The following is a 51,399-nucleotide window of genomic DNA, read 5'->3' as shown; positions in this document are numbered from 1 at the left end:
ACCAAACTCAATCTGCAAAATGTGTGAATCCGATAGCACGATAGTGGGGGAGAGGTGGCTCGGCGAAGCCGAGACGGAGTGGGGGTCGACCTGCGCGGGGCGTCGTCAATTCGGGCCGGGTTCACCGCCTGCCATGTTATGAACCCACCTCGATCACGGCCTTGATCAGGCCGGACTTCTCATGCGCCCAGCGGGCGAGGTCACGCGGCGTCTCGCCAAGCGTAGTGCGATGGGTGACGAGCTTTGCCAGTGGCAGCGCGCCGTTGCGGATCGAGGCGGCGACATGGTCGAAATCGGCACGCAGGGCGTTGCGGCTGCCGATGAGCATCATCTCGCGCTTGTGGAATTCCGGATCGGAAAAGGCGATGTCGTCCTTGACGACGCTGACCAGGACCAGCGCCCCGCCATGCGCGACATGGGCGAAAGCCGACTGCACCGACCGGGTGTTGCCGGTGGCATCGAAAACCACGTCGAAGCCATCGCCGCCGGTTGCGTCCCGCACCAGGTCGGCGGTGGCGCCCTGCGAGCCGTCGAGGGTCGCGAAGCCGAGTTCACTTTCGGCGAAACCCAACCTCTCCGCACTCATGTCGAGCAGCGTCACATTGAGCCCGGCGATGCGGGCGAACAGCGCCGTGCCGAGCCCGATCGGGCCGGCGCCGATGACCAGCGTGCGCGCACCTGGATTAGCCAGCGAGCGCCGCACGGCATGGGCGCCGATCGCCAGGAATTCGACGGCGGCGGCATCGGCCAGCGACAGGCCGTTTGCCGGATAAAGATTTTGCGCCGGCACCAGGACCTGCTCGCACATGGCGCCGTCGCGGTGGACGCCGAGCACCTCGATCCTGACGCAGCAATTGGGCTTGCCTTGCCGGCAGGCGATGCATTTGCCGCAGGCGAGATAGGGATTGACGATCACTGCTTCGCCGACCGAGAGATCGACATCCTCGCCAACTTCGATCACGGTGCCGGAAACCTCGTGGCCCATGATGCGGGGGTAGGCGAGGAACGGGTGCTTGCCTTCGAAGATGTGATAGTCGGTGCCGCAGATGCCGACATGGCTGACGGCGACCAGCGCCCAGCCGGCGGGGGGCGCGCCAGGCGCCGGACGATCTTCGAGGACAAGTTCGCCGGGGGAACGGCAGACGACGGCTTTCATGCTTCAATCCAGTCGGTTCATGGCACCGCCGGCCCTGCTGTCGCGAGGCCGGCGGTTGTTGGGAGGCGGTCTATTTGCCGCGGCGGCGCAGCCCGTCGAAATAGACGATGACGATGATCAGCACGCCGGTGATGATGCGCTGCCAGAAGGCGTTGACGTTAAGCAGATTGGCGCCGTTGTTGATGGTGGCAAGGATGAAGGCGCCGAGCAGCGGCCCGTGCACGGAGCCGACAGCGCCGAACAGCGAGGTGCCGCCGATCACCGAGGAGGCGATCGCCTGCAATTCCCAGCCCTCGGCCTGCGTCGGATTGCCGATGCCGATGCGCGAGGCGAGCAGCACGCCGACGAAGGCCGCACACAGCCCGGACAACGTATAGGCCATGTAGATGGTGCGCTGGACGTTGACGCCCGACAGGCGCGACGCCTCGGCGTTGGAGCCGACCGAGAACAGATAGCGGCCCCAGCGGCTGTGGTGCAGGAAGATGTAGGCCGGGATGCCGACCAGGATCACCATCCAGAAGAGATTGGGGACGCCGACGAAGGAACTGCGCGAGAATGTCTGGAAGGCGTCGTTGTTGATCGAGATCGAGTTGCCGTTGGTCATCAACAGACCGATGCCGCGCAGCGAGGTCAGCGTTGCCAGCGTGATGATGAAGGGCGGCAGGCCCATCTTGACGATGCCGAAGCCATGGAACATGCCGATGGCGACGCCGACCAGCAAGGTGATCAGGATGGCGAGGAAAACCGGTGTGCCGGCGTTGATCAGCATCGCGACGATGACGGTGGCGAAGCCGACCACGGCGCCGACGGAAAGATCGATGCCGCCGGTGATGATGACGAAGGTCTGGCCGACCGCCAGGATGGCGATCATCGACCCTTGCCGCAACAGGTTGGAGATGTTGTTGGCAGAGGCGAAGCTCGGCGTCGCCACCGACAGGATGACCCACAAAAGAACCAGCAGCGCCAGCAGTGTCAGCCCGAACAGGGCGTTGTAGTTGCGTTTCGGCCTTTCGGCAGCGATCGCCTCGGTGCTCATATCTTCCCTCCCGGTCTTTCTTGTTTCTCGGCCAGCGCCTGGGTGAGGATCTCCTCGTGGTCAGCGGTACGAAACCCATGCGTGGCCACCAGCTTGCCGCGCCGGAACACGTGCAGCGTGTCGGCGAGCTCATAGACCTCGGGCAGGTAGGACGAGATCAGGATGATGCCCGCTCCCTTGGACAGCAGCGCGCCGAACAGGCGGTAGATCTCGGCCTTGGTGCCGACATCGACGCCGACAGTGGGCTCGTCGAAGATGAACAGCTTGGCGCCATGGGCGAGCCATTTGCCGATGACGATCTTCTGCTGGTTGCCGCCGGACAGGCTGGAGGCCAGCGCGCCGCGCGTCGGCGTCTTGATGCGCAGGTCGGCGATCTGGCGATCGGCCTGCGTCTTTTCCTGCGCGCGGGAGATCAGCAGATTATTCGAGATGCGCTTGTAGATCGGCAGATTGAGGTTGAGTCCGACCGGCAGGTTGAGGCAGAGGCCCTGGTCGCGGCGGCTTTCCGGGGCCAGCGCCATGCCGAGCCTGATCGCGTCGTGTTCGGAATTGACCTTGACCTCCTTGCCCTCCCACATGATCTGGCCGGCCGATTTGCGGTGCCGGCCATAGAGCGTGGTGACGAACTCGCTGCGCCCGGCGCCGATCAGGCCATAGAGGCCGACGATCTCGCCGGCGCGGACGGACATCGAGACATTTTCGAAACCCTTGCCGGACAGGTTCCTGGTTTCCACAAGCATCGCGCCGGGGGTGAAATGCTCCTTGTGGTAGACCTGCTCGATCGAGCGGTTGATCATCATCTTGACCAGCTCGGCGTCATTGGTCTCGGCAATGTTCCTGGTGCCGACCAGCGTGCCGTCGCGCAGCACCGAGACGCGGTCGGCGAGCTCGAATACTTCCTCCATGCGATGGCTGATGTAGATGATGGTGACGCCTTCGCCCTTCAGCCGGCGGATCAGCGTGAACAGCTGGTCGGCCTCCTTGCGGGTGAGGTAGGCGGTCGGTTCGTCGAAGATCAGGAATTTGGTGCCGCGCACGGTGGCGCGGGCGGCGGCGATCAGCTGCTGCTGGCCGATGGTCAGGTCACCCAGCATGACATGCGCCGGCAGGTCGAAGCCGAGATCGTCGATGATCTTCTGCGCCTGCCTGACCATCGCCCGCTGCTGCAGGATGCCGAAACGTGCATCCTCCTCGCCGAGGAACATGTTGGCGGCGACGGTGAGATGGCGGCACAGGACGACTTCCTGATGCACGGCATTGATGCCGAGCGCCATCGCCTCATGCGGCGTCGCCAATGCGGCAGGCTTGCCCTCCCAGATGACGTCCCCGGAGGTGCGCGGCATGACGCCGGTCAGAAGCTTGATCAGGGTGGATTTGCCGGCGCCGTTCTCGCCGACGATGGCGTGGATCTCGCCGGCCTTGAAGGCGAGGTCGACCGGCTTCAGCGCGTGGGTGCCGGGATAGCGCTTTTCCAGCCCGCTGAGTTCGAGGATGGTCCTGCCCGGTTCAAGCGTTGGGGCCGGATGGAGTTCCTGCGCCGTCGACATCATGACAATCCTCCCAGATTGGCCCCAAAGATTGGCCTCGCGATTGGCACGAGTGGGATGTTTCCGGGGCGAAAAGGCCCCGGAAACAGTTCACTTGCGGCTATACTCAGTCGAGCTTGGGGTTGAGCAGCGCGTCGATCTTCGGATCCTTCATGTTGGCCTTGGTGACCAAATTGGCGCCGGTGTCGACATTGGCCTCGACCTTCTCGCCCTTCGAGGCGGCGAGCGCCGTCTTGATGCCGTCATAGCCCATCCGGTACGGATCCTGGACGACGAGTGCCGAAATGACGCCGTCATTGAGGAATTTGATCAGCTTCTCGTCGCTGTCGAAGCCGACCAGCCCGACCTTGCCTGAGAGGCTGTTCTCGGCGATCGCCTGACCGACGCCCTGCGCCATGATCAGGTTGGAAGCGAAGATGCCCTTGAGGTTGGGGTTGGCGGTGATCAGGTCGGTGGCGATGTTGAGGCCGGTGGTGGCCTGGCCGTCGGCGTATTTGTCGGCGACCAGCTTGAGGCCGGGATATTTGGCGGCGAGCTGTTCCTTAAAACCCTGGGCGCGCTGTTCGAGCGAGCCGGCGCCCGGAAGCGCGGTGATCAGGGCGACGTCGCCCTCGATCTTGCCGCCATTGGCTTCGCCGATGGCTGCGGCAAGGCCGTCAGCGGCGACGCGGCCGCCCTGGATGTTGTCGGTGGTCAGGAACGAGGTGAAGGCCTTGGAGTCGGCACCGGAGTCGATACCGATGATCTTGACCTTGGTGGCGGCCTCGTCGATCGGCTTGCCGAGCGCCTTGGCTTCGGTCGGCGCGATGACGACGGCGGCCGGGTTGCCGGCGACAGCATTTTCGAGGATCGAGATCTGTCCGTTGACGTCGGTCTCGGCCTGGGCGCCGAGCTCCGGCACGTTGACGCCGAGGTCCTTGCCAGCCTTGCGGGCGCCGGCCAGGACGATCTGCCAGTAGAAGGACGTGGTGTCCTTGACGATGATCGGAATGGTCACGTCGGCCGCGGATGCCGGAGCCGAATGCATCACGCCGGCAAGCATCGAGGCAGCTGCAAGTGCCACGAAGGCGCGGCGGCTGAGAATGCTGGTCACGAATTTCATTAGGAGTCCTCCCTAAGTCGCCCGGTGAATGTTACGGAAGCTCCATTCGGATGGCGCGGCCCAAACGGAACTTTATCAATAAAAAACATTTACCGCATTTTGATAGTGCATCATCTCGGTCGGCGCAAGCGCTGTTTGGTGGCCGCTTCGAATGGCTGGACGGAAGAGTTTTTTCTGTCGGAACTCCGCTGCCAATCTCCTCCCATATTCCGTATGGAATATTAATTCCATCTGACAGTCAATATGGAATGTTCATTCTTTTTTGGTATACGAACTGTGACGCCTGGCGATCACGTCCGGTGTTCGCGACTGTTGCGCATGGTCCGGCTTAGAGCGTCGCTCCGAGGTGCCACGGCACGAACTCATTGTCGCCGTAGCCGAACTCTTCGCTCTTGGTCTTGCGGCCCGAAGCCGTCTCGACGATCAGTTCGAAGATCTCGCGGCCCATGCCGGCGATGGTCTTTTCGCCCGAGGCGATGACGCCGCAATTCACGTCCATGTCCTCTTCCATGGTGTGATACATGGTCGAGTTGCTGGCGACCTTGATCGACGGCGTCGGCCGGCAGCCGAAGCAGGAGCCGCGGCCGGTGGTGAAGACGATGACATTGGCGCCGCCCGCCACCTGGCCGGTGGCCGAGACCGGGTCGTAGCCGGGCGTATCCATGAATACCAGCCCGTGCCCGGTGACCTTTTCGGCATAGCCGAAGACGCCGTTGAGCGGCGTTTGGCCGCCCTTGGCAACCGCGCCGAGCGACTTTTCCAGGATGGTGGTCAGGCCGCCGCGCTTGTTGCCCGGTGAGGGATTGTTGTCGATGGATGCGCCATGCTTGGCGACGTGGTCTTCCCACCATTTCACGTAACCGTCGAGCTTGGCGGCGATCTCGGGGGTTGCGGCGCGATAGGCAAGCAGGTGCTCGGCGCCGTAGATCTCCGTCGTCTCGGAAAGGATGCCGATGCCGCCGACGCCGGCCAGGATGTCGACCGCGGCGCCCAGCGCCGGATTGGCGGTGATGCCGGACATGCCGTCGGAGCCGCCGCATTGCAGGCCGACGACGATCTCGCTGACCGGGATCGGCTCACGCTGAAGCTTGCCGACCTCTTCGGCGATCTCGGCCAGCACGACCAGCGCCTTCTCGACCGATTTGCGCGAGCCACCGGCTTCCTGGATGTTGAAATGGCGTTTTCCCGCGGCAACGCCCTTCTGGCCATAGAGGGTGAGCTGGTTGACCTCGCAGCCGAGCCCGACCATCAGCACACCGCCAAAATTCGGATGACGGGCGTAGCCGGCCAGCGTGCGGTGCAGCACCATCATGCCGTCGCCGGTGGCGCTCATGCCGCAGCCCTGGCCGTGGACGATCGGGACGAAGCCGTCGATGCCGGGATATTGCGGCAGAAGCGTGCGGTTCGCCGCGTCAGCAATGGCGTGGCAGACGGTGGCCGAGCAATTGACGCTGGCGAGAATGCCGACGAAGTTGCGCGTACCGGCGCGGCCGTCGGCGCGGCGGTAGCCCATGAAGATGCGGGCGCGGTCGGCCTCGGTCGCATGCACTGCCTCGCTCGGAGGCACCACCGGCAAACGCCCGCTTTCGAAGACCAGATTGTGCGAATGGACATGCGCGCCGGGCGCGATGTCCTGCGTGGCGCGGCCGATCGCCTGGGCGTATTTGACCACGGCTTCGCCGGCCGCAATCGGCTTTATCGCCACCTTGTGGCCCGGCTCGATCAGCGCGGCGGCGACGGCGCCGCCCGGCAGCACGGTGCCGATCTCGATGCGGCCATTGGCGACCGCGACATTGTCGGCGGGAGATAGAAGAATGCTGTTTGCGGCGTTCACGGGAGCTTCCTGGGTGTGTTCCTGGGTGCGCGAGCGGATTGACACGCGGCTCTTAACATATAATGTCTTTTATCGTGAAAAAACATTTTCGCGTCAATTGTTTTTTCGCCAGAGCGCGACGCGTCTTTTTGGATGCGCGACGCAGGCTCTACAACCAAAACCAGCGTTGCGCATGATGTTTTCCGAAGCGGTACCGGTTTCATGCGCGAGAAACGCTTCACGTCGGACGCAAGCGGCGGCGCCACGGGGCAGGGATGTCGAAGAGCAACAACGTTTACAAGGATGCCTATAATCGCGGTCTGAGGCTGCTCGACGAAACCAGGAGCCTGCCTTCGGAGCCGGAGCTGGGTACGCTGCTCGGCGTCAGCCGCACGACGGTCCGCACCATCCTTGCGCGCATGGAAGAAACCGGGCTGATCGACTGGAACAAGCGCAGCAAGACGGTTCTGCGCGAACCGCGGCCGGACGATTTCTTCCCCGAGGAAGAAACCGACACGCTGGCCGAGATCATCGAGCGCTCCTTCATGCGGCGGCTGCTTGCCAGCGGTGCCGAGGCCGGCATGCAGATCAACGAGCTCGAACTGGCGCGTGAGATCGGCGTCGGCACCACCAGCGTGCGCGAATTCCTGATCCGCTTCTCGCGCTTTGGGCTGATCGAGAAGCGCCGCAACAGCCACTGGGTGCTGAAAGGCTTTACCCGCGCCTTCGCGCTGGAGCTGACCGAAATCCGCGAGATGTTCGAACTGCGCTCGGCCGCAGCCTTTGCCGCTCTGCCCGAGGACAGCCCGGTGTGGGCCGACCTCGACCGCCTGGAAGACGAGCATCACCGGCTGGCGCGCGAGATCGCCGTGCGCTTCAACGAATTCTCCGAGCTTGACGAGCGCTTTCACCGGCTGATCCACCGGGCGTCGCACAATCGCTTCATCGTCGATTTCTACGATGTCATCGCCATGATCTTCCACTATCATTACCAGTGGAACAAGGCGCAGGAGCGCGAGCGCAACGAAGTCGCGGTCCAGGAGCATCTCGCCTATATCGCCGCGCTCAAATCGCGCGATCTCGCCAAGGTTGACGCCGCCTGCCGCAAGCACCTGAAATCGGCCCGCCACACGCTGCTGACGTCGATTCCCGAGGGCAGGCAGCCGCTGCGCGCGTGATTGTGTTGCGTTGCCGCAGCAACGTTTTGGCGATTTTCCGGCCGCCAGCTCCGTGCTAGAGAGTTGACGTTGCTGCGTGAAGAGGCTGGTTCTTGACCATACGCCGGAGACGATGGAGCATGCCGGTCGCGTTCGCCGCGGCATGGCTTCTCGTGCTCCAGTCGATGTTCGGCGCGTTTGCTTCCGGCGTCGAGCCGAACGCCTCGCAATTCGATGCTTTCGGCAACACGATCTGCACCCATGACGGTGCGGCGCAACTCCCCGCCGGCGATCCGCATCAGCAGCACATGCCGGCCTGCTGCATGCTTGGCTGCAACCTCGTTTCGGCGGTCTATGCGCCGCCCGATGCCGCCGGGAGCCTGTCTCGCAGCCTCTCCGTCGAAACCATCGCCTTTATCCTGCCGGCCTTTCGGCATCGCGATTTCGCCCGCGCCCGCACTCCGTCCAATCCGCGCGCCCCACCGGCGACGGCCTGATCCGTTCTTGGTTCGCGCTGCGCAACGCTTTGCCGGCGCGTTTATCGACATCGTTCGCGACCGGCCATCGGCGCGATCCCCTAAAGTCCACGGAGCAATCATGTCTCACTCTTTTCGCGCTGCCGCATCCAGCCGCAGGCGCTTCGCACTGGGTGGTTTCGAGCAGCGTCTCGGCGTCGCCCTTTGCGTTCTTTCCCTCCTGTTCGCCAGCGCCCAGACGGTGTTGGCACATGAGTTCAAGCTTGGCGATATCGAGATCGGGCACCCCTGGTCGCGTGCCACGCCAGCCGGCGCCAAGGTAGCCGGCGGCTACTTCACCATCACCAACACCGGCAGTGCGCCGGATCGCCTGCTGTCGATCACCTCCGACATTTCGGCCAAGGCCGAACTGCACGAGATGGGCGTCAGCAATGGCGTCATGACCATGCGGCCGGTCACCGGCGGCCTCGAAATCCCGGCCGGTGGCAAGGTCGCGCTGGCGCCCAACGGCTATCATTTGATGTTCATGGATTTGAAGCGGCAGCCCAAGCAGGGCGAAATGTTCTCCGCCACGCTGACCTTCGAGAAAGCCGGGCCCGTGCAGATTGAATTCGCCGTGCAAGGCATCGGCAGCCCGGCACCCCAGGACGACTGACTTGGCCGTTTCGAGAGGTAGCATCATGAAGAAATCTCTTTTGACGGGCTGCGCGCTTTTCGTCCTCGGGACCAGCGCGGCCTTCGCCCACATCACGCTCGAAACGCCGGAGGCGGCGGTCGGCTCGACCTACAAGGCGGTTCTTCGGGTGCCGCATGGCTGCGAGGGCAAGGCGACGACCGCGCTGCGCGTGCAGATCCCGGAAGGGGTGCTCTCGGTCAAACCGATGCCGAAACCGGGTTGGACGCTGCAGGTCAAGAACGGCAAATACGAGAAGTCCTACCAGCTCTACGGCCAGGCAGTGACCAGCGGCGTCAAGGAGATCAACTGGAGCGCCGGCAGCCTGCCGGACGAATTCTACGACGAATTCGTCTTTCGCGCGACACTGGCGTCCGACCTGCCGGCAGGCCAGATGCTGCATTTCCCGGTGGTGCAGGAATGTGACGGCGTTGCCGATCGCTGGATCGAGATTCCGGCGGTCGGGCAGGCTGAGGACGCGCTGGAATTTCCGGCGCCCGGCCTCAAGCTGCTGCCGAAGAAGTGAGCTCCAGCGGCGCGCTCCATCCGAAAGAGCGCGCCGCTATCTTCGTGGCGGTGACATGAGCGCGGCATCCATCCTGCGAACGGTCTGCACAACCGGCCGGCTTGCCATCGGCCTGCTGGTTGCGATTGTGCTGCTTGCCACCATTGCCGCGCCAAACGCAGCCTTCGCCCATGCGGCGCTGGTCAAGGCCGAGCCGGCTGACGGTGCGGTGCTGGCGCAGAGCCCGTCGCAGATGTCGCTGACCTTCACCGAGCCGGTTTCGCCGCTGCTGCTGACGCTGGTGCGGCCCGACGGCACGTCGATCCCGCTGAGCTCCTTCCGGCTCAGCGGCCAGACCGTCGAGATCGACAATCCGCAAACGCTCGGATCTGGCACGCATGTGCTGAGCTGGCGGGTAATCTCCGCCGACGGGCATCCGGTCGGCGGCTCGGTGCTGTTCTCGGTCGGTGCGCCGAGTGCCGCGCCGGCCGCCTCCGAAGCCGTCGACCGGGGGCTTCGAACGGCGATCTGGATCAGCAAGGTTTTTCTCTATATCGGCCTGTTTTTCGGCGTCGGCGGTGCCTTTGCGCTGGCCTGGCTGGCGCAAGGCGGCCGATCCGGCCAGCGCCTGATCGTCGCTGCGATCCTGTGCGGGCTGGCCGCCGCACTCTTGTCGCTCGGTTTCCAGGGGCTGGATGCACTCGGCGCGCCGCTTGCCCGGCTGGCGCAGCCGGTCATCTGGCAGACCGGGCTCGGCACCAGCTTCGGCTGGACGGTGCTGATCGCGCTGATGGCGCTCGGCCTTGGCCTGTTATCGCTGGTCGTGTCGCCCGCCGACGCAAAGCCGCTGGCCTTGGCCGGACTGGTTGGTGTCGGCGCAGCACTTGCCGCCAGCGGCCATGCCAGTGCCGCCGAGCCGCAATGGCTGACCCGGCCGATGGTGTTTCTGCACGCCACCGGTATCGCGATCTGGGCCGGGGCGCTGGCGCCGCTTGGCGTTGCCTTGAAACGGCAGCCGGACAAAGCCGGGCCGTTGCTGCGCCGGTTTTCGCGAGCGATCCTGTTCGTCGTGGCGGTGCTTGCGGCAGCCGGCATCGTGCTCGCCGTCATCCAGGTGCAAACGCCGTCGGCGCTGGTCCATACCGCTTACGGCCGGCTGCTGCTGCTCAAGCTGGTGCTGCTCGTCTTTCTGTTCACGCTCGCCGCGGTCAATCGCTTGAAGCTTACGGCCCCGGCTGAGGCAGGAAATACGGAAGTCCAGCGGCGGCTGGCCCGCTCGATCGGCATCGAGGTGCTGATCGTGCTGACGATCTTCGGCGTTGCCGCCGGCTGGCGGTTCACGCCGCCGCCGCGCGCGCTGGCGATCGCCGCGGCACAGCCGGCATCGGTGCATATCCACACGCTGCAGGCGATGGCCGACCTCAGCATTGTGCCCGGCCATGCCGGGCCTGTTGCCGCTTCGATCTTCATCATGACCGGCGATTTCGGCCCGCTCGACGCAAAGCAGGTGACGCTGGTGCTATCAAAGCCCGATTCCGGCATCGAACCCATCAAGCGCCCGGCGACGAGGCTTGGCGACGGCACCTGGCGCGTCGACGATCTCGTCATTCCGGTTGCCGGCCGGTGGACGGCGCGGCTCGATATCCTGGTCTCGGATTTCGAGATGGTGAAGATAGAGGCGCCGATCGACATCAGGCCGTGACGAGAGCGCTGGTCCACGCAACACAATTCGGCGAGGCGGTTGACGCGGCCACGAACCCCCGTCAATCATCGCCATCAAGAATGGGCATCCAACCCAATCGCGGGCTCAAACCAACAAGATCCGAAAGCAGGGAAGAAACGATGGAAAAAGCCGAAATAGGCCTGATCGGCCTTGGCACGATGGGCTCCAACCTGGCGCTCAATATCGCCGAGAAGGGGCACCGCATCGCCGTCTTCAATCGCACCGCGGCGCGCACCGATGCCTTTGTCGAAAATGCCGGCGCGCTCAGGGATAGGGTGGTGCCCTGCTACAGCCTGGAGGAACTGGCCGCCGCGATCCGGCCGCCGCGGCCGATCATCATCATGGTGCTGGCCGGCAAGCCGGTCGACGAGCAGATCGCGGCATTGCGCGGCGTGCTGTCGGCAAACGACATCGTCATCGACGCCGGCAATGCCAATTTCCGCGATACGATGCGGCGTTTCTCGGAGCTTACCGATTCGGGCCTGACTTTCATCGGCATGGGCGTGTCCGGCGGCGAGGAGGGCGCACGCCACGGCCCCTCGATCATGGTCGGCGGCACCGAAGAGTCATGGAAGCGCGTCGAAAAGGTGCTGACCGCGATCTCGGCCAAGTTCAAGGGCGAGCCTTGCGCGGCGTGGCTTGGCACCGACGGCGCCGGCCATTTCGTCAAGACCATCCACAACGGCATCGAATATGCCGACATGCAGATGATCGCCGAGATCTACGGCATATTGCGCGACGGGCTTGGCATGGGGCCGAAAGAGATCGCTGAGGTGTTTTCGCAGTGGAACACGGGCCGGCTCAATTCGTACCTGATCGAGATCACCGCCAAGGTGCTGGCCGCCGACGATCCAAAGACCGGCAAACCGGTGGTCGACATCATCCTCGACCGCGCTGGCCAGAAAGGCACCGGCAAATGGTCGGTGATCGAGGCGCAGCAGCTCGGCATCCCGGCCACCGCGATCGAGGCGGCAGTGGCGGCACGCGTGCTGTCGTCGATCAAGGACGAGCGGCTTGCCGCCGAAAAGGTCTATGGCGGCGGCGTGAGCAAGATTTCCGGAGACAGGGACGCCCTACTCGGCGATCTCGAGCTGGCGCTGTTTGCCGGCAAGATCGCCGCCTACGCGCAAGGCTTCGCGGTGATGAGCGGCGCGTCGAAGGAATTCAACTGGAACCTGCCGATGCCGGTCATCGCCAAGATCTGGCGGGCCGGCTGTATCATCCGCTCGCAATTGCTGGATACGATGGCGGAGGCCTTCGGCGCCGGCGGTGCGGCCACCAACCTGCTGATGGCGCCGGCTTTCGTCTCGTTGATGCAGGAGGCACATCCGTCGCTTCGCCGTATCGTGGCAAGGGCGGCCGAAGCCGGCTCGCCGGTGCCGGCCCTGTCATCCGCACTTGCCTATTTCGACAGTTACCGGCAGGGCCGCGGCACTTCGAACCTGATCCAGGCGCAGCGCGATTTCTTCGGCGCGCACGGCTTCGAGCGCATCGACGGGCAGGGCGCCTTCCATGGCCCGTGGGGCAGCGGCGCGGCGGGTTAGCGCCGCGACTTGGACCTAGAGTCCAATTTTGCGGTTGCCAGAAAGCAGACATCTCCAGCGACCAACTGGGTGTCGGGTCGCGCCAGGAACCTGCTATGCCGGTAGAGACGATTGACGGTCTCATCGGTATCGGCGGAGCCGCGAATCTGTGGTAAGCCGCCGCTCAATCAACCAAAGGACGACACCTGTGAGCGAACCGACCGTGGCCCAGGCGACCGAAAGTATCTATGCCTCCCTCCGGGCGGACAATGCCGACATCGACGCACATATCGCGACGCTTAAAGCGGCGCTGACACGAGAAGGGATAAAACAGGCGGTGTTCGATCCGACCAAGTTGGCGCAGAACAACCGCTCGGGGCGCAAGTTGATGCAGGCCTATTTTCGGCAGCGCGGCGTGAGCGTGAGGTTTTCGGACTAGTAGAGCCGCGCGCGGGTGATCTCAAGCGCGCCGTTGGGAGTTCTCGGGCCGGTCCGGCGGTTCGCAAGTTGGACGTCGGGACTGCGCCTAATGTCGGCCATTGAGGTCTCCTTCGTCGCTTCCCGAAAGCAGACATTCGGCTCGTGCGGGATGATGTCCGGGTTTGGCCCAAAGCGGCCGTCGAGAACTGGGCAACTCCGTTCCGTACGAGGCACTCCGATCCAACTCCGTCGTGTCGTCCCCTACTTCGGTCAGTCGCGCCCAAGCATCCTAATCGAGTTCGATGATGCTGCAGCCATAGGCGGGGAGCCTCATGCGGCCTGCCTTCATCTGCGCGTCGCCGAGCAGATCGGTGCCCTTTGGAATATTCGGCACGTCTGCCGGCTCGCCCAGCGTGTTGAGGATGAACAGCAGGCGGCGGTCCTTGCTCTCGCGGATGGTCGCTTCGACGCCGGCCGGCGTGTCGGCGATGAGCGGCACGATGCCGGCGGGCGCCAGCACCTGATCGGCCAGCACCTCGACCAGAGCATCGCTGAGGTACGTGCCGAGGTAGATCACATTGCCCTTGGCGACTTTGCGCGACGTCATCGCGGCTTGGCCCTCGGCGAAGCGGCTGGCCCAGCTGCCGATAACCTCCGTGCCGGGCGCGACGTTAAGCAGCTCATAAAGATGCGCCGCCGTCACCTGCGCATTCCCGATCTTGAGCTCGTATTGGCGGCTCGCCGACGTCGCCGGCAGCTTCTTGCGCACCGTGTTGGCGCCGAAGCGGCCGCCATGCTCGAACATCCCCTCGCCGCCGATCGGCGTCAGCAACCCGAACTCCTCGACCGTGATCCCGGCCAGCGCCGAGAGCCTCTTGCCCGGCGAGGTGTCGCGGATGACGTGGTTGTTAACGTCGCGTGATCCGGTGCGGCCTCCCAGGATTACCGTTCCACCCGCCTTAGCGAAGGCCTCGATCCGCGCCGTCCACGCATCGGTCCATTTCAGCCAATGCGGCACGTAGAGAGCCTTGAGCTTACTGAGATCATCCTCGGGATGGATGAAGCCGCAGGCGATGTTGTGGCGGTAGCAATAGCGGTGCAGCAGCGTCGCATCGTCCTGCGGGCTCGGCATGCCGATGGGGTAGGAGCGGTGCATCTCCTGATTGTCGAAATCTGATCCGGCGATGCCCAAATCCATGCGCACATGCGTGCCGAGGATCTTGTCCTTGAGCGCCGTGACCTCACCCGCAAATTGCTTGGCCTCGTCATAGCGCCGCCGCGGGATGTCGTCGTGATCGATGATGCCCATCCAATAGATCTCGGCGCCGAAATGCGCCGGCCGCCAGCGGAAGAACATCACGCCATCGGCGCCGCGCGCCACTGACGTATAGGCCATGCGGCGCATCTCGCCGGGTTCGGGCGTCAGCGTCGAGAAGTTCGGCTGCGCACCGAAGCCCGATTGCTGCTCGGGCACAATGAAGTTGCCGGTGAAGCCGCGGCAGATGTCGAGATGCAGCGCCTGCGCCTCGCCGACGCCGCCGACCCGCTGCATCTCATCATAGAGATGCGGGTAGATGTCGAAGCCGAGAAAATCAAGATCGGTCGAGAACTCGCCGCGGAAGTCGATGTCGTCGATCCGCCCCAGATTGTGGAAGACGAACCAGTCTGGATTGGTGGCGCGCAGGATCAGCACCTGATCGTGCTGGAACCGCGCCGTGACGAAGGCGAGGAAGCGGTGATAGTCGACCACATGGGTCGGCCCGACCGGGGCAGGGGCGTAGTCGAGGGGCAGCACCACTTGATCGAAATCGTCGTAGGCGGTGGCCCAGAAATGCCCGCCCCACGCATCGTTGAGCGCGGCGATGGTCTTGTACTTGTCCTTGAGGAAGGCCTGGAACTCGGCCAGAGTCACCGGACCGTAGGACAGCGATCCAGAGGTATTGAGCTCATTGTCCGTCTGCCAGCCGATGATGTGCGAATTGCCGCGATAATGCTGGGCCATCGCTTTAGTGATGCGCTTCGAATGCTCGCGGAACACTCCGCTCGCAAGATTGGCGTGCTGGCGCGAGCCATGGCTCATGGCGCGGCCATTGGCATCGACGCGCAACACTTCGGGATAACGCGCCGTCAGCCAGCGCGGCGGCGTCGCCGTCGGCGTGCACATGATGGTCTTGATGCCAACCTTGCCCAGCACATCTATGGCGCGGTCGAACAAACCGAAGTCGAACGTCCCCTCGTGCGGCTCGATAATATGCCAGGCGAATTCCGCAAGTCGCACCGCGTTGAAGCCCGCGGCTGCCATGCGGTCGGCGTCGCGCTGCCAATAGCTCTCATCGACATGCTCCGGGTAATGCGGGGTACCGACGAGGAAAGTGTCGGTCGCGATCGGCCGCCAGACAGAGAGCGGCGCGGATTTCGAGGCAGTCGTCATAGTCGGAAAACTCCAGGCGATAGTCTATTTGATGGCGCCGGCGGTGAGGCCGCCCTGCCAGAACCGCTGCAGCAGCAGGAACACCACGATGACCGGGATGATGCTGACCAGCGCGCCGGTGATGATGATCGAGAACAGCACCTGTCCGCCGCCACCGCCCTGCTGCGCGAGCTGATACCAGGTCGCAAGGCCCACCGTAATCGGCTGATATTCCGGCGTGCGCAGCACGATCAGCGGCAGGAAGTAATTGTTCCAGGTCCCGACGAACGAGAGCAGCGCCACGGTCACTATGCCCGGCGCCACCAGCCGCAGCACGATGGCGCGGAAGATCACGAACTCGCCGGCGCCATCGATACGCGCTGCGTCGAGCAGTTCGTCGTCGACGCCCTGCTCGATATAGACGCGCATCAGATAGACGCCGATCGGCGAGATCATCGAGGGCAGGATCACGCCCAGGGGATTGTCGCTGAGTCCCGAAAGCGCCAGCAGCAGGAAGGTCGGTACGACGAGGGCCGTCTGCGGGATCATCACAGCGCCCAAGACCAGCGCAAACAGCAGATTGCGGCCGACGAATTTGAACTTGGCGAACGCATAGCCTGCCGCGGTAGCAAAGATCGCGGCACCGAGCCCGGCGACGGTGGAATAGAGCACGCTGTTGAACATCCAGCGCACGAAGACGCCGTTGTCGCGCACCAGAAGATCGCTCAGATTCTGCCAGAGGTTGAACTCGGTGCCGAAGCCGAAGCCGAACGTGGTGAACAGGTCGCCATTCGTCTTCGTTGCCGATAGGACCAGATAGACCAGCGGCATGAAGCTGTAGAGGAGGAACAGTGACAGCAGCAGCGTGAGCATGATCCGCGAGCGCCGCCGTTCGCCGGGCCGGCGCTTGGCAGCTTCGAAAGTGGCGATGTCGGTGGTCGCAGTCATCATTGCTCCGGCCGACGGCGGTTGGCGATCAGGGTGAAGATGTAGGAGGCCCCGGCGATCACGACGCCAAGCACGAACGAGACGGCGGCCGCATAGCCATACTGCTGGTTCGAAGTCGCCAGCGAATAGGCATAGAGGTTCGGCGTGTAGCTCGAATTGATGGTGTTTCTGGCGAGCGCGCGCATCAAATATGGCTCATTGAACAGCTGCAGTGTGCCATTGATCGAAAAGATGATGGTGAGCAGGATCGCCGGCCACAGCAGCGGCAGCTGGATCATCCGCGCAAATTGCCAGGGCGAGGCGCCATCGACCCGCGCGGCCTCGGCGAGGTCCGACGGGATCGCCTTCAGCGCGGCGTAGTAGATCACCATATTGTAGCCGACATATTCCCACGTCACGATATTGGCCAATGAGAAGATCATCACGCCCGGCGACAGGAAGTCCGGCGGCGGCAGGTTGAACGCCTTGGCCATCTGCGTGAACGGGCCGAAGGTGGGGCCGTAGAGATAACCCCAGATGATCGTCGCGATCACGCTCGGCACGGCGTAGGGGAGGAAGAAGCCGAGCCGGAAGACGCCCTTGGCATAGACCTGCCCACGATCGAGCACGATGGCGAACAACAGCGCCATGCCCAGCATGATCGGCATCTGCACGATGCCGAACAAAACAAGGTTCCCCACGCCGCCCCAGAATTTGGCGTCGCCGGTGACCTTGATGTAGCTGGCTGCACCCGCGAATTGCCGTCCGCCCACCAGCGTGTCGCGGTAGAGGCTCATATAGAACGCATAAACCAGCGGCGCGACGATGAAGGCGATAAACAGCAGCACGAAAGGCGCCAGGAACACATAGGGCGCGAGCTTTCGTGACGTAAAACCGCTCGATCGCGCTGGGCGCGTCGCTGCGGCTGGCGAATTCGACAATGCCCTGGTCCCCCGTCCGGCAAGATGAAGAGATCGGGCGCGCCGATCAAGCGCGCCCGGCCGTTGCCCGGGAGAAGTCAGGCTACGGTGAAGCCTTGTTCCTTCGCGTAGGTGACCACGGCGTGCTGGATGCGGTCGAACGCATCCGACAGCGTGCCCTTGCCGCCGATCGAGGCGCCGAATTCATCGGACATCGACTGGTACAAGAAGCTCTGGAACGGGCTCCACTCAAATGGCGTCACAGCATTCGCCGATTTGGCGAACACTTCGTTCACCGCCTGGCCGCCGTAGAAATCCATCTTGTTGCCCGCCCATTCCGGGCTAGACAGCAGCGCGGAGGTACAGGGGAAGAAGAATTGCTTGGTGGTGTAGAGCTTTGTGGCTTCGGGATTCGTGGTCAGCCAAATCGCGACTTCGGCGGCCTCGGGCAGATGCTGAGTCGCTTTCATCACGGCCAGCGCTGAGCCACCCCAATTGCCGGTCGCGAACTTGCTCGTGTCCCACTGCGGCAGATCGGCGGCACGCCACTGGCCCGCGCTGGTCTTGGCGAACGAAGTCAGGAATACTGGACCCCAGCCCGCAGTGAGCCAGGTGGCATAGCGGCCCGTGTCGAGGCCGGTGTACCACTCATTGTTGAACCCCGGCTTGGTCTCGATGACACCCGCGGTAATAAGGTCCTGCCAATAGGCGGCGAAGTCCTTGGAAATCTTGTCGTTGATGTTGATCGCGAGCTTGTCGCCATCGCGGCTGACCGGCTTCCAGCCCATCGGCCACAGCAGAGCAGTGACCCAGTCGCCTGAGCTGAACAGCGCGTCGGTGATGAACACATTCGGATCGGCCGCATGGATCTTCTTGGCCGCATCGGCAAACTCGGCCCAGGTGGTGGGCGGCGTGATCCCCTGCTTGTCGAAGACGTCCTTGCGATAGAGCATCGCCATCGGACCGGTATCCTGCGGCATGGCGTTGACCACATCGCCCTTGGCGACCTGCTTCCACGTTGCTTCGGGGAACTCGCCCTTATGGGCATTGGCGTACTGGCCGATGTCGGCGAAGGCGTCGACCTGGCGGAAGCTCTCGAGGTGCTGGTATTCGATTTGGACGACGTCGGGCAGGCCGCTGCCCGCCTGCAGGCCCGCACGGACCGCCTGATACTCCGGGTCGCCCTGGCCGGGATTCACGAGTTCGATCTGGATGCCCGGATGCGCGGCGTTGAACATGTCTACCTGAAGCTGGAGATTCGGCACCCACGACCACACAAGCACCTTGACGGGCTCGGCACCGCGAACTGCCGCAGGCAGACCCGCTACCGCAACGCTCGCACCCGCAACTTTCAAGAAGTCACGACGTTGCATCATCCGCCCAAGCGGATTGAAAATCTTCGTCATTGAAGTCCTCCCACGAAAGATACGCTCCCACACGATGCAGGGCGCAGTTTTTCTTTCAGTTAGAAACTTAATGCCGACATACAGTCGCTGTCAATCGCGATCGATTGATCTTCAGTCGGCCATCACGAGGCTGTCGGCAGGGTTGAGGGTCGTCGCATCGAGCACCAGACGCACCGCTCCAAGCACGATGTCGCGGTGCCCCAGCGCGCCTATCACGAGGCGGGGCGGGTCGTATACATTGCCCTTGAGGCGATGCCGCAGCACATCGAGCACCAGATCACCGCCGCCGACGACCCGGCCCGCCAGTACGATGATTTCGGGGTTCATGAAGGCTGCAACACTGCCCACCGCCATCGTCGTATAGTCGAGCAGTTCGGTCACGACTGGCGCGATTTTGCCCGCCTGCCGGTCGGTGACGGCAGCCAGGGTGAGCTTCCCCGCCGCATACTGCGTGTTGGCCTCTTCGAGCATCTTGGTCGCCTGTTCGGGGATGCCGAAAAAGCGCAGCGATTGCTTGTCGCCCAGATGTTCGAACGGCCGCCCGGTGAGGAGGGGGTCATCGAGATACCAGCCGAGCTCGCCCGCCGCATGTGAGTGCCCGCCATAGAGCTTGCCGTCGATGACGACGCCCGCGCCGGCGCCGGGCCCGATCGAGAGGCTCACGACGCTGTCGGCGCCACGCCCGGCCCCGAACCCCCATTCGCCCACGGCGGCGAGGTTGCGCCCGTTCTCGACGACGATGGGCATCTGAAAATGTTCGCTGAGCCGCGCCCGCAACGGCATGTCGCGCCAGCCGAGCCCGAGCGTCAGCACCACTTCGCCCTCCGGCTGCCTGACGATCGAGGGCAGGCCAATGCCGATGCCGCGAATGGTCTGGCCGCGCGGGCTGGGGGCCGCCATCAGCCGGCGGATCAGGCCGACCAGCTTCTCGAAATTGCGCTCGCCATCATCGTCGGCGGTCTCGTGCATTTCTGTCTGCACGACGCCTTCGAGATTGGCCACGGCGCCATAGAACTCGCCCTTGCCGGCCTCGATGCCGATGATTGCATGCGCCGCGCCGCGGAACTTGATGCGTGCCCGGGGACGGCCCCGGACATTGGCCTCGTCAAACCCGTCATACGCCACCAGATCCTCGGCAATCAGATCCTCGATCACGCGCATCACCGTGGGCAGGCTGATGTTCAGCCGCTCGGCGAGGCTCGATGGCGAAATCACCCCTTCGGTGCGGATCAAATCCACCACGGCCGAACGATTGAGACGGCGTAACAGGCTCGACGTCGTGGGCTGGCGCTTCATTCATGGACCAGTTGCAAAAGGCCGGCGGACCGGCAACGAGCGTCGGCATAGACCAGAACCGTGCTAGAGTCCGCCTTTTTCTAATTACGCCGAACGTCAGTTGTCGCTCCGCAGTGAAAGCTACCGCGGCAGCCCATTCGTTGATTACGGCGATCCGTGGCGGGCGCCCAAGCCCTCCGGAGTCACTGTTTCTCGTGCAAATAACTGACTCCGGTTGCTTCAATCGGTTACGAGCTCGTCCGCCTTTGGCGCGGAACCAACATCAATGACCGCTTTTGGCGCAAAGCGGCCCGCACTACGCTGGACGCAACGGTCGGCTTTCTTGCCAGTCATCCTGAAAGCTGCCAGGCCGTTAACGGCCCAAGGCTGCCAGTCAACAGCGCGCATTTTGCAGCCAAGTGGAATCACTGGCGTTGCAGAAATGCGGCTAAGACAAATAGATCGAGCCGGATGCCAGTTTCAACGAGCCGGATGCAAGTCCCAGTCTAAACGTATCCCGCTCTAGTCGGGGCGGCGATAGGCCTGCACTTCGCCCGGCTCGCTCAGGCTTTGCAGGGTGCCGGGTGCGGCGCCGCCGATCCAGCCCAGCACCGAGCGGGCGAGCTCGGCGCCGGCCAGCCGGAAGTTCTCGTTGACGACCAGCAATTCGCTGCGAAACAGGTGCAGAAGCTCCGACGATTGTTTGGACACCACATCGACATCGCGGCCGAGCTTGAGACCTGCGTCTTCGATGCCGGCGACGATGGCGAGCGTCGCGGCGGCGGCGCTGCTGATGAAACCATCCGGGCGGTTTTCGCGGCGCATCAGCTGCGCCGTCCGCATTCTGATCTGCTCAATCGAATGATCGATCGAAACGGTGTTGAACGGGATCTCGCTGGCGCCGACCTCGCTCAGCGCATCGGCAAAGCCGGCGAGCGTGTGGCCGTGATAGGTCAGCTCGACAGGCGGCGCCAGCAGAGCCAGCCGGCGGCGGCCGAGGCCGGCCAGATGACGCACTGCCTCGGCTGCGAAAGCGTAATTGTCGAAATCATGATAAGGATGGATCAGCCCCATATCGGTGCGACCGTGCGTGGCAAAGGGGATGCCGCGCTCCAGCATATAACGGGCCCTCGGATCGTTTGGCTGTGTGCGCGAAATGATGACGCCGTCGGCTGAACCGGTTTCCACGAGGTAGCGGATCGGGTCGAGCGGATCCTGCGAGCGCGAGTAGGGCGTCACGATCAAATGATAGGGCGTGTCGGCAATGACTTCCGAAACGCCGTAGATGATGTCCGAGACAAAGCTCATGATCTCGTGCTCGGTGTTGAGCACCAGGCTGATGACATTGGTCTTGCCGGTGCGCAGGCGTACGCCGGCACGGTTGGGCCGATAACCGATCTGCTTGGCGACAAGCTGGACGCGCCGCCTGGTCTCGGCGCCGATCTCGGGCGCGTCCTTCAGCGCGCGCGACACGGTGGTGACGCCCAGCCCGGTCATGAAGGCGAGCGTCTTCAGTGTCGGCCGGCCCTGGCCCGACGCTTCGTCGGCCTTTTCTTTTTGATGCCTGTTCATTCACCCCGCCCCGTCAGGCGCATAACAGTAGCCGGACAGCCCGGCAATCGGCCGGCCGCGGGTTCGCCGCGCGCCTTCACCGAATGAAACCGCTATATACTGAAACGTTACAGATTGTCACGACCATCGCCACATCACTGGTGACAGAGCAGAACGAGCGGTGCTGCAATCGGCGCAAAACCGTGATTGGAACGGGCTTTTTCGATTTTTTGGCGTCGCAGCATTCTATTTTGCAGTGCAACCCCTCTTGTTGCGATGCGGTAGGCCGGCGAGCCGCGCGATTTTATTCGCGCTTCGAAAAAACTTGATGCCACCTTCGCCTGAGGGGTTGCGCGCCTCAAGCAATTGCCGTATCGAAAATCTGTAACGTTTCAGATTCTGGGAGGAACGAAATGCGATACCAACTCATGACTGCTGCGCTGGCTGCGACGGTCGCGCTGCAATTCGCCGGCCCCGCGGCCGCGACGGATCTGGAAGTCACCCATTGGTGGACCTCCGGCGGCGAGGCGGCAGCGGTCGCCGAACTCGCCAAGGCTTTCGACGCAACCGGCAATCATTGGGTGGACGGCGCTATCGCCGGCTCCGGCGGCACGGCGCGGCCGATCATGATCAGCCGCATCACCGGCGGCGACCCGATGGGCGCGACCCAGTTCAATCACGGCCGGCAGGCGGAAGAATTGGTGCAGGCCGGGCTGATGCGCGACCTCACCGATCTCGCCACCAAGGAAAAGTGGACGGAAATCGTGCACCCGAAGAGTCTGCTCGACGGCTGTACCCTCGACGGCAAGATCTATTGCGTGCCGGTCAATATCCACTCCTGGCAGTGGCTGTGGCTGTCGAATGCCGCCTTCAAAAAAGCCGGCGTGCCGGTGCCGAAGAACTGGAATGAATATGTCGCTGCGGCGCCCGCTCTTGAAAAAGCAGGCATCCAGCCGCTCGCGGTCGGCGGCCAGCCCTGGCAAGCCTCCGGCGCTTTCGACGTGCTGCTTGCGGCGGTCGGGGGCACCGACGCCTTCCTCAAGGTCTACAAGGACAAGGACGCGGAATTCGCCGCCGGGCCCGAAGTCGCCAAGGTCTTCAAGGCCGCGGACGACGCCCGCAAGATGGCGAAGAACACCAATGTGCAGGACTGGAACCAGGCCACCAACCTGGTCATCACCGGCAAGGCCGGCGGCCAGATCATGGGTGACTGGGCGCAGGGCGAGTTCCAGGTTGCCGGTCAGGTCGCCGGTAAGGACTATACTTGCCTTCCGGGCCTCGGTCTCAACGAGATGATCGCCACCGGCGGCGACGCTTTCTACTTCCCGCTGCTGAAGGATCCCGAAAAATCGAAGGCACAGGAAGTGCTGGCCCACACGCTGCTCGATCCCAAGACGCAGGTCGCCTTCAATCTCAAGAAGGGTTCGCTGCCGGTGCGCGGCGACGTCGACCTCAAGGCGGCGAACGACTGCATGAAGAAGGGCCTCGAAATCCTCGCCAAGGGCAATGTCATGCCCTGGACCGATCAGCTGCTTTCGCAGGATACGCAGAAGCAAAAGGAAGATCTTTTCTCCGAGTTCTTCGCCAAGCAGGACATGACCGTGGAAGATGCGCAGAAGCGCTTCGCCGCCATCGTCGGTTCGGCCGATTGAGCGATCGACCAACCGCCTCACTCCCGCCCCTGCGAGCGCAGGGTCGGGAGCTCGGGTCAAGGCCTCTTGACCCTCCGGCCCTTACCCGATCCAGCGCGGCTGTGCAGATGAGCAAGAGCGAACGCCCTAGCCAACTCTTTCGCAACCTCAATGCGAAAATCGCCTCGATCCCAATGATCTTCACCGCGCTGGTGATCTTTGTCGGCGGCACCGTCTGGACGGTGTTCTATTCCTTCACCAATTCCAAGCTGCTGCCGCGGCTGCATTTCGTCGGTCTCGACCAGTACTACCGGCTGTGGGCAACGCCGCGCTGGCTGATCTCGATCGAGAACCTGCTGATCTACGGCGTGCTGTCGCTGGTGTTCTCGCTGGTCATCGGCTTCCTGCTTGCGGCCCTGCTCGACCAGAAGATCCGGTTCGAGGACACGTTCCGGACCATTTTCCTCTATCCCTTCGCCCTGTCCTTCATCGTCACCGGTCTCGTCTGGCAGTGGCTGCTCAATCCCGAGTTCGGTGTCCAGGCAGTGGTGCGCAGCCTCGGCTGGACGAGCTTCAGCTTCAATCCGCTCTATGATTCCAGCATCGTCATCTACGGCATATTGATCGCCGCTCTCTGGCAAGGCACCGGGCTCATCATGTGCCTGATGCTGGCCGGCCTGCGTGGCATCGACGAGGATATCTGGAAGGCCGCGCGAGTGGACGGGATACCGACCTGGAAGACCTATCTGTTCATCATCATACCGATGATGCGGCCGGTCTTCATCACCACGCTGGTCATCGTCGCCTCCAACATCGTTCGCGTCTACGACCTTGTCGTCGCCCAGACCAGCGGCGGGCCTGGTATCGCCTCCGAAGTCCCGGCCAAATATGTCTATGATTACATGTTCTTCGCCCAGAACCTCGGTCAGGGGTTCGCCGCCTCGACGATGATGCTGCTGTCGGTGATCATCGTCATCGTGCCGTGGGCCTATCTCGAGTTCGGAGGCAAGAAGCGTGTCTGACCAAGCCGTTTCATTGCCCGCCATTGCCGCCGCCGGCGGGCTCGAAGCCTACGGGCCGAGCGGACCGAAGCCGCGCCACACATTCTCGCGCCGTAACATCTTCCTCTACGGCACGCTGATCGTGGTGGCGCTCTACTATCTTTTGCCGCTCTACGTGATGGTGGTGACATCGCTCAAAGGCATGCCCGAGATACGCCTCGGCAACATCTTCTCGCCGCCGATGGAGATCACCTTCGAGCCGTGGGTCAAGGCCTGGTCGAGCGCCTGCACCGGGCTCAACTGCGACGGGCTCTCGCGTGGCTTCTGGAATTCGGTGCGCATCACGATCCCGTCGGTGATCCTGTCGATCGCGCTCGCCTCGGTGAACGGCTATGCGCTTGCCAACTGGCGCTTCAAAGGCGCCGACACGTTCTTCATCATCCTGATCGTCGGCGCCTTCATCCCTTACCAGGTGATGATCTATCCGATCGTCATCATCCTGCGCGAAGTCGGCCTTTACGGCAGCCTCAGCGGCCTGGTGATCGTCCATTCCATCTTCGGCATGCCGATCCTCACACTCTTGTTCCGCAACTACTTTACCTCCATGCCGGAGGAGCTGTTCCGGGCAGCGCGTGTCGACGGCGCCGGCTTCTGGGGCATTTATTTCCGCATCATGCTGCCGATGTCGCTGCCGATCTTCGTCGTCGCCATCATCCTGCAGGTGACCGGCATCTGGAACGACTTCCTGTTCGGCGTCGTCTACACCCGCCCCGACACCTATCCGATGACGGTGCAGCTCAACAACATCGTCAACTCGGTGCAAGGCGTGAAGGAATACAACGTCAACATGGCAGCCACCATCCTGACCGGCCTGGTGCCGCTGATCGTCTATTTCCTGTCCGGAAAATTGTTTGTGCGCGGCATCGCCGCCGGCGCGGTGAAAGGGTGATGGCGATGAACGCAAACGGCAGCATTGCGGTAAACGGCAGCAAGGGGGCAAACGGCACCAGCGTCTCGATCCAGAACCTGTCGCTGAATTTCGGCGCGATATCGGTGCTGCAGACGCTCAACCTCGATGTCGCCGAAGGCGAGTTCATCGTGCTGCTCGGCCCGTCCGGCTGCGGCAAGTCGACCCTGCTCAACTGCATTGCCGGGCTGCTCGACGTTTCCGAAGGCCGCATCTTCATCAAGGGCAAGAACGTCACCTGGGAAGAGCCCAAGGATCGCGGCATCGGGATGGTGTTCCAATCCTACGCGCTCTATCCGCAGATGACGGTGGAGAAGAATCTGTCGTTTGGGCTGCGCGTTGCCGGTCTCGCCAAGGACGAGATCGCCAAGCGCATCGCCCGGGCCGCCGAGATCCTGCAGATCGAACCGCTTTTGCATCGCAAGCCGGCGGCCCTGTCCGGCGGCCAGCGCCAGCGCGTGGCGATCGGGCGCGCACTTGTGCGTGATGTCGACGTCTTTCTGTTCGACGAGCCGCTCTCCAACCTCGACGCCAAGCTGCGCGCGGAATTGCGCGTCGAAATCAAGCTGCTGCATCGCAAGCTCGAGAACACCATGATCTACGTCACCCACGACCAGATCGAGGCGATGACGCTGGCCGACCGTATCGCGGTGATGAAGGGCGGCGTCATCCAGCAGCTCGATGCGCCGCAGACCATCTATAACCGGCCGGTCAACCGGTTTGTCGCCGGCTTCCTCGGCTCGCCGGCGATGAACTTTCTCGACGGCAGACTGGAGCAGGCGGCAGGCGACTGGCATTTCGTCGCCGAGGATGTGCGGATACCGCTTGCCACCTATGCTTTCGAGAAGGACCCGGTGCCGGGGCCGGCCGTGTTCGGCATCCGCCCCGAGCACGTGGCGTTCAACAGCGGCACGGGATGGCCGTTCGCAGCCACGGCAAATGTCGAGGTCGTCGAGCCGATGGGTTCCGACACGCTGGTCTGGCTGAAGCTCGCCGGCCAGAATTTCACGGTGCGGGTGACAGCCGAGCGCACGCCAAACAACGCCGAGGCGGTCGGCATCGGTTTTGATCCGATGCGCGCTTCGCTTTTCGACGCCGCCACCGGTAGCCGCCTCTAGAGCATGATTTAGCCTCCCAAGACTCTTCCATCCCAAAAGACCCATCCATCCCCCCAAAGACTCATCCCCCAAGACTAACCATCCCAAGAAACGGACAGAGACGATGAACTGGTCATTCCAACTTTACAGCGCCCGCAATTTCCAGCCCTGGGAGGGCGTGCTCAAAATGCTGGGCGAGCTTGGTTACAGCCAAGTCGAAGGATTCGGCGGCGTCTATGACGATCCCAAGGCGTTCCGTGCCGAGCTCGACAAGAACGGCCTTGCCATGCCGACCGGGCATTTCTCGATCGACGCGCTCGAGAAGGATTTCGACGGCGTGCGCAGGACGGCCGACGCGCTCGGCATCACGCTGCTCATCTGCCCCTTCCTGAACGCCGAGTTCAGGCCGGCCGACGCGGCCGGCTGGCGCGGCTTCGGCGAACGCCTGGCCAAGGTCGGCGAGACGGCCAAGAAAGCCGGCTATGGCTTTGCCTGGCACAACCATGATTTCGAGTTCAAGGCGCTTGCCGACGGCTCGGTGCCGCAGGACCATGTCCTGTCTTCCGCGCCCGACATCGGCTGGGAGATGGACGTCGCCTGGGTGGTGCGCGGCGGCGTCGATCCGCTGCCCTGGATCGAGAAGCACGGCAAGCGCATCGTCGCCGTCCACGTCAAGGACATGGCCAAGCCGGGCGAGGGCCTCGACGAGGACGGCTGGTCGGATGTCGGCCACGGCACCATCGACTGGCCCGGCCTGATCAAGGCGCTGCGCGCCAAAAGCGCCGCAAAATACTACGTCATGGAACAGGACAACCCCAACGACATCGAGCGCTTCGCCCGCCGCTCGATCGCAGCTGCCAAGACCTATTAGGAGCACACCAGCATGGCAACAAAACTTGGCATCGGCGTCATCGGCTGCGGCAACATCTCGAAGGCGTATTTCTCGCTGGCGCCGCTGTTTCGCGGCATCGAGATGCGCGCCTGCGCCGACATCAACATGGAAGCGGCGAAAGCGCGGGCAAAGGAGTTCAAGCTGCGCGCCGAGACCGTCGAGGGGCTGCTCAAGGCCGACGATATCGACATCATCGTCAACCTGACCATTCCGGCGGTGCATTACGAGGTGTCGAAGCAGATCCTCGATGCCGGCAAGCACGTCTATTCGGAGAAGCCCTTCGTGCTGTCGGTCAAGGAAGGACTCGACCTGAAGAAACGGGCGGAAAACAAGGGGCTGCGCATCGGCTCTGCCCCCGACACCTTCCTCGGCGGCGCGCACCAGCTTGTCCGCGACCTGATCGACACCGGCAGGCTCGGCAGGATCACCAGCGGCACCTGTCATGTGATGAGCCATGGCATGGAGCATTGGCACCCCAATCCGGACTTCTTCTTCCAGCCGGGCGCCGGGCCGGTGCTCGATATCGGACCCTATTACATCACCAATCTGATCCAGTTGATCGGGCCGGTGAAGCGGGTCGCGGCCTTCGCTTCGATCCCGATGACGGAACGCATCATCAGCTCGAAACCGCGCGCCGGCGAAAAGATCCCGGTCTCCACGCCGACGACGATCCATGGCGTGCTGGAATTCGAGAACGGCGCCGTGGTGACGCTCAACACCAGCTGGGATGTCTGGAGCCACGGCCATGCGCCGATGGAGCTCTATGGCGAGGCGGGCACGGTGTTCGTGCCGGATCCGAACTTCTTCGGCGGCGAAGTGCGCTACACCGAAGCCGCCAAGCCGGTGAAGAAGCTGCCGAAATGGCGGCATCCGTTCGGCGTGCCCAACGAGATGCATTCACAAGGCATGATGGCCAACTACCGCACCGCCGGCCTTGCCGACATGGCGATCGCGATCAGGGAAGGCCGGCCGCATCGCTGCTCGATGGAACTGGCGCTGCATGCCGTCGACGTCATGACCGGCCTGTTGCGCTCGGGCGAGACCGGAAAGTTCGTGGCCATGCAGACCAGCTGCGAGCGGCCCGCGGCACTCGGCGTCAAGGCGGCGAAGGAGCTGCTGGCGAAGAAGAAAACGAAGTAGGCGGCGCACCTCCCAAGCACCGCAAAAGCCTCTCCCCGTTTGCGCGGGGAGAGGCTAAGGGTGGGGCCGAAGTCGACTTGCCCGTCATCGCGGCGGCAGCCGTCGGGCTCGTTTCGATATGAGGATTTTCCATGCCCTATGTTCCCGCCGAAAACCGCTACGAAAAGATGATCTACAATCGCTGCGGGCGGTCCGGCCTGAAGCTGCCGGCGATCTCGCTTGGGCTGTGGCACAATTTCGGCGACGACACGCCGCATAGAACCAAGCAGGCAATCACGCGCAAGGCGTTCGACCTCGGCATCACGCATTTCGACCTCGCCAACAATTACGGCCCGCCGCCCGGCTCGGCGGAGCGGGCCTTCGGCGAGATCCTGCGGACGGACTTTGCCGGCTATCGCGACGAGCTGATCATCTCGACCAAAGCCGGCTACGAAATGTGGGCAGGACCTTACGGCGAATGGGGCGGCCGCAAATATGTGCTGGCCAGCCTCGACCAGAGCCTGAAGCGCATGGGGCTCGACTATGTCGACATCTTCTATTCGCACCGCTTCGACCCCGACACCCCGCTGGAAGAGACGATGGGCGCGCTCGATCACGTGGTGCGCTCGGGCAAGGCGCTTTATGCCGGCATTTCCTCCTATAATTCGCAGAGGACCCGCGAGGCCGCCGACATATTGAAGCAGCTCGGCACGCCTTGCGTGATCCATCAGCCGAGTTATTCGATGCTCAACCGCTGGGTCGAGGATGACGGCCTGCTCGACACGCTCGAGGGACTTGGCGTCGGCTCGATCGTGTTCTCGCCGCTGGCGCAAGGCATGCTGACCGACAAATATCTCGGCGGCATCCCCGATGGCAGCCGCGCCAGCCAGGGCAAGTCGCTGCGCCCGGCATTCATCAACGACAAATCGATCGCCAATATCGAGGCGCTGAACGTCATCGCCCGTCGCCGCGGCCAGACGCTGGCACAGATGGCGCTGGCCTGGGTGCTGCGCCGGGGCAGGGTGACGTCGGCGCTGATCGGCGCCAGTCGGCCGGAACAGGTCGAGGACTGTGTCGGGGCGCTGAAGGCGCTCGCCTTCAGCGATGCCGAGCTCGCCGAGATCGACAGCTTTGCCCGCGAGTCGGACATCAACCTCTGGGCAGCATCGGCCGAGCGCAAGGGGCCGCCAAGGAAGTAGGCGACGACGGTCTGCGGTCCGTTTTCATCGAAAAGACGCGGCAGCGCAAACTGGAAGCTGTCTTCGACATGGTGGCCAGCGGCTAACTTTCGCCTGCCTTGAGGTTCCGCGCGGCTTGCTCGAGCGTCGCTCTGTCGTTGCCAAGCCTGTCGATCAGCTCTTGCGCCTGATCACCGGTTATCCCGGTGCGCATCGCCAGTGCCTCGACCGTCAGAACGTCGGAACTGGCGATCGTTCCAGCCGGACCGTGCTCGGCCGCGTCATCATCAGCCTGGCCGGTCATCGTCTCATCGTAGCCAAGCTCTTGCATCGCCTGCTGCCAATGACGCTCATGCGCGCCATCCGGGCGGCCTTCGCGCATCCAGATTTCATAGGCTCGTTGCCGAATTTTTTCATGCCGATCGTTATCCATGGCGGTTCCTCCCTTGTGGCGTTTTCACCAACGCGGGGAGCGCCGGATCGATCCTATGTTCAAGCCGATTTCGCACACATGCCGGACAAAACCCGGTCCCTCATCGAACAAACACCGGACAGACGCGTTTTGCGGAGGAACCTAGATAGCGGGCCGGCCGTTGAGCCGAACCTGGGCAAAGGAGATTACCATGGCCGACGAACCGAACGAATCCGCAACACCGAAGATGACTCAACGTGAAGCTCAGGAAGCCCTGGAGAAGCAGGTCGCGCAGCTGAAGCGCGAGATCAGCAAGATCAATCGGACCTTGGCCGAACGCGCGGAAGAGGCGATCGAAGACGCCGGCGGCTGGTATGACAACGCTGCTGAGCGCGCCTCTCGGACGGCACAAGCCCTCCGCAACAGGGCGCAAACGGTGTCCGGGGTCGTCCAGGAGAATCCCGGCACTGTATCGTCGGCATTCATACTCGGGGCGGCAGTAGGGGCGCTACTGAGCCTCACCTTGGCCGCCACAGACCAGCGCCGCGATCGCTGGTTCTAGTCCCGACCCCAGGTTTTGGGACAGAAACGGCGGGATTGTTCCCGCCGTTCATTCGTTCAGCGGGTGACGCCGGTCAGGGCGTCGCCGGCTTCTGCGCCGTGCCGAGGGCTTTGGGCGCTGCGGGTACGGGCGCTGCCGTCCTCATCTTCTCCTCGATCCAGCCGGTGTAATTCGCCAGCCGCGTGTAGATGCCGTAGGCGTTCTTGTGGCCGCAGGCGGTGCTGCCGTCGGCCGGACCTTCGCCCCAGCTGACGACGCCGACCTGCACCGGACCATCGGCGCCGGTCATGAACAGCGGTCCGCCGCTGTCGCCATTGCAGGCGTCGCGCTCGCCGCTGGCGGTGCCGGCGCAGATCATGTTGCCGGTCAGCGGATCGGCCATATCGGCTGCAATCGCGTTGGCGGCCGCCTCGATGCCCCTTTCCGAGTAACGCATGCGGCGGGCGAGCTCGCCGAGCGCTGCCTTCAAATCATGCGCATAAATCGCCTTGATGCCGATGTTGCAGGTTGCGTTCGGCTGGAGGTCCAGGTCGGCGACCATCAGCGCGGTGGGAAATGTTCCGTCCTGCATCTTGCCCCAGCCGGTGACCGTCGTCTTGCCAGCGTCGGGGGTCGGCTCACGGGCAATTTTGATGGTCGGGGCATTGGCCGGCTCGGCCAGACGGATCAAGCCGAGATCGTTGTCCAGCGTCTGCTCGCTATAGCCCTCGTTGACGATGATCTCCACCGCCTTGTAGCGCTTGCCCTCGCTGAGATCGGTGGCGCCGGTGAGCACGGTGACCACATCAGGCGAAATCGGCTCGCCGTCGTCATTGAGGCAGTGCGCCGCCGTCAGCACCCATTGCGGCGCGATCAGGCTGCCGCCGCAGAACTGCGCATTCGCCTGCGAGGCCGGGCTTTTGTCCAGTTTGCCGGTGGTCAGCAAGGCCACCTGGAACGGGTAAGCGCCCTTCTCGGCCTCTTTGCCGCCGTAGACGCGATCGGCGCCGTCGGGGTTCTCCGCCCTGGCCTTAGCCCTGGCCTCGGCCACGCGTTTCATCGGCGAGATCGCCGCCTCCGGCCGGGCGGCCGCGTCTCCGGCTTGAACGGAATTGACGGCCGGAAATGTCGCCGCGATGCCAAGCAGCGCGGCGGCGGCAATCGGTCTGAACCTATGGATGATCTTCACCTCGAACCCCCTGAGACGATGTTCCGACAGGTCACTTGCCGACGCATGATCCACTGAAATGGAACCGGCCGGTGAGATCATGCTCCACGGCGAAGCACGATCCGTCACAAAGCCGAGCACCATTTCTGCTAGTCGTGCTGTCGAGCCAAACCCGCCCAAAATCCTATAGCCCCCCACGGGCTATGTGGAAGCAATTTGTCGTTGCCAATGTTGGATTATTTTAGGCAGTATACCGTTGCAGGCATTTTTGGCGGGGACCTAAACTGGCTGCACTGAATAATGGCCCGGTAAAGGCACCGGTAACCAATTTCATTTTTCTGCGCCACCACGATCTCGACAATATTTCTGTATCTTGATCCAGTCCTTGCTGACTTTTGGGAGAGTCTCACCATGACAAAACTGACACATAGCATTATTGCGTCCGCGTTGCTTTCCACCGCAATGTGGGCGGTTCCTGCCTTGGCTGCCGATCCAGGTTCCGCCAATGCCGGCAACGGCGAAAGCATGCGGGGCGTGACATCGGGCGATTACAAGCCCGGCCGGGCGAAACCGATCGCCCCGCCGAAACTGACCGACGACGAGGCCAACCGCGCCGCGCCGCTCACCGACGAAGCAACGGCCGTCAAATCCTATGGCATCGTCGGCCGCTCCGCCGATGGCAAGGACATCAAGATCGACCCGAACGAGACGCTGAAGGACCTTGTCATCAGGGAAATGAACGCGCCCGCCGACGAGCAGAAGTCCGACAATTCCGGACTGAGCGGAGGCGAAGACGCCGGCCGCCAGGTGTTCGGGACGGACGACCGCGAGCAGATCAAGAATACCAAGACCTACCCGTTCACCGCGATCGGCTATCTCGAAGGCAAATCGAAGAGCGGCAGCTATGGCAGCTGCTCGGCGACGCTGATCGGCCCGCGCACGGTGCTCACCGCGGCGCACTGCCTCTACAGCCACGAGGACAAGGCCTGGCTGGACGACATCCTGTTCGTCCCGGCTCTCAACGGCAAGACGGCCGACGACGCACCGTTCGGCGCCTTCACCTATGAAAGCGCCTATATCGTCCAGGGCTTCATCGACAATTACCAGGGCTTTTACGGCTCGGTCGTGCCGTGGGATCTCGGCATCGTCACCCTGAAACAGGATGTCGGCACCAATCTCGGCTGGCTGGGCTATGCCAATTACGTGGATCTCGGCGATTTCACCGCCAACATCATCGGCTATCCCGGCGACAAGCCGATGGGCACGATGTGGAAGGCGACCTGCGAAGTGCATGCCGAAAACATCGCCACCGAGTATTTCCAGTACGACTGCGACACGTATCCAGGATCGAGCGGCAGCTCGGTCTATGCCTATGACAATGGCTCCAAGCAGCGCGTCATCACCGGCGTGAACGTCGCCGAGAGCCCGGATGCCAATACCGCCGTGCGCCTGAACGCCATCAACGTCCAGTGGATCAACAGCCTGTACAAATAGGCGTGCAGAATTTCGGCCGCGATCATCGGGGCGGGTTATCTATTTAGCCGCATTTCTGCGACGCCAAGTGTGATCACACTTGGCTGCAAAATGCTCCAACCAAAGCCGGCGGCGGAGCATTTCCGTCGCCGGCTTTCGCATTTTCGGGGATTATCTGGACTCGGCCGAGGATGGCGCCTGGCGGACATAGTTCTCGATCGGCAGGGCAAAAGTCGGCGAGCCGGCCTTGCGCTCCTTGTCGATATAGCCGGCAAAATAGCTCCAGAAGGAAGCGGCATAGTCGCGGAAATAGGAGTCGGCGACCTCACGCGAGCACAGCCTGCCTTCGACGCAGAAGGAAAGGCGGTTGAGGAAATAGACGATGCGGTCGAAATTATCGCTGAACTCGGCAAGCGGCGTGTCGCCGCCGGTAGCGCTCATCGCCTCGATGCCGATGCGATGTCTGAACACCTGTTCCTCGGTCGGCGTGGGATTGGCGCTGAGCAGATTGCCGTATTTGGCATTGAGCGTCGCCAGGCGTTGCTTGAGGGCCCGTTGCGCCTGCTGGTAATCCTTGCTTTCCCAGAGCTCGACCAGCGACATCGTCTGTTCGACACGCTTCTGCTCCTGGTTTGCCAGGAACTGGTAGACCGAAAAGATCAAGGTGAAGATGATCGCCAGGCGTACCAACAATCCGGACCAGGCATAGACGAGCATGCGCCAGTCGCGATCGGTGAACGGGTTCGCCTCCTTCTTGACCTCGTGATTGCTCACCCAAGGCAGGCCTTCGACGGTTTCCGGCAGTGACGCCGGCTTCTTTTCCAATGCCGGCGCTGACACTGCCTGCTGTGTTGCGCTGCCCTCTGCTTTCGTCATCCGCAGCTGTCCAGTTCTATGGTGGCGGACGGGTCCAGCACGATGCCCGGCGTCTCCAGCTTCTTCTTCAGGCAATCCAGCTGCGTGCGCGAAACGATGAACTGCACGTCAGGCGCAACCTGCGCCTTGCCCGGCGACGGCAATGGTTCGACCACGCCGCGCGAGGTGCAGCTGCTGAGATCGACCACGACGGCGGCGTTGCCGGTCTTGGCGATCTGGTCGTACTGGTCGAGAAAGCAGCTCGCCAGTTCGGAGTTGATGACGACCTCCTTGGCGCAGAGGCCGCAAGCCTCGTCCGCCGAAGCATTGGCGGCCAGCAACAGCCCGGCGACAAGGCCGACGATTGTTGCGCGCCACGAGAATACCATCCTGTTCACGAACGCCCTCATCCGTTCCGTTCGGCCGCCGACAGCGGCGGTCGAAGAATGTTCATTATCAGCCGATCAGGCAAGAGGCCCGGCCGGGCACTTGATCCCGCTTCAGGCGCGCGGCACCGTCTCCATCGGGAAGATCATCACGGCGCCCTTCGACCCCTTGTCGTCGGTGAGCCGCATGGCCGACCGCGTCGCCGGCGCCATGCCGATATCGGCCAGCATGTCGGAGAAGCTTGGCTGTCCCAGTCCGCGCGTTACCGAGACAACCCCGTCTTGCGCCAGGAAGCTCAGATCCTGCTTCTCGCTCTGCGGCGGCGCTTCGGCCAAGACGGCGATCATCCGCTCCATGCCGAAGCTGGTGTCGGTGAATTTGAACAGGCCTTCCTCGAGCACGGCGCCTTCGGTAAGGCGCTCGGCAAGAAAATGCTGGATGGAATAGTCGGAGCCGACATAGAGCACGTTGATGTCGACCAGGTTGGTCGAGCTGTTCCTGGCCAGCACGTGCACCTGATCATCGGGCGAAACACGCGGCACCGTCGACGGTTCGATCGGCTGCAGCGTGTCACTGTCAAAACGCTTGATCCGGAACTCGACACTGACCTCTTCCGGCCGATAATCGGAAGCGGCGGCCAGCCTCGACAGGCCGATGGCGCGGAAGATTTTCGTCAGAGTCCCTGCCGCGGCGTCGATCAACTTTTCGCGGCCGTCCGGATGAATGACGATCATCGGCGGCTTGCTGCCGTCCTTGAGCGTCATGTCGCCCGAAGCCGGCAGGAACCACAGCGCCGGCGCGTCGGTGGCATCTTCTGCGGCGCCGGCAATGGCATTCTCGCGCAGCACTGCGAGACGCAGATCTGCGCCCTTGCCCGGCTCGACCAGCGCGATATGGAACCCCGAGTTCTCCCTGGCGGCCAGTTCGTCGAGAACCGAATTGGCCAGCGCGGCCTCCTTCTCCAAGCCTTTGGCCGCTGCCGGCCGCGCGATCACGAGCTTGTAGTCGACGGCGAGCTCGGCCAGCCTGGCATAGGCATTGGCGGGGATGTCGGCCAGCTTGAGCGCCGGCTTACCGCCGAACTCGACCGGCTGGACGCGGCTTTCCAGGTTCTTCGCCGACTGCACCTGGAGATAGCCAAGCGCCTCGGACAGCGGCGACAGCGCCGAGGGCAATATTGCGAGCCTGCTGCCTGGGCTGAGGCGATGCAGCAACCCGGCGCCGATCGTGGCTTTGTCGTTCTCGATGACGATCGGCCATTGCATGACCGCGTCTGTCTTGTCGGTGCCGAAGACGCGTGCGTCGAGTTCTCCCTCGAACAGCGGCGTCGGCCGGGTGCGGCCGTCCGCCGAATATTGCTGCAGCACGGCCTGGCCGAGCTGGCGGTAGGTGATGTTAGGATTCTCGGCCAGTTTCGACAGGATGGTGAAGGTGAACAGCCCGAAACGCGGCGCATCGGCCGTGCCCTTGGGCAGCGGCATCTCAGGTGTCGTCTCTACCGTCTGCGCCGCGTAGAAGGCGACCAATTTACCCTTGGTGGTCGGCTCGGCGCCGGTCGGCGTCAGCTTGAATGCAGGCTTGCGCTGCCCGTTCTCGTCAAAGCCGCGCGGCGCGGCCGACGCAATCCCGTCATAGGCTTTCACCGCGGCCGCCCTGGCAGCGTCGTCGCCGCCGACCAGATCGGCGAACTCGACCTTGCGTTCCAGCTCATCGTCGACCTCGGCGGCGCGCGTCGCGGTGCCGGAGTGGCAGCAGTCGAACACGGCCCAGATAAAGGCGCCCTTGTCGCGGATGGCGTCGAGCGCGGTGCCGATCTCGTTGTCGACCAGCGCATTGGGCACGCCCTGTTCACGGTTCACCCATTTGTCGATGTCGGACGGCAAGAAAATCTCGTCGAGGCCGTCGGTCTCGCCGCCCTTGTTCGCCGCCGGCTGTTGCGCGCCATGACCGGACAAATGCAGGTAGACGAAATCGTCGCGCTGGACCTTGGCGGCAAGGTCGGCCAACGCCGCCTTGATCGCCGCATGTGTCGGCGGTCCGTTGGCGCCTTCGACATCCTTGGCGAGCAGCGTGACGTTTTCGGCCAGGAATTTCACCGGCGCGGGCGTGTTCCCCAGGAGGTAATCGCGCACCAGGCCGGCATCGTTCTTCGGTCCGATCAGCCAGTTCTTCCGCGGCAGGTTCGGATAATCGGTGCAAGCAACGAGCAGTGCATGATAGGTGCGCGCGGCTGCGAATGCCCGAAACGGCACCAGGCCGGCAACGGCCAGCGCGGACGTGCCGGCAAGCAGCGTCCGCCGCGTCACTTTGATCATGATTGCTTCCCCAAGCCCGATCGAATTTCCAAGCACGGCCAGCCTGGCCGAGGATTTTGTCAGTATTTTGAATATGGCGACGCCGGCCAGCCGACCACCGGCTGCGAATAGAAACAGTAGCAAAAATGGCAGTTCGTCGCTATCTCAGTGGAAGGGGCCGGATTGCATGCGAACTGGCAGTGATCGGCACGGAGCGGCTTGGAACAGGATCATGGCGGCAAGGGATGTACTGACGAAGAACCAGCTTTGCGTTCTCGAGAAACTCGAGGCCGCCAGCGGGCCGCTCAGCGCCTATACGTTGCTCGACCAATTGCGCGAGCGCGGTTTTCGCGCTCCGCTGCAGGTCTACCGGGCGCTCGACACGCTGGTGAAATCCGGCTTCGTGCACAGGCTCGAAAGCCTCAATTCCTTCGTCGCCTGTGCCGAGCCGCACGACCACAGCCATTCGATGACCGCGTTCGCCATCTGCGACACCTGCGGCCAGGTGACCGAGTTCTCCGACCACGACGTCGGACACCGGCTCGACGAATGGGTGCGCTCGACCGGCTTCGCCGCCAAGAAGGCGGTGATCGAATTCCGCGGGACTTGTGCAAAGTGTTTGGCTGAAGCGGCTTAGGAAGCCGGAGCAACGCGTCGTAGCAGCTGGTGCGCGGGGTCCATACCGTTCTGGCAGATCGCGCCATGGTGCGCCCGATCGCGGCACCCAGAAGATGCCGTTGAGCACCCACCGATCATCGACGCGCGATACGCCTCGCGACTTATCGGGCAATAGCGGCTCGATCACTCGCCATTCGACTTCAGTCAGATCATATCGGCTTATGCCAACGCTGAATCAGATTCGGCGCAGCTTTCGGGTTTTTCTAATCCGCATTTGGGGGGTTGACTTAGAGTGCACTCCAACACCTAGCCTCATTCGCGTCGTGACGTAGGAAGGGTGTTCATGAAGATTGGCGAACTGGTAAAGCGTTCGGGACTATCGGCCCACACGATCCGCTACTACGAGCGAATCGGGCTGCTTCCGTATGCTGACAGGAACCAATCGGGCCAACGTGACTATGACGCATCAATCCTGATCTGGATAGAATTTCTCGACCGTCTCAGAGCGACCGGGATGCCTATTCGGGAAATGCTGCACTATGCAGCGTTGCGGGAGCGCGGCGTCGGCACGGAAGCTGAGCGACGCACGTTGCTCGAACAGCATCGCGAGCGTGTCCGCGCTGGCGTGGTTGAACTGCAAGCCTGTCTTCTCGTCCTCGACACCAAGATTGCCGGATATGCCGGCACCGAACAGAGGATGAAAGACTATGACGCACCAATCCCCGAACGTCGGCGAAAGCCGGTTGGAACGCGGCAAGCGGGCGCTCGCTGAAATCGACGGCGAGGCGGGCCACAAAGTGATTGCGGCTCTGGCCGACATTGCCCCCGATTTTGCCGACTACGTGTTCGAGTTCTCCTTTGGTGACATTTACAGTCGCCCCGGCCTCGATCTGCGCGCCCGCGAGATCGCGACCATCGCCGCACTAACGGCGATCGGAACCGCGGTCCCGCAACTGAAAGTCCACATAGATGCCGGTCTGAATGTCGGGCTGACAAAGGACGAAATCATCGAGACCATCATGCAGATGGCCGTCTATGCGGGCTTCCCTGCGGCGCTTAACGGGCTGTTCGCGGCCAAGGAAGTCTTCGCCGCCCGATTCCCCGTCCAACAGGAGCAAGCGACGTGATCTTTTTAGCCCAAGCCTGCCATGCCCTATCCGGCAACGTCCGCTTCCAAATCTAAACGCCTGGAAGCCGACTGGCAGCTTCCCACCTATCACGGTCATTCCGCATTTATGAGTTTACGGCCTAGCCAACCGGCCTCCTTGAGGTATGCCGGATGTGCAGGATTTCGATTGCGTCGGAACGGGCACGATAGAAAACCTTGTAGGGGTAGCGACCTATGAAGAGGACGCGAACGCCAGGGATGTCAGTCGCGTGACCGCTTTCGGGAAATTCGGCAAGTCGCGAAATCCCAGCGTGGATCCGAGAAATGACTGAAAGGGCGCCCTGAGGCGCCCGCTCTTCGAGATAGTTGAAAATCGCCTCGCGTTCGGCAAAAGCCTGCCGCGTAAATCGGACCTTCATAGCCTGCGGCGGGTGTCGGCCGCGCGAACGGTATCCTCATCTACGAAAGTGCCGTGATCGGCCTCTGCTAGCCCCGCTGTGACCGCGCTGCGCTCTGATTCCGACGTCGCATACACGCCGGTTCGCCGCGCCTCGATGACGCGGGCATAGTCGGCAAGCTCCTCCTGGTCTTCGTGAGGCCAAGCTTCCGCGTGCTTTACCAGGTTCTCGAGTGTCTTCGTGATCATAGGCGCAGTATACCACACCGCTGCTTTTCGTGAACCTTGAGAAAAGATGGCTCAACGGGCGCGTAGGCTGATGAAGGTAGGCCACATCAGAATATTGGGGCTCCTCAACAGGAAGTCGATATTCGGCCCCGCCTTAATGGGCCTCTTCCCAGTTGTTGGCGGCGCGGGCGTCGACGTGCAGGGGCACCGACATCGATACCGCCGGCATGGCGGCGTTCTCCATGACGTGGCAGACGACGGGAATCGTCGCCTCGACCTCGGCTTCGACCGTCTCGAAAACCAGCTCGTCATGCACCTGCAGCAGCATGCGGGCGGAAAGCCTGGCCTTTTCCAGCGCCTCGTCCATGCGGATCATGGCGCGGCGGATGATGTCGGCCGCCGTGCCCTGCAGGCGTGCGTTGATCGAGGCGCGCTCGTTGAAGGCGCGGACCGAGGGATTTGACGAGCGTATCTCGGGATAGTGGATGCGGCGGCCGAAAATGGTTTCGACGAAGCCGTGCTCGCGGGCATAAGCCTTGGTCGCATCGATATAGTCGCGGATACCTGGGAAGCGCTCGAAATATTTCTTGATGTAGTCGCCGGCTTCCTCGCGCGCGATCGACAGCTGGTTGGCGAGGCCAAAGGCCGAAATGCCGTAGATGATGCCGAAATTGATCGCCTTGGCGCGGCGGCGCACTTCCGAAGGCATGCCCTCGACCGGCACGTTGAACATTTCAGACGCGGTGATGGCGTGGATGTCGGCGCCGTCGGCGAAGGCCTGCTTGAGCTGCGGGATTTCGGCGACATGGGCCAGCACGCGCAATTCGATCTGGCTGTAGTCGGCGGAAACCAGCTTGTTGCCCTTGTCGGCGATGAAGGCTGTCCTGATCTTTCGGCCCTCGACGGTGCGCACCGGAATGTTCTGCAGATTGGGATCCGAGGATGACAGCCGGCCGGTCGTCGTCGCGGCAAGCGCGTAGGAGGTGTGGACGCGCTTGGTGTCAGGATGGATGAAGCCGGGCAGTGCGTCGGTATAGGTCGATTTCAATTTGGTCAGCTGGCGCCAGTCGACGATCTTGCGCGGCAATTCGTGGCCCTCGGCGGCGAGGTCCTCGAGAAGCTGCGCCGAGGTCGACCATTGGCCGGTCTTGGTTTTCGAACCGCCGGGCAGGCCCATCCTGCCGAACAGGATGTCGCCGAGCTGTTTTGGCGAGCCGATGTTGATGCGTTCGCCGACCAGCTGGTAGATCTCGTCCTCGAGCCGTGCGGCACCCTGTGCCAGTTCGCCGGAGAGCCGCGACAGGATCTGCCGGTCGACGGAGATGCCGCGCTGTTCCATCCGCGCCAAAACCGGCACCAGCGGCCGTTCCAGCCGCTCATAGACCGAGACCAGGCCCTTGGCGGCAAGCCGCGGCTTCAGCACCTGCCAGAGCCTGAGCGCGACATCGGCGTGCTCGGCGCCGTAAGCCGTCGCCTTGCCGAGGTCGGCCTGATCGAGGCCGACGAAGCTTCTTCCCGAACCGGCCAGTTCCTTCAGCGGAATGGTCGCGTGGCCGAGCCACTTGTCGGCCAGCGCCTCCAGGCCATGGCCACCATGGGTGCCGGCCTCGAGCACGTAGGAGATCAGCATGGTGTCGTCATAGGGGCCGATCTCGATGCCGTGACGGCTCATGACGACAAGGCGGTATTTCATGTCGTGCACGATCTTGAGGACGGATCTGTCCTCGAGCAGCGGCTTGAGCAACGCCAGCGCGTCGCGGATCGGGATCTGGTTTTCGACCGCGCCGCCGCCGAGCAGGTCGCCATTGCCGTTTTTATGGGCAAGCGGCACGTAGGCGGCGTGGCCGGGCGCGACGGCCATGGCAAGGCCGATCAGTTCGGCCCGCATCGGATCGGGCGAGGAGGCTTTAACGTCGAAGGCGACGATGCCTCTCTCCATCGCCTCGGCGATCCAGACCTTCAGCGTCGCGGCGTCGCGGATGCAGGCGTAGGCGCTGGTGTCGATCTTGCGGGCGGTGGCAGCCTCCAGGCGAAGCGCCGAAAGCAGGGATGGGGTGTCGCCTTGCCTGGCTGCGGCCGGGGCTTCGAGTGCCGCTTCGTCCGACGGCGGTGCGCTCTCGGCGGCCGCGGGCAGGCCAAAACCCATATCTGGGCCGTGCGCGGTATCGGCACGCTCTATCGTGACGGGGGTGGCTGGAACGTCGCCCGCGTCGGTTCCGGTCGCTTCGGCGACGCGGCGGGTCAGCGTCGAGAATTCCATGGTCTTGAGAAAGCCGATCAGCCTGGGGCCGTCCGGCGCGTGCAATACGAACTCGTCGAGCCCCTCGGTCACCGGCACGTCGTTTTTCAGCGTCACCAGGTCACGCGAAATGCGCGCCTTGTCGGCATTGGCGATGATCGATTCGCGCCGCTTGTCCTGCTTGATCTCGCCGGCGCGGGCGAGCAGCGTATCGAGGTCGCCGAACTGTTCGAGCAATTGCGCCGCCGTCTTCGGCCCGATGCCGGGCACGCCCGGCACATTGTCGACCGAATCGCCGGTCAGCGCCTGCAGGTCGATCATTTTCTGTGGCGGCACGCCCCATTTCTCGATCACCTCGGGAACGCCGATCTGGCGGTCCTTCATCGGGTCGTACATGGCAACCGTTGGGCCGACCAGTTGCATCAGGTCCTTGTCGGAAGAGATGATGGTGGTGTCGGCGCCGGCTTCGCAGGCAAGCCGGCAATAGGTGGCGATCAAATCGTCGGCCTCGTAGCCTTCCGTCTCAAGGCATGGCAGGTTGAAGGCCCTGGTCGCCTGGCGGATCAGGCCGAATTGCGGGATCAAATCTTCCGGCGGCGCCGAGCGGTTGGCCTTGTATTCGGGGTAGAGGTCGTTGCGGAAGGTCTTCGACGAATAGTCGAAAATCACGGCGAAATGCGTCGGCACGATGCCGACATCGGTGTTGCGGGCGTCCTGCGTCAGCTTCCAGACCATGTTGCAGAAGCCGAGCACGGCACTGGTCGGCAGCCCGTCGGACTTGCGGGACAGTGGCGGGAGCGCGTGATAGGCACGGAAGATGTAGCCGGAGCCGTCGACAAGGAAGAGATGATCGCCTTTTTTCATGGCACGAGGGATAGCGCGGCGCAGCGCCGCGGTCCATGCCAAAGGCGGCTTCCGCCAAGGGTTCCGGCAACACCCTGACAAATGGCGTGCGAGCTTGGCCGGCCATGGCGGCTTGGCCGGAGCTTTGTTCGCTCACGCCTATGTTACAAAAGTGTAATTTTTGTGCCCTTGAATCGCCACGTTCGCAGACACAGATAAACGCCATCGGCAGTTTTCGCCGAAGTCCGGAGCAAGGCCCGTCCCCCGCCTATCCCGGACACTTGCGGCAGCCTATCCCCCCTCTCCGGGCTGCCGCATCGTTTCGAGTAAAGGCCGCCGTGGTTCCCCTCCACCACGGCGGCATTTTTTTGCCTTTCGACGGCATCCTGCCTGTGGCCCAACGGTCGCGGGCTTTCCGTTTCGGCGCATGGGCTCTAGATTCGCCGCCAGAATCGAAAGGCCCGCCAGATGTCCGCAGTTTCCCCTGTTCTCGACCGCCTCGACAAGAACTTCGACCAGAGCCTGGAACGCCTGTTCGGCCTGCTCGGCATCAAGTCGATCTCCACCGATCCGGACTACGCCGCCGACTGCCGCAAGGCCGCCGAATGGCTGGTCGCCGAGCTCAAGCTGATCGGCTTCGACGCCAGCGTGCGCGACACGCCGGGGCATCCGATGGTGGTCGCGCATCACGACGGGCCGGCGGGCGCGCCGCATCTGTTGTTTTACGGTCATTACGACGTCCAGCCGGTCGATCCGATCGAGCTGTGGGAAAGCGACCCGTTCGCGCCGGCGGTCAAGGAGATCGAGCCCGGCCACAAGGTGATCACCGGCCGCGGCGCGGCCGACGACAAGGGGCAACTGATGACCTTCGTCGAGGCCTGCCGCGCGTGGAAGCAGGTGCATGGCGGATTGCCGTGCCGCATCACGATCCTGTTCGAGGGCGAGGAGGAGTCCGGGTCGCCGTCGCTAAAACCGTTCCTCGAGGCGAATGGGGATGAGCTCAAGGCCGATTTCGCGCTGGTCTGCGACACCGGCATGTGGGACCGCGATACGCCGTCGATCTGCGTGTCGCTGCGCGGGCTGGTCGGCGAGGAGATCACGGTGACCGCCGCCGACCGCGACTTGCATTCCGGGCTCTATGGCGGTGCGGCCGCCAATCCGATCCGCATCCTGGCAAAAATCCTGGCCGACATCCATGATGAGGAGGGTCACGTCACCATTCCGGGTTTCTACGACGGCGTCGAGGAAACGCCGTCGCAGATATTGCAGTCGTGGCTGTCGTTCGGCGAGACGCCCGAGACCTTCCTCGGCCCCATCGGCCTGTCGATCCCGTCCGGCGAAAAGGGCCGTTCGGTGCTCGAACTGACCTGGGCGCGGCCGACGGCCGAGTTCAACGGCATTATCGGCGGCTATACCGGCAAGGGCTTCAAGACGGTGATCGCCGCGCAGGCCTCGGCGAAAGTCTCCTTCCGCCTCGTTCACAAACAGGATCCGGAAAAAATCCGCGCTGCCTTCCAGGCATTCGTCAGGCAGCGGGTTCCGGCCGACTGCTCGGTCGAATTCCACCCGCATGGCGGCTCGCCGGCAATCCAGCTTTCCTACGACTCCCCCTTCCTCGCCAAGGCCAAGCAGGCGCTGTCCGACGAATGGCCGAAGCCGGCGGTGGTGACCGGCAGCGGCGGCTCGATCCCGGTGGTTGGCGATTTCCAGACCTATCTCGGCATGGAATCGCTGCTGGTCGGTTTCGGCCTCGACGACGACCGCATCCACTCGCCGAACGAGAAGTACGAGATGAGCTCCTTCCACAAGGGCCAGCGCTCCTGGGCGCGCATTCTCGAGGCGCTGACACGCTGAAATTGCGCCAGACTCAAGTTTTTGTTGATTTTTCGCCGGATCGCGGCAAGGACGGGCTAGGTCCGTCGCGCATCGCTGCACGGGGCCGCGACCGGAGAAGACGATGAGCGACATACGTTTCCATAAAAACGATCTGCCCGGCCTGCTGCATTACGATGTCGGGGCGGTCGCCATCGACACCGAGACGCTGGGGCTGAACCCGCATCGCGACCGGCTCTGCGTCGTGCAGATCTCGCCGGGCGACGGCTCGGCCGACGTCATCCAGATCGCGCCCGGCCAGAAAAAGGCGCCGAACCTCGTCAGCCTGCTGAAGAACCGCAGCATCACCAAGCTTTTTCATTACGGCCGCTTCGACCTTGCCGTGCTCTACAACGCCTTTGGCGTCATGCCGGAGCCGGTGTTCTGCACCAAGATCGCGTCGCGGCTGACGCGCACCTACACCGACCGGCACGGGCTGAAGGACATCTGCTTCGAGCTTCTCGGGGTCGGCCTGTCGAAGGCGCAGCAATCGTCGGACTGGGCCGCCGAGACGCTGTCGCCCGAGCAACTCGAATATGCCGCCTCCGACGTGCTCTATTTGCACCGGCTGCGCGACGTGCTGAGCGCGCGGCTGGCGCGCGACAACCGGACCAGGGAGGCCGATGCCTGCTTCCGCTTCCTGCCGACGCGTGCGAAACTCGACCTGATGGGCTGGGATGAGGAGGATATCTTCGCCCACAGCTAATGGCCTTCATGATAATTCTACTCCGGCGGCCATCTGGCGCAGTTTTCTCCGCTTCCGGTGCTCACGGACCCAAATGTCCGCTGCGCTCCGGTTCTCGAAAACACGCCATATGTCTCGCCGGAGCGAATTCTCATAAAGGCCATCGGCCAGCAACCGAGGGCGCTTGTCCCGGCGCTCCGTTCGCTTTCACCGGAGGAATTGAAATGGCTGCGCGAAAACCGATCGAAACGGCACCGAAGGACGGCTCCAAGGTCACCGTCTACTGGCAGGACAGCGACGGCGTGATGAACGAGAGCATCGCGCAATACCGTTCGCTCGACCGGCTGAAGGCGGCCGGCGGCGACTGGGACGAAAGCGACGCCGGCTGGTGGGCCTATACGGACGGCCATACGCAAAGGAAGATCGAGCCGATCAGCTGGCGGCCGGCCTCCGACGATGCGGATGCCGACGACTGAGGGTTGTCGCAACCGCCGAACTGAAGTGATTATTCTGAGGCAAGGCATATTTTGTTCTTGCTTTGTGCCGGCAGCTATGCTACTAATCTCGCTATGGTGCTCATTGGCTCCAACGACCCGTCCGCCGAGGCGGGTTTTTCATTTCCGGCTTTGGCACTGTCGCGGACCGCGCCGGTTCGGCAAACGATTGAATACAGTTTACTTCGATTTTTCCCGACTTAACCCGCCTTTAAACCGCCGCATCTAGTCTTCAACCCGAACGCCATAGGCATGGGGAAGACAGCACAGCGCATGGCGAACCGGAAAGACAGTCGCATCGAGCCCAGCTTCGAGGCATCGCCGGGGGCGAGATCCTCGGCCGGTTTTTCGGTGAGCGAGGAGGACCGCGTCGTGCCGAGCAACCGAAAAGCCGCTGCAAATCGCAAATCGTCCAAGGCCAAGCCGTCACGCGGCGGGCGCGGCAAAGGCCGGCGCGGCGCGTTCGGCGTCCTTGCCCGGCTGTTCTACTGGTGCTTCGTGCTGGCCATCTGGGGCGGTATCGCCACTGCCGGCATCGTGGTCTATTACGGCGCGAAAATGCCTGCGGCCACCACCTGGGCCATTCCCGACCGCGCCCCCAACATCAAGATCGTCTCGGTCGACGGCCAGCTGCTTGGCAATCGCGGCATGAGCGGCGGCGAAGCCGTCGGCCTGCACGAAATGTCGCCCTATATTCCCGAGGCCGTCATCGCGATCGAGGACCGCCGCTTCTATTCGCATTTCGGCATCGACCCGATCGGCCTTTCCCGGGCCATCGTCACCAACGTTGTCGGCGGGCATTTCTCGCAAGGCGGCTCGACGCTGACCCAGCAATTGGCCAAGAACCTGTTCCTGACGCCGGACCGCACCCTGGAACGCAAGGTGCAGGAGGTGCTGCTGGCGCTGTGGCTGGAGCACAAGCATACGAAGGACCAGATCCTCGAAATGTACCTCAACCGGGTCTATTTCGGTTCCGGCGCCTACGGCGTCGAAGCGGCCTCGCGCCGCTATTTCGGCAAGAGCGCGCGCGATGTCACGCTGTCGGAGGCGGCACTTCTCGCCGGCCTGCTCAAGGCGCCGTCGCGGCTGTCGCCGGCGCGCGACCCGAAGGCGGCCGAACAGCGTTCGCAGCTGGTGCTCGCCGCAATGCGCGACGAAGGCAAGATCAGCGCCAAGGAGATGACCACGGCGATGAGCGCGCCGGCGACGCGTTCGCCGTCCTACTGGACCGGCTCGGAAAACTATGTCGCCGACACGATCATGGAAGAACTGCCCGACCTGATCGGCGACGTGCGCCGCGACATCGTCGTCGACACGACCGTCGATCTGACGCTGCAGAAGCTCGCCGAGCAATCGATCCGCCGGCTGATCGACCAGAGCGGCAAGAAGCTCAATGTCAGCCAGGGCGCGCTGGTGTCGATCGACAATTCCGGCGCGGTGCGCGCCATGGTCGGCGGCTATGATTATTCGACCAGCCAGTTCGACCGCGCCTCGGAAGCACGCCGCCAGCCCGGTTCGGCATTCAAGCCGTTCGTCTATATGGCGGCGCTGGAATCCGGCCGTACGCCCGACAGCGTGCGCAACGACGCGCCGATCAAGATCGGCAACTGGACGCCCGACAATTACGGCGGCAAATATTTCGGCAAGGTGACGCTGGCGACGGCGCTGGCAAAATCGCTGAACTCGGTGGCCGCGCAGCTGACCATGGAAGTCGGACCGAATGCGGTGGTCGAGGCGGCGCACCGCATGGGCATCCAGTCCGAGCTGACGGCCAACACATCGATCGCGCTCGGCACCTCGGAAGTGACGCCGCTGGAACTGACCTCGGCCTATGTTCCCTTCGCCAATGGCGGCTACAAGCCGGACATCCATTTCATCCGCCGCGTCACGACGAGCGACGGCAAGGTGCTCTACGAAAACAATGGCGGCGGTGCGCCGCGCGTCGTCAAGCCCGATGTCGTCGGCATGATGAACTCGATGATGACCGGCACGGTCGAGATAGGCACGGCCAGGAAGGCGGCGTTCGCGTGGCCGGCGGCTGGCAAGACCGGCACCAGCCAGAACTCGCGCGACGCCTGGTTCATCGGCTATACCGCCAACCTCACCACCGGCGTCTGGTTCGGCAATGATGACGGCAGCGCGATGAAGAAGGTCACCGGCGGCGCATTGCCGGCGCAGGCCTGGCACGAGTTCATGGTCGCCGCCCATGAGGGCGTGCCGGTGCGGCCGCTGCCCGGAACCTGGAAATCGACGCCGCCCGACACCGTCGTCCCGGACGAGATACCGTCCGACACGGCACCGCCGGCGCCGGTCGCTTCCGTTGGCCAATCGGCGCCGCCTGCAGCAGCCACCCAGTCGCCTTCGCGTCCCGCGCGTCCTGCCGAGACGGTCGATGCCGGCGGCCTTGCCATGCCGGGCGTCGATAGCGCCACCGGATCGATCAAGCATCCGGTGCCGCCCGGCGAAGTTGGCGGCCCGGCCAAGAAGCGGCAGACCTCGATCCTTGACATCCTGACCGGCGGCTGAGCGGCGATCCCCCTCGCAACCGCGACGATGTTCCGCTACATGTCCGCTTGGAGACAAGCGACATGGCTGAACCCGACACCAGAAAGACCATTGTGCTGACCGGCGCCAGCCGTGGCATCGGCCATGCCACGGTCAAGCGCTTTTCACGCGAAGGCTGGCGCGTCATCACCTGCTCGCGCCAGGCCTTTGCCGAGGACTGCCCGTGGCCGGCCGGCCCGGAAGACCACATCAAGGTCGACCTCGCCGACCAGGAGGATGTCGGCATCGCCATCTCCGAGATCCGCCACCGGCTCGAGGCGCATGGCGGGCAGCTGCATGCGCTGGTCAACAATGCCGGCATCTCGCCCAAGCTCAAGGACGGCAACAGCCGCATGAACTCGATCGACACGCCGATGCATGTCTGGCGCGACGTCTTCCAGGTGAATTTCTTCGCGCCGATCATGCTGGCGCGGGGCCTGTTCAAGGAACTGGCATCGGCCAAGGGTTCGATCGTCAACGTCACCTCGATCGCCGGCACCCGCGTGCACCCCTTCGCCGGTACCGCTTATGCGACGTCGAAGGCGGCACTCGGCTCGCTGACACGCGAGATGGCGCATGATTTCGGTCCGCACGGCATTCGCGTCAACGCCATTGCACCGGGCGAGATCGACACCGCGATCCTGTCGCCGGGCACGGAAAAAATCGTCGAGACCATCCCGCTGAGACGGCTGGGTACCACGGCGGAAGTTGCCGACATAATCTTCTTCCTGTGCTCGCAGCAGGCGTCTTACGTGACCGGCTCGGAAATCCACATCAATGGCGGCCAGCACGTTTGAGCGAGCAGACCGATCGATATGAGCGTTTCACCGAAACCAACGTGGTTGGATCGCTCATTATCTACGAATGGGCCGCCAGTTTAGATATTTCCGGCGCGCGCGACATACTGGATCGTATAGTCGAGGTCCTCGGCTCTGCGCCTGACATCGCCACGGTCACTGACGAAAAGACGGGCAAGGATTATCTCTACCGAAACTTTGCGAAACGCGACGTTATAACCAAGAAAGATTGGCAGTCGGTCGGGTACTTGTGGAAGAGAAATCCGAATGTGCTATTGGATTTTTCCATAGACATTGGCTGCTCTGTCGATCGTTTCAGGCTCTTCGAGATTCATATCGATCGAGCTGCTAATGCAGATGCGAAAAAAACCTTCGAAAGAATCATCAAACTGCTCGTTCAAGAGCTTCAGCCGATCTATGGCGTAGGATTGTCCATGCCATATTCCTGGGGCCCAAGAGCGTTTGCGCGTGGCTCAACGCCTTCCCGCTTCGCGACCGTCGACAAAACCTTCTATGGCCCGCCAGAACAGCTACGGGCGCAATCCTTTGTTTTGCCGAACCTTTCATGCGCGAAGTGATGAACGGCACCTCGACGTAAATCTCCGGGATGTATTCCCGTTCAACTTGCTGTCCCAGGGGCATTTGGACCGTCGGATCGACCGCAAGCGGTTGCAGAATTGGATTCTGGACTCCGCCTATGGTGTCTTGCGGCAACTGTCGCCTGTGTCATGGCGGTGGGATGTTCCGCCCGAAGACATTCAAAAAATCAGAAAATTTCTGATCGATGCAGGAATCACGATTGTGAAAGAGTAGCCGTCGTAGCGGTGTCGGCAGCCAAAGCCGGCTCGGTCCTGCTCGCCGTCACCACTTCGACGATCCCGCGGGCGATCTCGCGTTCGCCCATGATGACAGTGTCGGCACCAAGGCCCTTGAGGTGCTCGACCTCGGCATCGGAATGGGCGCGGGCGATGATTTCGATTGCCGGATTGGCGGCGCGGGCGCGCAGCACGACCTGCCCGGCCTCGAAGGCGTTGGGGATGGCCAGGATCAGCCGCTTCGCGCCGTCGGGGTTTGATGCGGCGAACACGTCGCCATTCGCCGCGTTGCCGGGTACGGTTTCAATGCCGTCGGCCTTTAGCTTCGCCAATGTCTTGTCGGCATCCTCGATGACGAGGAAGGGCAGGGCGGCCTGCTTCAGCGAGACGCCGACGAGGCTGCCGACGCGGCCGTAGCCGATCAGGATGGTGTGGCCGGTCAGCCTCGTCCTGGGCGGCGGGCCATCCTCCTTCGCAGGCGCCGCTACCGATGCCACCTGGCCGGGCTCTGTCGCCGGGCCGATCGGCCTTGCTTCGCCGGGCGGCGCCGTCCTGCCGGCGCGTGCTTCCAGCCAGGGTTTCATCCGGTCGACGGCAAGAAACATCAGCGGATTGAGGACGATCGACAGGATGGCGCCGGCGAGGATGAGGTCGCGGCCTTGTTCGGGCAGCAGCTTCAGCCCGACACCGAGTTCGGCCAGGATGAACGAGAATTCGCCGATCTGGGCAAGGCTTGCCGAAATCATCAACGCGGTTGCGACCGGATAGCGGAAAACGACGACGATGACGAAGGCTGCCAGCGACTTGCCGATAACGATGATGGCCAGCGTCGCCAGGATCGGCCAGCCATTGCTGATCAGGCTGAACGGGTCGAACAGCATGCCGACCGAAACGAAGAACAGCACGGAAAACGCGTCGCGCAGCGGCAGGGATTCCTCGGCCGCCCGATGGCTGAGCTCGGATTCGCTCATGATCATGCCGGCGAAGAAAGCGCCGAGCGCCAGCGACACACCGAACAGCTTGGCGGCGCCGAAGGCGACGCCGAGCGCTATCGCAAGCACCGCCAGCCGGAACAGTTCGCGCGATCCGGTATGGGCGACGTAGTGCAGGATCCAGGGGATAAGCCGGCGGCCGACCACCAGCATGACCAGGACAAAGGCCGCGACCTTGGCCAGTGTGATGCCGACGACGCCCCAGACGCCGTAGCTCGCCGGCAGCGACAGCAGACCGCTGGAGTGCACCTCCACCTGTTCTTGGCCGCCGAGCACGCCGGCCAATGCCGGTAAAAGCACCAGCGCCAGCACCATCGCCAGATCCTCGACGATCAGCCAGCCGACGGCGATGCGGCCGCGCTCGGTCTCGATCAGCCGCCGCTCCTGCAAGGCGCGCAACAGCACCACGGTCGAGGCCACGGAAAGCGCCAGGCCGAAGACCAGCCCGGCGCCCATCGACCAGCCGAGCATCCAGGCAAGGCCGGCGCCAAGGGCTGTCGCGAAGCCGATCTGCACAATGGCGCCGGGCACGGCGATGGCGCGGACCGACAATAGGTCCTTCAGCGAGAAATGCAGGCCGACGCCGAACATCAGCAGGATGACGCCGATCTCGGCAAGTTCATTGGCCAAGCCGGCGTCGGCAACGAAACCCGGCGTGTTCGGTCCAACCAGAACGCCGGCGACGAGATAGCCTACCAGCGGCGGCACGCGAAAACGGTTGGCAAGTGCGCCGAAGACGAAAGCCAGCCCCAGACCGGCGACGATGGTGGCGATAAGGGGCGTGTCATGCGGCATTGTCTATGGAGCGCCTTCAGGAATTGCGATGTCGGATATGCGCCGCCCGAAAGCCGCCGCCTTGGCAGTATGGAGGCTGGGATAGTCGCGAGACAACCCCGCAATCCCCATGAAATCGATGACAAGGCAGCAAAAAGGCGGAGAGCCGGCGGGATTTGCCACTACGGCGCGGCTTGCTCCGTAGGGCGCAACCAATTGGCAAAGTCGGCGCCGCCCCTCAACCCCTTGCCGGGACCTTCTCCCCGTGCAGAACGCTATCGCATTCACACATCTGGGTTGCGCTTTGCGGCGAAGCTCGATTCTATTTCGGCCGGAAAAGCCGAAGGAGGGTTGAATG

General features: G+C 63.1%; 45 protein-coding genes and 1 pseudogene. 25 read left to right on the top strand and 21 right to left on the bottom strand.

The features are described 5' to 3' along the window. Positions 1 to 136 precede the first annotated feature (136 nt). The 5 genes from NKG60_RS28860 to NKG60_RS28840 all read right to left on the bottom strand — a co-directional run bounded on the left by NKG60_RS28860 (position 137) and on the right by NKG60_RS28840 (position 6,675). Positions 137 to 1,156, bottom strand: a complete 1,020-nt coding sequence (locus tag NKG60_RS28860; RefSeq protein ID WP_352976260.1) for a zinc-binding alcohol dehydrogenase family protein — start codon at positions 1,154 to 1,156, stop codon at positions 137 to 139. 70 nt (positions 1,157 to 1,226) lie between these two features. After that, positions 1,227 to 2,192: an ABC transporter permease gene (locus NKG60_RS28855; RefSeq protein ID WP_352649512.1), complete on the bottom strand. Its 966-nt coding sequence runs from the start codon at positions 2,190 to 2,192 to the stop codon at positions 1,227 to 1,229. Next, positions 2,189 to 3,742, bottom strand: a complete 1,554-nt coding sequence (locus tag NKG60_RS28850) for a sugar ABC transporter ATP-binding protein (RefSeq protein WP_352976257.1) — start codon at positions 3,740 to 3,742, stop codon at positions 2,189 to 2,191. The genes NKG60_RS28855 and NKG60_RS28850 overlap by 4 nt, the downstream gene beginning before the upstream one ends. 103 nt (positions 3,743 to 3,845) lie before the next feature. Further along, a complete protein-coding gene (locus tag NKG60_RS28845) occupies positions 3,846 to 4,841 on the bottom strand; it encodes an ABC transporter substrate-binding protein (RefSeq protein ID WP_352976254.1) in 996 nt (331 codons plus the stop codon). 328 nt (positions 4,842 to 5,169) lie between these two features. After that, a complete protein-coding gene (locus tag NKG60_RS28840; RefSeq protein WP_352976253.1) occupies positions 5,170 to 6,675 on the bottom strand; it encodes a UxaA family hydrolase in 1,506 nt (501 codons plus the stop codon). Between the two features lie 254 nt (positions 6,676 to 6,929). Here NKG60_RS28840 and NKG60_RS28835 point away from each other — a divergent pair, with 254 nt between their 5' ends. From NKG60_RS28835 to NKG60_RS28805, 7 genes are all read left to right on the top strand, one after another. Then, positions 6,930 to 7,832, top strand: a complete 903-nt coding sequence (locus tag NKG60_RS28835) for a GntR family transcriptional regulator (RefSeq protein WP_352713961.1) — start codon at positions 6,930 to 6,932, stop codon at positions 7,830 to 7,832. Between the two features lie 119 nt (positions 7,833 to 7,951). Further along, positions 7,952 to 8,308, top strand: a complete 357-nt coding sequence (locus NKG60_RS28830; protein ID WP_352668712.1) for a DUF2946 family protein — start codon at positions 7,952 to 7,954, stop codon at positions 8,306 to 8,308. A 100-nt stretch (positions 8,309 to 8,408) separates the two neighbouring features. Beyond that, positions 8,409 to 8,942 carry a copper chaperone PCu(A)C gene (locus NKG60_RS28825; RefSeq protein WP_352668710.1) on the top strand — a complete coding sequence of 178 codons (534 nt, stop codon included), beginning with the start codon at positions 8,409 to 8,411 and terminating at the stop codon, positions 8,940 to 8,942. A 25-nt stretch (positions 8,943 to 8,967) separates the two neighbouring features. After that, complete coding sequence (locus tag NKG60_RS28820) at positions 8,968 to 9,486, top strand: YcnI family copper-binding membrane protein (protein ID WP_352863991.1); 519 nt, start codon at positions 8,968 to 8,970, stop codon at positions 9,484 to 9,486. A 55-nt stretch (positions 9,487 to 9,541) separates the two neighbouring features. Next, complete coding sequence (locus NKG60_RS28815) at positions 9,542 to 11,167, top strand: copper resistance CopC/CopD family protein (protein WP_352863989.1); 1,626 nt, start codon at positions 9,542 to 9,544, stop codon at positions 11,165 to 11,167. Positions 11,168 to 11,307: 140 nt separating this feature from the next. After that, the gene (gnd, locus tag NKG60_RS28810) at positions 11,308 to 12,732 is read left to right on the top strand and encodes an NADP-dependent phosphogluconate dehydrogenase (RefSeq protein ID WP_352863987.1); all 1,425 of its coding nucleotides are present in this window, start codon (positions 11,308 to 11,310) and stop codon (positions 12,730 to 12,732) included. Positions 12,733 to 12,919: 187 nt separating this feature from the next. Next, entirely contained in the window at positions 12,920 to 13,150 is a 231-nt protein-coding gene (locus NKG60_RS28805; RefSeq protein ID WP_095488311.1) for a hypothetical protein, read from the top strand. 270 nt (positions 13,151 to 13,420) lie between these two features. Here the strand turns inward: NKG60_RS28805 and NKG60_RS28800 are convergent, their stop codons facing one another. The 6 genes from NKG60_RS28800 to NKG60_RS28775 all read right to left on the bottom strand — a co-directional run bounded on the left by NKG60_RS28800 (position 13,421) and on the right by NKG60_RS28775 (position 21,641). Next, on the bottom strand, positions 13,421 to 15,562 hold the full coding sequence (locus NKG60_RS28800) for a beta-galactosidase (RefSeq protein WP_352863985.1): 2,142 nt from the start codon (positions 15,560 to 15,562) through the stop codon (positions 13,421 to 13,423). A 24-nt stretch (positions 15,563 to 15,586) separates the two neighbouring features. Then, the gene (locus NKG60_RS28795) at positions 15,587 to 16,489 is read right to left on the bottom strand and encodes a carbohydrate ABC transporter permease (protein ID WP_352668700.1); all 903 of its coding nucleotides are present in this window, start codon (positions 16,487 to 16,489) and stop codon (positions 15,587 to 15,589) included. Then, entirely contained in the window at positions 16,489 to 17,409 is a 921-nt protein-coding gene (locus NKG60_RS28790; RefSeq protein WP_352976250.1) for a carbohydrate ABC transporter permease, read from the bottom strand. The genes NKG60_RS28795 and NKG60_RS28790 overlap by 1 nt, the downstream gene beginning before the upstream one ends. Before the next feature lie 77 nt (positions 17,410 to 17,486). Beyond that, positions 17,487 to 18,794 (bottom strand): ABC transporter substrate-binding protein, encoded by a 1,308-nt coding sequence (locus tag NKG60_RS28785; RefSeq protein ID WP_352668696.1) that lies wholly within the window; start codon positions 18,792 to 18,794, stop codon positions 17,487 to 17,489. Positions 18,795 to 18,905: 111 nt separating this feature from the next. Then, entirely contained in the window at positions 18,906 to 20,090 is a 1,185-nt protein-coding gene (locus tag NKG60_RS28780; protein WP_352668693.1) for an ROK family transcriptional regulator, read from the bottom strand. 501 nt (positions 20,091 to 20,591) lie between these two features. Further along, positions 20,592 to 21,641, bottom strand: a complete 1,050-nt coding sequence (locus NKG60_RS28775) for a LacI family transcriptional regulator (protein ID WP_352668691.1) — start codon at positions 21,639 to 21,641, stop codon at positions 20,592 to 20,594. A 392-nt stretch (positions 21,642 to 22,033) separates the two neighbouring features. Between NKG60_RS28775 and NKG60_RS28770 the strand changes: the two genes are divergently transcribed. From NKG60_RS28770 to mgrA, 7 genes are all read left to right on the top strand, one after another. After that, on the top strand, positions 22,034 to 23,272 hold the full coding sequence (locus NKG60_RS28770) for an ABC transporter substrate-binding protein (protein WP_352668689.1): 1,239 nt from the start codon (positions 22,034 to 22,036) through the stop codon (positions 23,270 to 23,272). Between the two features lie 107 nt (positions 23,273 to 23,379). Further along, the gene (locus NKG60_RS28765; protein ID WP_023721950.1) at positions 23,380 to 24,273 is read left to right on the top strand and encodes a carbohydrate ABC transporter permease; all 894 of its coding nucleotides are present in this window, start codon (positions 23,380 to 23,382) and stop codon (positions 24,271 to 24,273) included. After that, positions 24,266 to 25,201: a carbohydrate ABC transporter permease gene (locus NKG60_RS28760; protein WP_352668687.1), complete on the top strand. Its 936-nt coding sequence runs from the start codon at positions 24,266 to 24,268 to the stop codon at positions 25,199 to 25,201. The genes NKG60_RS28765 and NKG60_RS28760 overlap by 8 nt, the downstream gene beginning before the upstream one ends. After that, on the top strand, positions 25,201 to 26,337 hold the full coding sequence (locus tag NKG60_RS28755; RefSeq protein WP_352668684.1) for an ABC transporter ATP-binding protein: 1,137 nt from the start codon (positions 25,201 to 25,203) through the stop codon (positions 26,335 to 26,337). Before NKG60_RS28760 ends, NKG60_RS28755 begins: the two co-directional genes overlap by 1 nt. Before the next feature lie 103 nt (positions 26,338 to 26,440). Then, positions 26,441 to 27,187 carry a sugar phosphate isomerase/epimerase family protein gene (locus NKG60_RS28750; protein WP_352976247.1) on the top strand — a complete coding sequence of 249 codons (747 nt, stop codon included), beginning with the start codon at positions 26,441 to 26,443 and terminating at the stop codon, positions 27,185 to 27,187. 12 nt (positions 27,188 to 27,199) lie between these two features. Beyond that, complete coding sequence (locus tag NKG60_RS28745; protein WP_352976245.1) at positions 27,200 to 28,348, top strand: Gfo/Idh/MocA family protein; 1,149 nt, start codon at positions 27,200 to 27,202, stop codon at positions 28,346 to 28,348. Between the two features lie 131 nt (positions 28,349 to 28,479). After that, entirely contained in the window at positions 28,480 to 29,526 is a 1,047-nt protein-coding gene (gene mgrA, locus NKG60_RS28740) for an L-glyceraldehyde 3-phosphate reductase (RefSeq protein WP_352976243.1), read from the top strand. 82 nt (positions 29,527 to 29,608) lie between these two features. Here the strand turns inward: mgrA and NKG60_RS28735 are convergent, their stop codons facing one another. Next, complete coding sequence (locus NKG60_RS28735; RefSeq protein WP_352976241.1) at positions 29,609 to 29,938, bottom strand: DUF2934 domain-containing protein; 330 nt, start codon at positions 29,936 to 29,938, stop codon at positions 29,609 to 29,611. A gap of 190 nt (positions 29,939 to 30,128) precedes the next feature. Here NKG60_RS28735 and NKG60_RS28730 point away from each other — a divergent pair, with 190 nt between their 5' ends. Continuing rightward, positions 30,129 to 30,479 carry a hypothetical protein gene (locus NKG60_RS28730; RefSeq protein ID WP_352976239.1) on the top strand — a complete coding sequence of 117 codons (351 nt, stop codon included), beginning with the start codon at positions 30,129 to 30,131 and terminating at the stop codon, positions 30,477 to 30,479. 73 nt (positions 30,480 to 30,552) lie between these two features. On the opposite strand, the gene NKG60_RS28725 is transcribed toward NKG60_RS28730, so the two are convergent. Further along, positions 30,553 to 31,647 carry a S1 family serine peptidase gene (locus tag NKG60_RS28725; RefSeq protein WP_352976237.1) on the bottom strand — a complete coding sequence of 365 codons (1,095 nt, stop codon included), beginning with the start codon at positions 31,645 to 31,647 and terminating at the stop codon, positions 30,553 to 30,555. A gap of 390 nt (positions 31,648 to 32,037) precedes the next feature. Here NKG60_RS28725 and NKG60_RS28720 point away from each other — a divergent pair, with 390 nt between their 5' ends. Beyond that, positions 32,038 to 33,120 carry a trypsin-like serine peptidase gene (locus NKG60_RS28720; RefSeq protein ID WP_352976235.1) on the top strand — a complete coding sequence of 361 codons (1,083 nt, stop codon included), beginning with the start codon at positions 32,038 to 32,040 and terminating at the stop codon, positions 33,118 to 33,120. 150 nt (positions 33,121 to 33,270) lie between these two features. Here NKG60_RS28720 and NKG60_RS28715 read toward each other — a convergent pair whose 3' ends face one another. From NKG60_RS28715 to NKG60_RS28705, 3 genes are all read right to left on the bottom strand, one after another. Next, positions 33,271 to 33,975, bottom strand: coding sequence for a DUF4760 domain-containing protein (locus NKG60_RS28715; protein WP_352976233.1), 705 nt, complete (start codon positions 33,973 to 33,975; stop codon positions 33,271 to 33,273). Beyond that, the gene (locus NKG60_RS28710; protein ID WP_352976264.1) at positions 33,972 to 34,343 is read right to left on the bottom strand and encodes a hypothetical protein; all 372 of its coding nucleotides are present in this window, start codon (positions 34,341 to 34,343) and stop codon (positions 33,972 to 33,974) included. The genes NKG60_RS28715 and NKG60_RS28710 overlap by 4 nt, the downstream gene beginning before the upstream one ends. 111 nt (positions 34,344 to 34,454) lie before the next feature. Beyond that, positions 34,455 to 36,656, bottom strand: coding sequence for a caspase family protein (locus NKG60_RS28705; protein ID WP_352976231.1), 2,202 nt, complete (start codon positions 36,654 to 36,656; stop codon positions 34,455 to 34,457). A 211-nt stretch (positions 36,657 to 36,867) separates the two neighbouring features. Here NKG60_RS28705 and NKG60_RS28700 point away from each other — a divergent pair, with 211 nt between their 5' ends. Beyond that, on the top strand, positions 36,868 to 37,272 hold the full coding sequence (locus NKG60_RS28700) for a Fur family transcriptional regulator (RefSeq protein WP_023675234.1): 405 nt from the start codon (positions 36,868 to 36,870) through the stop codon (positions 37,270 to 37,272). Here the strand turns inward: NKG60_RS28700 and NKG60_RS28695 are convergent. Then, a pseudogene (locus NKG60_RS28695) lies at positions 37,268 to 37,476 on the bottom strand (transposase); the annotation flags it as partial. The gene NKG60_RS28700 and the pseudogene NKG60_RS28695 overlap by 5 nt on opposite strands. A gap of 120 nt (positions 37,477 to 37,596) precedes the next feature. Here NKG60_RS28695 and NKG60_RS28690 point away from each other — a divergent pair. Together NKG60_RS28690 and NKG60_RS28685 are read left to right on the top strand one after the other, a co-directional pair. Then, complete coding sequence (locus NKG60_RS28690; protein ID WP_352976229.1) at positions 37,597 to 38,025, top strand: MerR family transcriptional regulator; 429 nt, start codon at positions 37,597 to 37,599, stop codon at positions 38,023 to 38,025. Continuing rightward, positions 37,961 to 38,380 (top strand): carboxymuconolactone decarboxylase family protein, encoded by a 420-nt coding sequence (locus NKG60_RS28685; RefSeq protein ID WP_352976227.1) that lies wholly within the window; start codon positions 37,961 to 37,963, stop codon positions 38,378 to 38,380. Before NKG60_RS28690 ends, NKG60_RS28685 begins: the two co-directional genes overlap by 65 nt. A 121-nt stretch (positions 38,381 to 38,501) precedes the next feature. On the opposite strand, the gene NKG60_RS28680 is transcribed toward NKG60_RS28685, so the two are convergent. The 3 genes from NKG60_RS28680 to polA form a co-directional block, all read right to left on the bottom strand. Further along, positions 38,502 to 38,780: a type II toxin-antitoxin system RelE/ParE family toxin gene (locus NKG60_RS28680; protein WP_352976225.1), complete on the bottom strand. Its 279-nt coding sequence runs from the start codon at positions 38,778 to 38,780 to the stop codon at positions 38,502 to 38,504. Continuing rightward, the gene (locus tag NKG60_RS28675; RefSeq protein ID WP_352976224.1) at positions 38,777 to 39,007 is read right to left on the bottom strand and encodes a hypothetical protein; all 231 of its coding nucleotides are present in this window, start codon (positions 39,005 to 39,007) and stop codon (positions 38,777 to 38,779) included. Before NKG60_RS28675 ends, NKG60_RS28680 begins: the two co-directional genes overlap by 4 nt. A gap of 133 nt (positions 39,008 to 39,140) precedes the next feature. Further along, entirely contained in the window at positions 39,141 to 42,089 is a 2,949-nt protein-coding gene (gene polA, locus NKG60_RS28670) for a DNA polymerase I (RefSeq protein WP_352976262.1), read from the bottom strand. 447 nt (positions 42,090 to 42,536) lie between these two features. Between polA and NKG60_RS28665 the strand changes: the two genes are divergently transcribed. The 6 genes from NKG60_RS28665 to NKG60_RS28640 all read left to right on the top strand — a co-directional run bounded on the left by NKG60_RS28665 (position 42,537) and on the right by NKG60_RS28640 (position 49,038). Further along, entirely contained in the window at positions 42,537 to 43,922 is a 1,386-nt protein-coding gene (locus NKG60_RS28665) for a M20/M25/M40 family metallo-hydrolase (RefSeq protein WP_352976222.1), read from the top strand. A 103-nt stretch (positions 43,923 to 44,025) separates the two neighbouring features. Further along, the gene (locus NKG60_RS28660; RefSeq protein ID WP_023675237.1) at positions 44,026 to 44,646 is read left to right on the top strand and encodes a ribonuclease D; all 621 of its coding nucleotides are present in this window, start codon (positions 44,026 to 44,028) and stop codon (positions 44,644 to 44,646) included. A gap of 203 nt (positions 44,647 to 44,849) precedes the next feature. Continuing rightward, complete coding sequence (locus tag NKG60_RS28655; protein WP_352668657.1) at positions 44,850 to 45,101, top strand: hypothetical protein; 252 nt, start codon at positions 44,850 to 44,852, stop codon at positions 45,099 to 45,101. 291 nt (positions 45,102 to 45,392) lie between these two features. Continuing rightward, complete coding sequence (locus NKG60_RS28650) at positions 45,393 to 47,645, top strand: transglycosylase domain-containing protein (RefSeq protein WP_352668655.1); 2,253 nt, start codon at positions 45,393 to 45,395, stop codon at positions 47,643 to 47,645. A 62-nt stretch (positions 47,646 to 47,707) separates the two neighbouring features. Continuing rightward, positions 47,708 to 48,460, top strand: a complete 753-nt coding sequence (locus tag NKG60_RS28645; RefSeq protein ID WP_023718933.1) for an SDR family NAD(P)-dependent oxidoreductase — start codon at positions 47,708 to 47,710, stop codon at positions 48,458 to 48,460. Further along, a complete protein-coding gene (locus NKG60_RS28640; protein ID WP_352976220.1) occupies positions 48,457 to 49,038 on the top strand; it encodes a hypothetical protein in 582 nt (193 codons plus the stop codon). The genes NKG60_RS28645 and NKG60_RS28640 overlap by 4 nt, the downstream gene beginning before the upstream one ends. A 215-nt stretch (positions 49,039 to 49,253) precedes the next feature. Here NKG60_RS28640 and NKG60_RS28635 read toward each other — a convergent pair whose 3' ends face one another. Then, positions 49,254 to 51,062: a cation:proton antiporter domain-containing protein gene (locus tag NKG60_RS28635; RefSeq protein ID WP_352668653.1), complete on the bottom strand. Its 1,809-nt coding sequence runs from the start codon at positions 51,060 to 51,062 to the stop codon at positions 49,254 to 49,256. Between the last annotated feature and the right edge of the window lie 337 nt (positions 51,063 to 51,399).

The sequence above is a fragment of the Mesorhizobium sp. M1428 genome, assembly GCF_040317515.1.
Lineage (GTDB): Bacteria > Pseudomonadota > Alphaproteobacteria > Rhizobiales > Rhizobiaceae > Mesorhizobium.
The sequence above is the reverse complement of the archived record's forward strand: the minus strand, read 5'-3'. Positions and strand labels throughout refer to the sequence as shown.

What these genes read in the sequence shown, in the direction of transcription:
- NKG60_RS28860 (WP_352976260.1), bottom strand. Translation starts at nt 1,156, where the DNA reads ATGAAAGCCGTCGTCTGCCGTTCCCCCGGCGAACTTGTCCTCGAAGAT.
- NKG60_RS28855 (WP_352649512.1), bottom strand. Translation starts at nt 2,192, where the DNA reads ATGAGCACCGAGGCGATCGCTGCCGAAAGGCCGAAACGCAACTACAAC.
- NKG60_RS28850 (WP_352976257.1), bottom strand. Translation starts at nt 3,742, where the DNA reads ATGATGTCGACGGCGCAGGAACTCCATCCGGCCCCAACGCTTGAACCG.
- NKG60_RS28845 (WP_352976254.1), bottom strand. Translation starts at nt 4,841, where the DNA reads ATGAAATTCGTGACCAGCATTCTCAGCCGCCGCGCCTTCGTGGCACTT.
- NKG60_RS28835 (WP_352713961.1), top strand. Translation starts at nt 6,930, where the DNA reads ATGTCGAAGAGCAACAACGTTTACAAGGATGCCTATAATCGCGGTCTG.
- NKG60_RS28830 (WP_352668712.1), top strand. Translation starts at nt 7,952, where the DNA reads ATGCCGGTCGCGTTCGCCGCGGCATGGCTTCTCGTGCTCCAGTCGATG.
- NKG60_RS28825 (WP_352668710.1), top strand. Translation starts at nt 8,409, where the DNA reads ATGTCTCACTCTTTTCGCGCTGCCGCATCCAGCCGCAGGCGCTTCGCA.
- NKG60_RS28820 (WP_352863991.1), top strand. Translation starts at nt 8,968, where the DNA reads ATGAAGAAATCTCTTTTGACGGGCTGCGCGCTTTTCGTCCTCGGGACC.
- NKG60_RS28815 (WP_352863989.1), top strand. Translation starts at nt 9,542, where the DNA reads ATGAGCGCGGCATCCATCCTGCGAACGGTCTGCACAACCGGCCGGCTT.
- gnd (WP_352863987.1), top strand. Translation starts at nt 11,308, where the DNA reads ATGGAAAAAGCCGAAATAGGCCTGATCGGCCTTGGCACGATGGGCTCC.
- NKG60_RS28800 (WP_352863985.1), bottom strand. Translation starts at nt 15,562, where the DNA reads ATGACGACTGCCTCGAAATCCGCGCCGCTCTCTGTCTGGCGGCCGATC.
- NKG60_RS28795 (WP_352668700.1), bottom strand. Translation starts at nt 16,489, where the DNA reads ATGACTGCGACCACCGACATCGCCACTTTCGAAGCTGCCAAGCGCCGG.
- NKG60_RS28785 (WP_352668696.1), bottom strand. Translation starts at nt 18,794, where the DNA reads ATGACGAAGATTTTCAATCCGCTTGGGCGGATGATGCAACGTCGTGAC.
- NKG60_RS28780 (WP_352668693.1), bottom strand. Translation starts at nt 20,090, where the DNA reads ATGAAGCGCCAGCCCACGACGTCGAGCCTGTTACGCCGTCTCAATCGT.
- NKG60_RS28775 (WP_352668691.1), bottom strand. Translation starts at nt 21,641, where the DNA reads ATGAACAGGCATCAAAAAGAAAAGGCCGACGAAGCGTCGGGCCAGGGC.
- NKG60_RS28770 (WP_352668689.1), top strand. Translation starts at nt 22,034, where the DNA reads ATGCGATACCAACTCATGACTGCTGCGCTGGCTGCGACGGTCGCGCTG.
- NKG60_RS28765 (WP_023721950.1), top strand. Translation starts at nt 23,380, where the DNA reads ATGAGCAAGAGCGAACGCCCTAGCCAACTCTTTCGCAACCTCAATGCG.
- NKG60_RS28755 (WP_352668684.1), top strand. Translation starts at nt 25,201, where the DNA reads ATGGCGATGAACGCAAACGGCAGCATTGCGGTAAACGGCAGCAAGGGG.
- NKG60_RS28750 (WP_352976247.1), top strand. Translation starts at nt 26,441, where the DNA reads ATGAACTGGTCATTCCAACTTTACAGCGCCCGCAATTTCCAGCCCTGG.
- NKG60_RS28745 (WP_352976245.1), top strand. Translation starts at nt 27,200, where the DNA reads ATGGCAACAAAACTTGGCATCGGCGTCATCGGCTGCGGCAACATCTCG.
- mgrA (WP_352976243.1), top strand. Translation starts at nt 28,480, where the DNA reads ATGCCCTATGTTCCCGCCGAAAACCGCTACGAAAAGATGATCTACAAT.
- NKG60_RS28735 (WP_352976241.1), bottom strand. Translation starts at nt 29,938, where the DNA reads ATGGATAACGATCGGCATGAAAAAATTCGGCAACGAGCCTATGAAATC.
- NKG60_RS28730 (WP_352976239.1), top strand. Translation starts at nt 30,129, where the DNA reads ATGGCCGACGAACCGAACGAATCCGCAACACCGAAGATGACTCAACGT.
- NKG60_RS28720 (WP_352976235.1), top strand. Translation starts at nt 32,038, where the DNA reads ATGACAAAACTGACACATAGCATTATTGCGTCCGCGTTGCTTTCCACC.
- NKG60_RS28715 (WP_352976233.1), bottom strand. Translation starts at nt 33,975, where the DNA reads ATGACGAAAGCAGAGGGCAGCGCAACACAGCAGGCAGTGTCAGCGCCG.
- NKG60_RS28710 (WP_352976264.1), bottom strand. Translation starts at nt 34,343, where the DNA reads ATGGTATTCTCGTGGCGCGCAACAATCGTCGGCCTTGTCGCCGGGCTG.
- NKG60_RS28705 (WP_352976231.1), bottom strand. Translation starts at nt 36,656, where the DNA reads ATGATCAAAGTGACGCGGCGGACGCTGCTTGCCGGCACGTCCGCGCTG.
- NKG60_RS28700 (WP_023675234.1), top strand. Translation starts at nt 36,868, where the DNA reads ATGGCGGCAAGGGATGTACTGACGAAGAACCAGCTTTGCGTTCTCGAG.
- NKG60_RS28690 (WP_352976229.1), top strand. Translation starts at nt 37,597, where the DNA reads ATGAAGATTGGCGAACTGGTAAAGCGTTCGGGACTATCGGCCCACACG.
- NKG60_RS28685 (WP_352976227.1), top strand. Translation starts at nt 37,961, where the DNA reads ATGACGCACCAATCCCCGAACGTCGGCGAAAGCCGGTTGGAACGCGGC.
- NKG60_RS28680 (WP_352976225.1), bottom strand. Translation starts at nt 38,780, where the DNA reads ATGAAGGTCCGATTTACGCGGCAGGCTTTTGCCGAACGCGAGGCGATT.
- NKG60_RS28675 (WP_352976224.1), bottom strand. Translation starts at nt 39,007, where the DNA reads ATGATCACGAAGACACTCGAGAACCTGGTAAAGCACGCGGAAGCTTGG.
- polA (WP_352976262.1), bottom strand. Translation starts at nt 42,089, where the DNA reads ATGAAAAAAGGCGATCATCTCTTCCTTGTCGACGGCTCCGGCTACATC.
- NKG60_RS28665 (WP_352976222.1), top strand. Translation starts at nt 42,537, where the DNA reads ATGTCCGCAGTTTCCCCTGTTCTCGACCGCCTCGACAAGAACTTCGAC.
- NKG60_RS28660 (WP_023675237.1), top strand. Translation starts at nt 44,026, where the DNA reads ATGAGCGACATACGTTTCCATAAAAACGATCTGCCCGGCCTGCTGCAT.
- NKG60_RS28655 (WP_352668657.1), top strand. Translation starts at nt 44,850, where the DNA reads ATGGCTGCGCGAAAACCGATCGAAACGGCACCGAAGGACGGCTCCAAG.
- NKG60_RS28650 (WP_352668655.1), top strand. Translation starts at nt 45,393, where the DNA reads ATGGCGAACCGGAAAGACAGTCGCATCGAGCCCAGCTTCGAGGCATCG.
- NKG60_RS28645 (WP_023718933.1), top strand. Translation starts at nt 47,708, where the DNA reads ATGGCTGAACCCGACACCAGAAAGACCATTGTGCTGACCGGCGCCAGC.
- NKG60_RS28635 (WP_352668653.1), bottom strand. Translation starts at nt 51,062, where the DNA reads ATGCCGCATGACACGCCCCTTATCGCCACCATCGTCGCCGGTCTGGGG.